Origin of the sequence: Amycolatopsis sp. La24 (assembly GCF_029087445.1) — a bacterium.
Classification (GTDB): domain Bacteria; phylum Actinomycetota; class Actinomycetes; order Mycobacteriales; family Pseudonocardiaceae; genus Amycolatopsis; species Amycolatopsis nivea.
In genome coordinates, this window is record NZ_JARACH010000052.1 from 1 (window position 1) to 56,291 (window position 56,291).

The window sequence follows — 56,291 nt, forward strand, 5'->3', positions numbered from 1 at the left end:
GTTTCTACAACAGTGTGCGGCGGCACTCCGCTATCGGGATGCTCAGCCCCGACAACTTCGAGCAGGCACTCCGAACGGCTGCCTGAACCCCTCGTAAGCCCCTGTCCACCATTCGGGGTGAACCTCAGGATGCCATGTGACGTCTGAATGTTATGTCGCTGCCCGCACGCCGCACGCATCGTAGGATGCCGTGTGGCGCGTGGTGGCCGGGACGTCGCGGGGGTCGTGGAGATGTTATGCGGCGGCAGGATGTCGCGTGGTTGCCGGGACTCCGCGCGGTCGTTCGGAATGTTGCATGGCGGCCGGGTTGCTGCGCGATAGCTTGGCACGCTGTGCGGTGGTTTCGATGTCGCATTGACCGCAGGGAATCTGTGCGGTGGTCGGACGTCTTGTCGCAACCGGGATCCTGCATGCTCGCCAGGACCCCGCCAGGCGTGACGTCGCCCCGATCCTGAGTCGCCGCCCCACCTGGAACCGCGGCGGCTCAGGATCCGTTCCGCCACACGCGACGAATCGAAAGGGTGTCGCCAATAGTGACCGTAGGGTCGCCGTCGACCAGTACGAGGTCTGCGCGCAGTCCGGGCTTGATGTGGCCGCGGTCGGGCAGACCGAAGCGTCGAGCGGGGACCGAGGTCGCTGCCCGCAAGGCTTCGGTCGGAGTGAAGCCCGCCGTTGTCAGAAGGCGCAGTTCGTCGTGCAGGCTCGCCCCGTGGGCCGTCCCTGGCGCACCGAGGTGTGCTGCGTCCGTGCCCGCCAGGATGTCGACTCCGGCGTTCTTCAGTGCTGCCAACGTTTCCACTGCGTAGCCGAAGTGTTCGCGCGGGCTCGTGGCCATCGCGCCGGACAGGTTCTCGAGCCATTCCGGAGTCAGCTTGGGGAGGACCCGCCGGTCCTCAGCGAGTCGGCGGCCAGCGGGTTCGCCGGTGATCGACGCGATTACCGTCAACGTCGGAATGACGAACACACCGGCGGCGGCGATTTTGTCGATCAACTCCGCGGTATGCGGACGGTCGAAGAACAGATGGCTGAGTCCGTCCACTCCGGCGTCGACGACCTGTCCTGCGGTCTCGACGGTCATCGCGTGCGCCAGCACCATTCTCCCGCGACTGTGGCTTTCGCGAACCGTCGCTTCGACCAATTCGGGAGTGAGCCTGGGCAGGTTGCCGCTACCGAAAAGCTGGCCGTCCTCCACCAGGACCTTGAGATAGTCGGCACCCTCCGCGATCCGGGCCTCGACAAACGCCGCCACCTCGTGCGGACGCGTGGCAGTCGGCCATGGCGGGTCGCCCTTTCTCAGCTGCTGCGGATGTCCGCCCGTCGGGGTGAGACCGATGGACGGAGACAGCACGTCAGCTAAGTTATTCGAGGCGGCGACCTTGCGGCGCACCGGAATCATCTGTTGCGGCATCGAGAGCATGTCGAATTCGGTGGTGACTCCGAAGGTCAACGCTTGGCGCAGCGACTGCTCGTCGGTGTGCGTGTGTGCGTCGATCAAGCCGGGCAGCAGCGTGGCGCCCGCACCGTCAATGAGGTCGACACCTTCGGGGCGGGTGCCGCCGACGCTCGCGATTCTTCCGTCAGCGACCTCGACATCGACGGTTCCGAGTGAGTCCTCACCGTCGAAGACATGTGCGCCAGTGACGGCGAAGTGGTTCACGGAGGCTCCAAGCGGGTGGTGCGAAGGTGGCTCCGGAACCGTAAGCGGCGGGTGATCAAGGTGCCAAGAAGGCACTTTTCGGGTAGGTGGTGAGGGCGAGGTGACCGGCTTACTTGGCGGATGAAGGGGTCGTCTTTTGATCAGCGGATCCCGTGCAGTCGCGCAGGGCGAGTCGGGATGCCTTCGGTCGACGCGCCGTCATCGGTGCTCAGGCAGCGGCTCGAACCGGGTGCCGTCGTCGCGGATTCGCCCGGCCAGGGGTGACACATCAGGGCAACCGCGTCGGGGAGGTGCCAGGGCAACTGCCGTTACAGGACGTTGCGGCGGAGGCACGAGGGCTACCGCAGTGACAGGACGTTCCAGGCGACAATTCAGGGCGTCGCCCCGACGTTCAGCGCGACCCATCACGGCGCCAACACGAGGTCCCGCGCGGGCCCATCGGGACCACAGCCCCCAAGCCGCCTCCCCGACAACACGCACCCTCCTCCGCGAGCGAGCCCGAGCCCCCGGGGCAACGCGACCCTCCTCCGCAGGCGAACACGAGCCATCCCCACCCGGCACACCCGCTCAACCTCGGCAAACACCCCTTGCCCGCCTGCCATGCGTGATGTATACATCTTGTCCATGAGCAGTGTACGACAGGCTGGGCGGGCCGGGTCCGCGCAGGACGTCACCTATCGGTTCCTCAAGCAGCGCATTGCCGAGCTGCCTCGCGACGGCGGGACGTTCCTCACCGAATCGGAGGTTGCCGAGGCGGCGGGGACGTCTCGGACGCCGGTGCGGGAGGCTCTGCTTCGGCTTGAGGCCGAGGGGTTCCTCGAGATCGTGCCGAAGAAGGGTGCGTTCGTGCCGCCGATCTCCGACGCGGAGGTGCGGGCGGTGATGGAGGCGCGCGAGCTGGTCGAGGACTGGTGCGTCCGCAAGCTCGCCGAGCGCGTCGACGAGACCTTTCTCGGCGAGCTGGACGACATTCTCGCGAAGCAGCGCGAGGTGGTGGACGAGCCGGTGCGGTTCATTGAGTTCGACCGTGCGTTTCACCGGGCGATCGTGCGGCGGGCCGGGAACCCGGTGCTGGCCGAGTTCTACGAATCGTTGCGGGAGCGGCAGGTCCGGATGGGGTTGCGCGCGGTCGCGGGCAGCGAGACCCGGGCGGGCACGGTGCTGGCTGAGCACGCGGCGATCGTCGAAGCGTTGCGCGGTGGTGAGCCGGAGGTGGCGGGGGAGGCGCTGGCGAAGCATCTCTCCAGCACGATGGCGGCACTGCGAGTCGGGGAGCGGCTGTGAAGGTCGCGTTGGTGCAACTCGCCAGTCCGCCGGACGAGACGGCGGCGGACCGCCGGGTGCGGGCTGGCCAGTTGGTCGAGTCGGCGCGCGGGGCTGATCTCGTGGTGTTGCCGGAGTTGTGGGCGGCCGGGTACTTCTCGTTCGACGCGTATCCGGACGAGGCGGAATCGCTTGACGGGCCGACGGTCGCGGCGGGGCGCGAGTGGGCGCGGAGCCTTGGTGCGTATGTGCATGTGGGAAGTTTGGTCGAGCGGGATGCGGCCGGGCGGTTGTTCAATACCGCGGTGTTGCTCGCGCCGGACGGCACGATCGCGCATACCTATCGCAAGGTGCACGTCTTCGGATATGCCTCGCGTGAGGCGGAATTGCTTACACCGGGCGAAACGCTCAGCGTCGCGGAAACGGGACTTGGGCCGATTGGGGCGACGACCTGTTACGACTTGAGGTTTCCCGAATTGTGGCGCGGGCTGGTGGATCGCGGCGCGAAGACGGTCGTGGTCCCGGCTGCGTGGCCGACGGCGCGGCGCGAGCACTGGCGGATGTTCACCTCGTGCCGGGCGGTGGAAGAGCAGGTCCTGGTGATCGCGGTCAACGCGGCCGGCACCCAGCACGGCGGCGTCGAGCTGGCGGGTACCAGCCGGATCGTCGATCCGTGGGGGACTGTGCTGGCCGAGGCGGGCACCGGCGAGGAAGTGCTGCGCTGCGAAATAGACCAATCCATTGTGGACACGGTGCGGGCGGAGTTCCCGGTGCTGGCCGATCGGCGGTGGCCGGTGTCCACAGCAGACTTCACGGGAGCGGGAGTATGAGCACGATTGCCCTGCACGTCGCGGGAACCGGGGAGGAACTGGCGTTCGCCCCGGCGCGGCTGGTGGTGGCCGGGTACACCGGGAGCGACGAGGCCGCGGTCGAGGAGCACATCGCGGAATTGGCGGCGATCGGGGTGCCGCGACCGGAAACGGTGCCTGCGTTCTACCATCTGGATACGGGCTTGCTGACGACGGAGCCGGTGGTCGGGGTGAGCGCGCCGGGGACGTCCGGGGAGGTCGAACCGGTGCTGATCCGGCACCAGGGGCGGTATTTCCTCGGGGTCGGGTCCGATCACACCGACCGCGACCTCGAGCGGGACGGAGTAGCACTGTCCAAAGCGGCCTGTCCGAAGCCGCTCGGGGAAGTGGTCGCCGAGCTCGGGACCGAAGTGTCCATTCCGGACTGGGACCACGTCGTCGCGGACTCCAGTGTGGACGGATGTCCGTACCAGAAGGGGGAATTGGCCGCGCTGCGGCATCCGGCGGATCTGCTGGACCGGCTCGGTCCGGTCAAGGGCGATTTCGCGCTGTACTGCGGCACTTTGCCGTTGCTCGGCGGCGAATTCACCTACGGCGCGTACTGGCGCGTCCACTTGGAACTGCCCGGCGGCCCGACCCTGACCCACGCGTACGAAACGAAACAGAGGAGCGAGTGATGCGCAGCGGAGCCGACTATCTGGCCGCACTGAAAGGCCCCCGGCGGATCTACCTCGACGGCGCGCCGGTCGAGGACGTCGCCCACCACCCGGCGTTCGCGCCGATCGCGAAGACCATCGCGGAACTCTTCGACCTCGCGGCCGACCCGGAATCCGGCATCTCGGTCACCGACCCGGCGTCCGGGTCCACAGTGAACCGTCTGTTCACGCCGCCGCGCAGCCGGGAAGACCTCAAGGCGTACCGCGAAGCGGCGACCACCTGGGCACGGCACACGCACGGCTGGGTCGGCCGCAGCCCGGACCACGTGGGCGCGTTCGTCGCGGCGTTCTCCGCGCATCCAGAGGCGTTTTCGCAAGGGGAGCGCGACTTTTCGGCCAACATCGCCGCGTACCACAAGCGCGTGCTGGAAGAGAATCTGTACGTTTCGTATGCGATCATTCCGCCGCAGGTTTCGCGGGCGACGACCGCGCACGCCTGGGAAGGCGACCTGATCCAGGCGGGAGTCGCGGAGGAGCGCGAGGACGGCATCGTGATCCGCGGTGCGCAGATGCTCGCGACCGGCGGCGCGGTGGCCGACGAGATCTTCGTGTCTTGCATCAAACCGCTCGGACCGGAGGACGCTGACTTCGCGCTCGGATTCGCGGTTCCCGTTGACGCAGAAGGACTTAAGCTCTACTGCCGCCGTCCGTACGCGCCGGCCGCCACGAGTGAATACGACTATCCGCTCACCTCGCGCTACGACGAAACCGACGCGCTGGTCGTCTTCGATGACGTCTTCATTCCGTGGGACCGAGTGTTCGTTTACCGCGATGTCGCGGGATTGCGGCGGCAGTTCTTCGACACCGGTGCGCACGTCTTCGGGAACTGGCAGGCGCAGATCCGGTTCATGGTGAAGACGCAGTTCATCGCCGGGCTCGCGCGCAAGGTCGCGGCGGTCAACGGGGTCGACAAATTCCCCGGCGTGGTCGAGAAGCTCGGTGAGTTGGCGAGTCTCGCGTCCATTGTGGAATCTGCGGTGCTGGCGGCTGAGTACACCGCGGAGCCGGACGAGAACGGCATGTGGCGGCCCGGCTCTCGCGCGGTGTACGGCGCGATGGGGCTACAGGCCGAGTTGTACCCGCGGCTGCTGGCGATCCTGCGCGACCTGGTCGGCGGCGGTGTGCTGCAGGTGCCCTCCAGCGTCGCGGACCTGACGAACCCGGAGACCCGCGCCGATATCGACAAATACATTTACAGCCCGTCCGCGCCCGCCGAGGAGCGGGTGAAGCTGTTCAAACTGGCCTGGGACGTCGTCGGCAGCGAATTCGCCGGACGGCACCACCAGTACGAGATGTTCTACGCGGGCGCGCCGTTCGTGGTGAAGGGCTACGCCTTCCGCAATTACGGCTTCGACGGCGCGCTCGGCGACATCGACGCCTTCCTGTCCAGCTACGACCTCGACGGAGCGATCACCCGATGAGCAAACCGGAACACGAATTCTTCCCGGTGACCGACGTCGCCTTCACAGTGTGCCCGGGCGACGATCCGAAGATCACCGAGCGCATTCTCGCCAAGGACCCGGAAACCGGCGTGGCGACACGGATCCTGCGGTACGAACCGGGTGCCGATTCGACGCCGATGGGCGTGCAGAAGCACGATTTCTGGGAGGAGGTCTACATTCTCGAGGGCTCGTTCACCGACCTCACGCTCGGCCGGACGTTCACCGCGGGGATGTACGCCTGCCGTCCGCCGGGCATGCCGCACGGCCCGTGGCGGACCGACGAGGGGGTCGTCACGTTCGAGGTCCGCTACCCCGCCTGAGCCCGTTCGGGAGCGGCGGTCACGGGACCGCCGCTCCCTTCGCAAGGAGAACGTCATGATCACTTCCTCGGCCGAGGTCGACCCGATGACGATGCGCCGCACGATGGGGCGTTTCGCGACCGGCGTCGCGGTGGTCACCACCCGGGCGGCGGGGGTGCCGCACGGGATGACCGTCAACTCGCTGACGTCGGTTTCGCTCGACCCGCCGCTGCTGCTGGTGTGCCTGACGACCGGCGCGCGCAGCACCGACGCGGTCGTCGAGGCGGGCCGGTTCGCGGTCAACATCCTGTCCGCGCGGCAGGAACAGCTCGCGCTCCGCTTCGCCCGTCGCGGCGAGGACCACTTCGCCGGGCTGGAGGTGACCGAGGGCCGCCACCGCGTGCCGGTGATCCCGGACGCCTTCGCGCACCTCGAATGCGACGTCGAACGGCATCTGGTCGCCGGCGACCACGTGGTCGTGTTCGGGCACGTGCGCAGCGTGTGCGAGCGCGACGGCGACCCGCTGGCGTTCCACGGGGGCCGGTTCGCCGACGTCGCCGACCGGGCCAACGAGCCCGTGCACTGGTTCTTCTGAGGCAGTTCCCAGGGGGGAGCACGCCTCGGTGGCTGCGCCAACAGCCACCGAGGCTTCCGGCATCAGCACTTCATCCGCGTCACGGACCCTCCGACCACAGGAGCCGAAATGGCCGATACCTCTCGCGAACGTAACAGAAAACGCCCGCACACGCGGCTGGGGGTGGTGGCGGCGTCGAGTCTCGCCGGCACCGCCGTCGAATGGTACGACTTCTTTCTGTACGGCACCGCGTCCACTTTGGTCTTCAACAAACTGTATTTCCCTTCGCACGACCCGTTGGTCGGCACGGTGCTCGCTTTCGCCACCTACGCCGTCGGATTCCTGGCCCGTCCGCTGGGCGCGGTCGTGCTCGGCCACCTCGGCGACCGCAAAGGACGGCGTTCGACGCTCATCGCGAGTTTGCTGTTGATGGGTGCTTCGACGTTCTTGATCGCCCTGCTGCCCACTTACGAAGCGGTCGGTGTGCTGGCACCATTGCTGCTCGTCGTCTGTCGCCTGGTGCAAGGATTCGCGCTCGGCGGCGAATGGGGCGGGGCCGTGCTGCTGGTGTCCGAGCACGGCGGTAGTGCGCGTCGCGCGTTCTGGTCTTCGTGGCCGAATGTCGGGCCGCCGCTGGGGAATCTGCTCGCCGCCGGGGTGCTGGCGGTGCTCGGCGCGGTAATGCCGTCGGCGCAATTCCTTTCTTGGGGCTGGCGGATCGCGTTCGGCTTGTCCGCGGTGCTGGTCTTGATCGGGTTGTGGTTGCGGCTTTATGTCGCGGAAACTCCGTTGTTCAAGGAAGCGCCGAAGCCGAAGGGGCTGCCCGCCGGTGTGGTGGTCCGCAAGCATTGGCGCAGTGTTTTGCTCGCCGCGGCAACGCGTTTCGGGGAGAACGCCGGGTTCTATCTGTTCTCGTTGTTCGTGATCACTTATGTCACGACTGTGCTCAAAATGGACAGTTCGGTCGGATTGACGGCGGTGCTGGTCGGGCAGGCTTGTGCGGTGGTGACGATTCCGCTGTTCGCCCTGCTGGCCGACCGGATCGGACGACGGCCGATCTACGTGGTCGCCTCGGTGGCGACGATCGTGTGGGCGTTCGTGTTCTTCGCACTGGTCGACACGCGCAGTCCTGGATTGATCACGGTCGCGGTGGCAGGCGGATTGCTGATCTTCGCCGCGTACAGCTCGGTGATCGGCGCGTTCTTCGCGGAATTGTTCCCGACGGAGGTGCGGTATTCCGGGGTTTCGCTGGCGTACAACCTGGCGTCAGTGCTGGCTGGTTCGCTCGCGCCGATCATCGCGATCGGGTTGTACGCGAAGTTCGGCACCGGATATGCGATCGGGGTCTATCTGGCGGTGATGGGCTTGATTTCGCTGGTGGCCTCGTTGCTGGCGAAGGAGACGAAGTCGGTCGATCTTGGTTCGGTGGCCGGGAAGACGGAGGAGGAAGCCCGTGCGTCCGTTGACTGAGCACCCCGGGCGGTTTTGAGGTCCGTGAAGGACTCCTTGAGGGAATCAGATTCCCCCAAGGAGTCCTTCACGGCTTTTCCACGAGCCGGTAGCTGGCCCCGTTCCGCACCAGGTGGCCGCCGGTGGGCGGGGTGAAGTGTGTGCCCAGTACGAGCGCGCGCGAATCGGCCAGTTCGGCGAGCAGGCGGCGGCGGGTTTTCTCGGATTCCGCCGGGTCGATGTCCACCGACGCGCCGATCTCCGGGTGCGCGAACTGCACCGGATGGTGCACCGCGTCCCCGGTGATGAGCGCGGTCTCGCCGGCACTGCGCAGTTCGATCGAGACGTGCCCCGGCGTGTGGCCGGGCGTCGGCAGCAACCGCACGCCGGACACGATTTCCACTCCGTCCGCCGGGACGTCGACCAGGTCCAGCAGACCCGCGCGTTCCACCGGCAGCACGGAATCCTCGAACATCTGCCGCCGCGGTTCGTCCATCGCGTAGCCCGCCCAGAACTCCCGCTCGACGCGCGCGGTGACATGCCGCGCGCAGGGGAACGTCGGCACCCACTCGCCGTCCTGCTCGCGGGTGTTCCAGCCGACGTGGTCGGCGTGCAGGTGGGTGAGCAGCACCAGGTCCACCTCGTCCGGCGCGAACCCGGCGGCGGCCAGCGCGTCCAGGTATCCGGTGCCGAGACCGTGCCACGCCGGGTTGGCGCGGGTCTTCCCGTTGCCGATCCCGGTGTCCACGAGGATTTTCATCCCGTCCTTCTCGAACGCGAAACTGTGGCTGTGCAAGCGGATCGCGCCGCCGTCGGCGAAGTCCGGCCGCAGCCAGTCCTCGCCCGAGACGACCTCCGCGGTCGCGCCGGGAAGCAGCCAGGGCCCGGTCGCGGCGGGGAATTCGATCTCGTCGATCCGGTGGACAGCGATCTCGCCGACGGTCCAGGACATGGGCAACGCCTCCTTAACGCAACATGTTTGCGTTAAGCCACGGTAGTCGCTACTGTCGCTTAACGCAAATGTTTAGCTTTTAGGAGTCCTTGTGTCCGACCTGACCCCCGAGGAGGCGGCGAGCCTGGCCGCCCGAGCCGGATTGCCGCTGGCTGCCGCCCGGCATTCCGACGTCGCCGCCGTCGCCAACCACATCCACTCCGTGGTGACTGTCCTGCGCGACCTGGATTTCGGCGACACCCCACCGGCTTCCCTCTACCGTGCGGAGGAGAGCCATGTCGCTCGCTGACCTCACTCTCACCGAAGCCTCTGCCGCGATCCGGGACCGCCGGGTGTCGCCGACGGAGCTGGTCGAAGATGTCCTGGCGCGCATCGAAGAGGTAGAACCCCGGCTGCACGCGTACGTCTCGGTGGACGCCGATCGGGCTCGTGCGGAAGCCGCGGAACTCGGCGACCTCCGCGGCCCGCTGCACGGCATCCCCATGGGATTGAAGGACCTGATCGACGTCGCCGGAACCGCGACCACCGCCAGTTCCCAGGTCCGCGCCGGACACCGTGCCGAGCGGGACAGCACCGTCGCTGCCCAGCTCAAGGCCGCTGGAACGGTCCTCCTCGGCAAAACACACACGCACGAATTCGCTTACGGCCTCACGACTCCGCAGACGCACAATGCGCGCAACCCGTCCCGCGTCGCCGGAGGATCCAGCGGCGGTTCGGCAGTGGCCGTCGCCGCGGGTGCCGCGACTTTCGCCCTCGGCACCGACACCGGCGGTTCGATCCGGGTCCCCGCCGCGCTGAACGGAGTCGTCGGCCTCAAGCCGACTTACGGGCTCATTCCGCGGAACGGCGTGACGTCGGTGTCCTGGTCGCTGGACCATGTCGGCCCGATCACCCGCACCGTCGAGGACGCCGCGCTGGTCCTGTCCGTCCTTATTGGACAGTACTTCCCTCTTGGCGAAGACCTGACCGGCCTCCGCGTCGGAGTCCCTGGCAACTTCTACTTCGACCACCTCGACCCGGCAGTGGAAACCGCCGTCCGCGAGGCCATCGACCACCTCGTCGAACTGGGCGCGAAGCTGGTTGACGTCGAAATCCCGATGACCCGCTACCTCCAGGCGACGCACTGGGGCCTGATGGTTCCCGAGGCCACGGCGTATCACGAACGAAGCATCCGCAGCGTGCCCGACCAGTACACCGCCGACGTCCGCGTCCTGCTCGAAGCCGGCGAGCTGATGAGCGCGGGGGACTACCTGCGTGCCCAACGCGCCCGCACCCTCATGCGCCAGGAATGGACGCGGATGTTCGACAAGATCGACGTCCTCGCCGCGCCGACCGTCCCGACCACCGCCGTTCCCGCCGGACAGGAGACTGTCACCTGGTCTGACGGGAGCGTCGAAACAGTCTCGGACGCGTACATCCGGCTCTCGGCCCCTGCGAACATCACTGGCGTGCCCGCCTTGACGCTCCCGATCGGCGACGATCCCGACGGGATGCCGATCGGGCTGCAACTCCTTGCCCGGCCGCACGGCGAGTCCGTGCTGCTGCGGACCGGACACGCACTGGAACGGGCGCGGCTTACAGTGGCACGGTGAGCCAGAAGCGGATGGTGCGCCCGGGCGGGCGCAGCGCGCGAGTCCAGGAGTCGGTGCACGCCGCCGTCCGCGACCTGATCGCCGAATCGGGCCGGGACGCGCTGACCGTGCCGCAGGTCGCCGCCCGCGCGGGCGTCACGCCGTCGACGATCTACCGGCGCTGGGGCGACCTGCAGGAACTCCTGTCGGACGTCGCGGTCGAGCGGCTGCGCCCGGAAGCCCCGCCGGAGGACCACGGTTCGCTGGCAGAGGACCTGACGGCGTGGACCGAACTGTTCCTGGACGAAATGTCCTCGCCCGCGGGCCGCGCGTACATCCGCGACGCGCTGCTCGGCGATCCGGACGGCAGCAACGCCGGACAGTGCTCGGCGTACGCCGTCGACCAGGTGGAAGTGGTCCTGGCCAGGGCTGTCGCCCGGGGCGAGGCCGCACCGGCGGCGGAGACGGTGATGGACCGGGTGGTGGCCCCGATCATGTACCGAATCCTGTTCCGCCCGGACGGCCTCGACGCGGCGTACGCGCGCCGGTTGGCGGCGGAGGTGCTGGTTTAGAACCAGTGCACGCAGTGGGGTGCGCGATCCGATCGGAACAGCGCGTCCGCCGCCCCGGCCGCGTCTCCGTGGTGCGCCTGAACATGCCCAGCCCGCACCAGCACACTAGGCAAAGTCCCGCCGAGATAAATCGACCCGAGATCGCTCACATCCAGCGACAAGTCCGGCGCGAGATCCGTCCGCACGCACTCCGCCTTCCCGTCGCGCACCGTGAGCCGGTACCGGCCGCTCTCCGCCAGGAACGGATCCGTCACGTCGAGCACCAGCGACCCGTCCGTGAACCAACCACGGCTGGTCAGGGCGCGCGGGATGTCCAGCAAACGCACCCAGAGCCAGTCCGTCGTGGTGGGCTCGCCCGCACGCAGGTCCGCCAGCTGCCAGCGCAGCGGGTTTCCCGGCGGGAGGTGCCGGAAGTCGATCTTCTTCACCAGATCGTGCCCCAGCAGGTACTGAGTGAGCGAGGTGAACGCCGCGTCATCGACGGCGATGACCTCGTCGACGGTCAGGGCGGCGTCGTTGACCAGGTAGCTCGCGTATCCGTCGGCAGTGCCGTCCGCGTCGCGGTGCACGGCGAGGTATCGCGGCTCCGGGCCGGTCGGCGGGTGTCCCGCGCCCAGCGCCCACCAGCGATGCGGACGCGACAACGCGCCGGGCTGGGTGCGGCGGTAGCGGTCGTAGATCTCTTCCAGCAGCTCACCGCAGTCGACGCGCCGGAGCAACTCGACGGAGCCAGTCGCGACCGCCGTACCGCCGCGTGGGGCGCCGAAACCGGAGCGGTGCCGTTCGACGGTCATCTGCTCCGTGTAGGTCGCCGGTCCGTAGCCGAATCGCCGGTAGATCACCGCTTCGGAGCAGAGCAGGACCGACAGGAACTCCCCGCGAGCACGCACGTCGGCGAGGTGTTCCTGCATCATCGCGCGGAGCACGCCCTGCCGCCGGTGCGTCGGCAGCACACCGACGGCGGTCACGCCGGCGGCGGAGGCGAGCACGTCGCCCGGAAGCGTGAGGTCGAAGGAGTACGCGCCGGTGGTGCCGACCGGTTTCCCGTCCGGCGCGTGGGCGATCAAGCTCCGTTCGCTCTCGAAAGCGCCCAGGATCCCGCTGCCCGCCGAGGCGGGCCAGTACCGGCCGAACGCGGCCTGCACGGTGCTGAAGAAGAGCTCGTAGTCGTTGTTGCGCCGGATTTCCATTGCAGGAGGCCCCCAGGAGCTGACGGTGTCTCCCCGTATCCCAGTCGTGCTCCCGGGGGCAGGCAAGCGATTTACGCCTTCAGTGCTCCCGGCTGGACGCGCGCCTGGAATTTCTGCAGCAACGAAGCCGCGACGCTCACCGCGATCACCGCCGGTTCCTTCCCAGTCAGGTCCGGAAGCCCGATCGGCGTCGTGATCCGGGACAGCGCCGCCTCGTCGTGCCCGAGGTCGGTCAGCCGCTTCCGGAACCGCGACCATTTCCCGGCGGACCCGATCAGCCCGATCGACCCGCAGGTGCCGCTGCGCAGAGCCGCGTCGCACAGCGCGATGTCCTCGGCGTGGTCGTGCGTCATGATCAGCACGTGCGTGCCCGCGGGCAGTTCCGACAGCACCGTTTCCGGCAGCAGCGGGACCTGGTGGACGTGCACGCTGGCCACGGCGTCGTCGAGCACCGCCAGCCGTTCCGCAGTGAGCTGCTCGGGCCGGCTGTCGATCAGGTGCAGCGAAACCTCGTGCCGGGCGAGCACCCGCGCCAGCTCGAGACCGACGTGCCCGACCCCGAAGACCGCCACCGCCGGACGCACCGGAAGCGGTTCGAACAACAGCGTCATCGTCCCTCCGCAGCATTGCACGCCGTGCTGGTAAGGAGCCTTGTCGGACAACGAAAGCGTTTGCAGCACCGGCGCGGTCGCGTTGTCCCGCAGCAGCTCGCGGGCCCGCTCGATCGCGACCGCCTCGGCGTTGCCGCCGCCGATCGTGCCGTGCGTTTCCGACGAGCCGACCACCATTTTCGCGCCGCCCTCGCGCGGGGTGTGCCCGCGCGAGGACGTCACGGTGACGAGCACGCCCGGCAGCCCCGCGTCCCGCAGGTGCTGGACCGCGCTGAGCCAGTTCACGGCTGGCCCACCAGATCCGGTACCTGCTCCTCGACCACCGGAGCGGCGGTGACGGCACGGTCGATCGCCCAGAACACGGCCTCCGGCGTCGCCGGGGAAGCGAGGTCGACGCTGTGCCCGGGCTCGCCGAACGCGGAGACCGCCTGCCGCAACGCTTCCCGCACCGCGAAGGCCAGCATCAACGGCGGCTCACCGACTGCCTTGGACCCGTAGACCGCGCCTTCTTCGGCGGCGTTGGTCAGCAGCGTGACGTTGAAGACCTCCGGCATCTCCGACAAACTCGGCAGCTTGTACGTGCTCGCCGCCTGGGTCGCGAGCCGTCCGCGAGAGGGCCGGTCGGACTCGTCCCAGCGCAGGTCCTCCAGGGTCAGCCAGCCCATGCCCTGCACGAACCCGCCCTCGATCTGGCCGATGTCGATCAGCGGGGACAGGCTGTCGCCGACGTCGTGCACGATGTCGACCCGCCGCGTCCGGTACGCGCCGGTGAAGTCGTCCACCTCGACCTCGGCCAGCGCCGCGCCGTAGGCGAAGTACTTGAACGGGGTGCCGCTCATCGTCGCGGAATCCCAGCTCAGACCCTCGGTCCGGTAGTAGCCGGCCGCCGACAGGTGCACTCGGTCGAAGTAGGCCGCGTGCACGAGTTCGTCCCAGCCGATCTCCTCACCGGACGGGGTGCGCGCGGCGCCGCGGACGATCCGGACGTCGCTTTCGGGCACGCCGAGCTTGCCCGCCGCGACGGCGAGCAGCCGGTCGCGGATCTGCTCGCAGGCGTTTTTGACCGCGCCGCCGTTGAGGTCCGCGCCCGAACTCGCCGCGGTGGCCGAGGTGTTCGGCACCTTGTCCGTCCGGGTCGGGGCCAGCCGCACCTTTTCCGGCGGCACGCCCAGCGCGGTCGCGGCCACCTGCAGCATCTTCGTGTGCAGGCCCTGGCCCATTTCGGTGCCGCCGTGGTTGATCAGCACCGAGCCGTCCTTGTAGACGTGCACCAGCGCGCCGGCCTGGTTGAACGCGGTGAGGTTGAACGAAATCCCGAACTTCACCGGCGTGATCGCGAGGCCGCGCTTGGAATGCGCGTGCTTCGCGTTGTACGCCGCGATCTCGGCCTGCCGCTTTTCGGCGTCGCCCGAGTCCAGCAGCTGCTGCCAGATCCGGTGGATGCGTTCCGGGTGCCGCACCGGCATGCCGTACGGAGTCTCCTGGCCTTCGGAGTAGAAGTTGCGCCGCCGCAGTTCAGCCGGGTCGATGCCGAGCAACGGCGCGCAGCGGCCGAGGATGTCCTCGATCACCAGCATGCCCTGCGGCCCGCCGAAGCCGCGGAACGCGGTCTGCGACGTCTTGTTCGTCTTCGCGATCCGCCCCAGCGCGCGGACGTGCGGGATCCAGTACGCGTTGTCGACGTGGCACAGCGCGCGGGCGAGCACCGGTTCGGACAGGTCGAGGCTCCAGCCGCCGTCCGCGGTCAGCACGACGTCCAACGCCTGCAGCTTGCCGTCGGAATCGAAGCCGACGCTCCATTCGGCGCGGAAACCGTGCCGTTTGCCGGTCATCGTCATGTCCTGGGTGCGGCTGAGCCGCAGCCGCACCGGACGTCCGGTGAGCGTCGCGCCGAGCGCGGCGACGGCGGCGTACCCGTGCGGCTGCCATTCCTTGCCGCCGAACCCGCCGCCCATCCGCAGGCTCTGCACGGTGACCTCGTGGCTGTGCTTGCCCAGCACGTGCGCCACGATGTCCTGCGTTTCCGACGGATGCTGGGTGCTGCTCTGCACGAAAACCTGGTCGGACTCGTCGACGTGCGCCAGCGCGCACTGGGTTTCCAGGTAGAAGTGCTCCTGTCCGGCGAAGTCGAATTCGCCGCGGAAAACGTGCGCTGAACTGGCCATCGCCGGGTCGACGTCGCCGCGCGCCACCACTCGCGGCTCGCCCTGGAAACTGCCCGCGGCGATCGCGTCGGCGACGGTCACCAGCGACGGCAGCGCTTCGGTGTCCACCTCGACGGCCGCCGCGCCCAGCCGCGCCGCTTCCAGCGTCTCGCCGAGCACCCAGGCCACCGCATGGCCGTAGAACATGACCTCGGAAGGGAACAGCGGTTCGTCGTGGTGCACGCCGGAATCGTTGACGCCAGGGACATCCGCCGCGGTGAGGACGCGGACCACGCCGGGTACGGCTTCCGCTGCCTCGGTGCGGATCGCGAGCACCTTCGCGTGCGCCTCCGCTACCTGCACGGGGTATGCGTGCAGGACGTCTTTCGTGCGGGCGACAAGGTCGTCGGTGTACAGCGCGGTGCCCCGGACGTGCGCGGCGGCGGCTTCGTGCGGACGGGCGATCCCGATGGACGGGCTTTCCGGGCGTTCAGAAAGTGCGCTCATGCTCGTGCTCCCTCAAGAGAGTCGGCGTGAAGTTTCAGCAGGCTGCGGCCCAGCGTCGCGGCGCGGTAGGCGGCACTCGCGCGATGGTCGTCCATCGGCGTGCCCTCGCCGCGCAGGATTTCCGCCGCGGCGCGGACGGTTTCCTCGTTCCAGGACTGTCCGACGAGTGCCGCTTCGGTGTCTTTGGCGCGAATCGGGGTCGCGGCGACCCCGCCGAGGCCGATCTGCGCGGTGCGCACGAGACCGTCTTCGATGTCGAGCGCGAACGCGACGGCGACGCTGGAGATGTCGTCGAACCGCCGCTTGGCGACCTTGTGGAACGCGGTGGTTCCGGCCAGCGGCAAGGGAATCCGCACGGACCGGATCAGTTCGTCTTGCCGTCGCACACTCTGCCGGTATCCGGTGAAGTACTCGTCGAGCGGCACTTCGCGCTCTCCGTCCACAGAGGACAACACGACGCTTGCGCCCAGGGCGAGCAACACCGGTGCGGAGTCGCCGATGGGCGAACCGGTGCCGAGGTTTCCGCCGAGTGTCGCGGTGTTCCGGATCAGCCGCGACGCGAACTGCGGAATCAGCTGGCTCAGCAGCGGCACCCGGCCGTCGAGGCGGCGGTCCATTTCGGTGAGGCTCAGCCCGGCTCCGATTTCGATCGCGTCCGCGCCGACGTCCAGCACCTGCAGTTCCGGCACGCGGTCGATGGCGACGACGCACTCCGCCCGGACGCCGCGGATGTTCACCTCGACGCCCCAGTCCGTCGACCCGGCCACGAAAGTCGCGTTAGGACGGTCGTGGCGCAGTCGCAGTGCTTCGCTCCAGCTGGCCGGGCGGAGGTAATCCCGTCCGTCGTCGTGCAGTCGCGTCGCAACGGGTTCCGGCGCGCGGCAGGTGCGGCGCTGCGCCAGCGGATCCTCGGCCGGGGGAGCGCCGAGCGCGTGCGCGGCGTCGCGGATCGGCCGGTATCCGGTGCAGCGGCAGAGGTTTCCGCTCAGCGCGTGGATGTCGAAGCCGTTCGGCGCGTGCTCGTCGCCGGTCGCGGCGCGGTCGCCGCGGTAGTACTCGGCGGCCATGCTGCAGACGAACCCGGGAGTGCAGTACCCGCACTGGGATCCGCCGCGCACGGCCATTTCGTGCTGCACCGGGTGCAAGTCCTCAGTGGACCCGAGACCCTCGGCCGTCCACACTTCCTGCCCGTCCAGCGATCCGACCGGGGCGAGGCACGCGTTGATCGCGACCAGGTCCGTCGGGGATTCGACGCCGGGCCGCGCGACCAGGATCGCGCACGCGCCGCATTCGCCTTCGGCGCAGCCCTCCTTGCAACTGGTCAGGCCCTGTCCGCGGAGCCAGTCCAGTGCCGTGGTGTGCACGGGAACGGCGCCGATCGCGGTGCGTTTCCCGTTGACGGTCACCTCGGGGTCGACCATCGGAGTTCCTCTCGTCTTTTCTCGGCTGGGGCCACGGCCGCCGACGCGCCGCGTCGGCGCAGGTCAGGGGACCGTGGGGAAGAGCGGCAACGGGAAAGCGATCCCGTGCGCGGAGCGTGACCGAGCGGAGACCGCTCAGCGCCGCGTTGGCCAGCCGTGCGCGACGCGCCCCTTGTTCCAAGCGGACTGGCGCGTGCGCTGACGGAGGTCGGCGAGCTGTCCGGAAGTCAGAAGCACGCGCACCTCCTCGAGAGCGAACGGAACGGACGGTGCGGGCGCACCGCCGTCGACGAAGCGTAACGCCGGTCTCAGCCCGAGACAAGGGCCGGGGTCGCCCGGAAGGAGACCCAGGACACACTTCCGAATACCCCCATGGGGTATAAAGTTCGTGCCGTCGAGAACGAGCGAAGGAGAGCCCGATGAACGTCAACGGCACCGCACTTTCGGCAGGCGAGGTCCAGCTCGGCGCAGTGCGCGCCCCGGTTCGAGCGGGGGAGGACGGCGAGCTTTCGTTCACCGTCGCCACTGCCGGCGGAAAACCGGTAACCAAGTACGAGGAGGCGCACGGCAAGCAGTTGCACCTGATCGTGGTCCGCAGCGACGGCGCGCATTTCCGGCACCGTCATCCGGTGCTCGACCCGGAAACCGGCGTCTGGGCGATCCCGTGGACCTGGGACGCGGCAGGCACCTACCGCGTCTTCACCGACCTGACCCCGGCGGGCGGCGAGAGCGTGACGCTGTCGCGGACGGTCGAGGTCGCCGGTGACTACCAGCCGCTGGCGGCGGAACCGATCGCGGTGAGCGAGGTCGACGGCTACGAGGTGACTCTCGAAGGCGCGCTAGCGGCTGGCACCGGAACGATGCTGACCGCGCGCGTAACCCGGGACGGGCAGCCGGTCACCGATCTGGAGCCGTACCTGGGGTCGTTCGGGCACCTGGTCGCGCTGCGTCAGGGCGACCTCGCCTACCTGCACATCCACGCGCTCGACGACGGGAAACCCGGTCCGGACATCCGGTTCCACGCCGAGGCCCCGACGACCGGCCGCTACCTGCTGTACCTCGACTTCCAAGCCGAGGGCGTCGTGCGCACCGCCGCCTTCGTCCTCGACGCCGCCTGAGCAGCCGCATGCCGTGCTGCCGTTCCCCTTGAAGAGAAAGCGAAAGACGATGACTGCTGCCCCGGAAACCCGGCCGAACACCCTCCGCTGGTGGGCGCTCGGACTGATCGCCCTTGCCCAGTTCATGGTGATCATGGACACCTCGATCATCGGCGTCGCCCTGCCGCGCATGCGCGACGCCCTCGGCTTCACGCCCAGCACGCTGTCCTGGGTTTTCAACGCTTACGTGATCGCCTTCGGCGGCCTGCTGCTGCTCGGCGGACGGCTGTCGGATTTGTTCGGCGCCAGAAGGCTTTTCGCCGCCGGATGGGCGATTCTCCTGGCCGGTTCGGTGCTCGCCGGGGCCGCCGGGAACGTGCCGGTCGAACTCGCCGGCCGGATCGTGCAGGGCGCGGGAGCCGCGCTCGTCGCCCCGTCCGCGCTGACGCTGCTGATGATGCTCTTCGGCAGCAACCCGAAGGAACTCACGAAAGCCCTTGCGCTGTACGGCGCGGCGGCTCCGGCCGGCGGTACCGCTGGGGTGTTCCTCGGCGGAGTGATCACCGAGTACCTCTCGTGGCCGTGGGTCTTCTACCTCAACGTGCCCATCGCGGTGCTCGCGCTGTTCGCCACCCGCGCAGTGCTGCCCGGCGGAGCGGCCGGAACCCGCGGCACCGTGGACGTTTTCGGCGCACTGACCGTCACACTCGGCCTGGGGACGCTGGTGTACGGGATCGTCCGCGCTCCGGAAGCGGGCTGGGCAGCAACGTGGATCGCGCTCGGTGCCGGTCTCGCGCTGCTCGCGGTTTTCGTGGTCCGGCAGGCGAAAGCCCGCACTCCGCTGATGCGGCTGTCGGTCTTCCGCGCCCCGCGGCTCGGCGCGGCGAACCTGGCGCAGGTTTTCCTTGGCGCGGCGTGGATTCCGATGTGGTTCTTCCTGAACCTCTACCTGCAGCAGGTGCTCGGCTTCCGCGCCTTCCCGGCCGGTGCGGCGCTGCTGCCGATGACCGCGCTGATCATGGTGGGGATGATCGCCCTGGCCCCGAGGGTGATCGGCAAGTTCGGCCCGAAGCCGCCCATCGTCACCGGGTTGCTGCTGCTGGCGGCCGGGTTGGGCTGGCTCGCCCTGGTGCGGGCGGACGGCAGCTTCTGGGTGGACGTCCTGCCCGCCTCGCTGGTCGCGGCGTTGGGGATGTCGCTGGCGTTCATCCCGTCGCTCGGCACGGCGATTTCCGCGGCTCGACCTGAGGAAGGCGGCCTCGCGTCGGGGATCGTGAACACCGGCTACCAGGTGGGGTCGGCGCTGGGGCTGGCCGTGATGACCGCACTGGCGGCTGCGTCTGGCGCGGGCGCGCTCGGCGACCCGGCGGCGTTGACGAACGGCTACTCGGTCGCTTTCGTCGGTTCAGCGGTGATCGCGCTGGTTGGCGCCATCCTCGCGGCTCTCACCTTCCGCCGCCAGTAAGTACGTGAGGGGAACCCTCAGGGACTCTGATTCCCTGAGGGTTCCCCTCACGTCACGCCTTCGACTCGGCGGGCTTCCAGATGCGGCCGTGGAGACCGACGAACAACAGGACGAACGCGACCGTCAGCAGAATGTGCCCCAGCCCGGCGATCCCGGCGATCGCCGCGCCGGATTCCTTGCCCAGCACGGTGAGCGTGCCGTGCACGACCATTCCGCCGACCGTGACGAGCATCCCGGCGTGGTAAATCCAGAAGAACGGCGCGAACGACCTCGTCGCCGAGAGCGTGAACACCTTGTCCAGCACCAGGACGATCAGGAACACGAGCGTCCCGAGCGCGAGCAGGTGAGTGTGCACAATGGACAGCTGGGTTTCGCCGGTGAAGTGCTCCGCCTTGGTCAGCTCGCGGTAGTACAGCCCGCCGAGCAGGCCGAGGATCGTGTAGATCGCGGCGGCCCAGTAGATCTTCTTCGTCATCGGTTCTCCTCGGCGCCGGCCCGGGCCGGCTGGTGGATCCGTCCGTCGACGACCTCGTGCACCGAGTCGACCCCTTCGAGGTGGGAGCGGTCGTGGGTGACCAGCACGGTTGCCGTCGCCTGTTGATGCGTGATCGTAGTGAGCAGATCGATCACCGCCGCGCCGCGGTCCTGGTCCAGCGCGCTCGTCGGTTCGTCGACCAGCAGCACGGCGGGCTCGTTCATCAAGGCGCGCGCGATGTTGACCCGTTGCTGCTGTCCGCCGGAAAGACGGCCTGGCCGGTGCGTCGCGCGATCGGCCAGCCCGACGGCGTCGAGCAACTCCGCGGCCCGTTTCGCCGCCTCGCGGCGCGGCGTTCCGCTCAGGTGCGCCATGACTTCCAGCTGTTCCGCCGCGGTGAGCGACGCGAGCAGATTCGGTTGCTGGAACACGATCCCGATCTTGGTGCGCCGCAGTTCCGCCAGCGCGGCGCGGTCCAGCTCGGTGGTGTCGACGCCGCCGACGACCACGCGTCCGCGATCAGGCCGGATGAGCGTCGCGGCGACGGCCAGCAGGCTCGATTTGCCGGACCCGGACGGTCCGACCACCGCGGCGACGCTCCCGGCGGGCACGTGGAGGTCGACCTGGTCGAGTGCGGTGAGGCGGGAATCGCCGTCGGGGTAGGTGAGGGTGATGCCGGACAGGTGCAGGCTCATCAGTGCGCTCCGGAGGTGAGGGCGGTCAGCGGGTCGACGGACGTGATGCGGCGGACCGCGAGCGCGGCGCCGAGCAGCCCAAGGGCCACCAGCACCGCCGCCGGGCCGAGCAAGGTGCCCGCGCTGAGCACGAACGGCACCGTCCCGGACGCGACCGCTCCGAGCGCGGCGGCGAGCGCGGTGCCGAGCGCGGTCCCGCCGACCAGCAGCACGACAACCTGGCCGAGCGCGTCCCGCAGCAGGTACTTCGTGGTCGCGCCGAGCGCTTTCAGCACCGCGATGTCGCGGCTGCGCTGGATCGTCCACACGGTGAAGAACGCGCCGATCACCAGCGCGGAGATCACGAACAGGAAGCCGCGCATGAGCTGGAGCGAGCCGTTTTCCGCCGAATACGAACCGATCGCGGACAACGCGTCGTCCTTCGTGACGGTCCGGGTGCCGAGGCGGGCGTCCGCGGCGGCGAGATCGGCGGACGGGTCGGTGGTCACCGCGAGCACTGTCGCGTTTGGACCGGCGAGGTGCGTCCACACCACTGGGAGATGGCTGTAGGACGCGTCGCCGGAGATGGCGGACACGGTGACCTTCTGGCCTTGCAAGGTGAGCTGATCGCCTTCGCGGGCCTTCAACGCGTCAGCCGCATCGGTGGATAGCACCACGGTGCCCGGGCGCTGGGTTTGGACTCCGAACGCCGCCAAGGTCGCGGTGCGCTCGCCGACCGCCGCGCTGGCCGTGCTGATCGCGATCGGCTCCGCGCTGGTCACTCCCGGGACCCGGGCGTACTGCTCGGCTTGCACGCGGGTCACTGTGGACTGTCCGAACGAGAGCGATCCGCTGCCGGGTTCGGCGAAGACCAGGTGGTCGGCCTTCAACCCGGTGATCGCGGACGTGCTCTGCGCGGCCAGCCCCGCGGTCAGCCCGGACAACAGCCCGACCAGCAACGTCATCAGCACGACGACGGTTCCCATCAACGCGAACCGCCCTTTGGCGAAGCGCAGATCCCGCCACGCGACGAACATGTGCGTCCCTTCCTTCTCGGTGTGCTTCCCAGCGTCGTCCGGCCGGGGCGCGGGGACATCGCGCCGCGGACGGTCTCCCGGGAATCGATGGGTGCACTCGCCGCTCAACCTTTCGATTGATGCGGATTCCGCCCGGGACCCGGACAATCGGCGGGGGAGGTAGCCGTTTTCGTGAACCCGCACACCCTCGACCGGCCGTTGCGCGTGCTGCGCGTCTGCCTGCACCTCCTGCTCGCCGGGCTGCTGGTGCTCGCCGTCGCGCGCGCGTTCGCCGACGGGGTGCCGCACGCGCCCGCGGTGCTGGCGGGCGCGTTGGTGATGGGCGGCGTCTACACCGCGGGCCCGCTGCTGCCTCGCGTCGGCCGGTTGCCGGGCGCGACGGCCGGGTGGCTGGCCGTATTGGGCGTCGCGTGGCTCGTGCTGCTGTGGCTCACGCCCGACGGGGTGTGGCTGGCTTTCCCGCTGTACTTCCTGCAAATGCACCTGCTGCCGACGCGCTGGGGCCCGGCTGTCGTCGCGCTGACCACGGTGCTGGCGATCGCCGGTTTCACGCGCCACCAAGGCGGATTCAGCGTCGGCGTGATCATCGGCCCGGCGCTCGGGGCGGCGGTCGCGATCGCCACCGTGCTCGGCTACCAGGTGCTCTACCGCGAAAGCGAGCAACGGCGGCAGCTCATCGAGGAGCTCCGCGAGACCCGCAACGACCTGGCCGCGATGGAACACTCCGCGGGCGTGCTGGCCGAACGGGAACGCCTCGCGCGGGAAATCCACGACACGCTGGCACAGGGTCTTTCGAGCATCCACCTGCTGCTCCGCGCCGCCGAGCGCGCGCTGCCGGACCGTCCCGACGCCGCGGTCCCGCACGTCACGCAAGCCCGGCAAGCCGCCCAGGACAACCTCACCGAAGCCCGCCGCCTCGTCTACGCACTGGCCCCGGTGGAACTGGAAGGCGCGTCCTTGCCCGCGGCACTGGAACGCCTGTGCGCGACCACGCAACAGCGTTCCGGCCTGACTGTCCACTTTCACCTCAGCGGCACCCCGTTCGACGTGCCGACCGCGTACGAGGTCGCCTTGCTGCGGATCGCCCAGTCGGCGCTGGCCAACACCGTCCGGCACGCGGCGGCCGGCCGCGCCGAGCTGACCTTGAGTTACATGGACACGAGCATCACCCTGGACGCCGTGGACGACGGCATCGGCTTCGACCCGCAGGAAGTGCGCGGCGGCAGCGGCTTCGGCCTGCCCGCGATGCGGGCCCGCGCCCGCTCCCTCGGCGGCTCGTGGACGGTGGAATCGTCGCCCGGCAACGGCACCGCGCTGGCCGTGAGCTTCCCCGTGGACCCGCGATGATCCGCCTCCTGCTGGCCGACGACCACCCCGTCGTCCGCGCCGGATTGCGCGCCGTCCTGGAAACCGAACCGGACCTGGAAGTCGTCGCCGAAGCGTCCTCCGCCGAAGAGGCCGTGCGGCTGGCGGCAGGCGTGGACGTCGTGCTGATGGACCTCCAATTCGGCTCCGGAATGCACGGCTCCGAAGCAACCGCGGCGATTACTGCGGCGGCCGACGCGCCGAAAGTGCTGGTCCTGACGACGTACGACACCGACGGCGACATCCTCGCCGCGATCGAAGCAGGCGCGACCGGATACTTGTTGAAGGACGCCCCGCCGGAAGACCTCGCCGCCGCGGTGCGCAACGCCGCCACCGGACAGACCGTGTTGGCTCCCGCGGTCGCGCACCGGCTGATGAACCGCATGCGCACCCCGGCGGCCGCGTTGTCGCCGCGGGAAATCGAGGTGCTGGGTCTGGTCGCGGACGGATTGTCGAACCTGGAGATCAGCAAGCGGCTGTTTCTGAGCCAGGCGACGGTGAAATCGCATCTGGTGCACATTTACACGAAGCTCGGCGTGGATTCCCGGACCGCTGCGGTGGCGGCGGGGAAGGCGCAGGGGCTGATCCGCCGCTGACGCGTACCGCTTCGGACCTGGCCCGTCCGCCCGCGACCGGACGACAATGGCTCCCGTCGAATCGAGGGAGGCGTCGTGAAGGAACACTGGAAAGACGAACCGGACGAGCACGATTATCCGGCGGCATTCGACTATCTCACCCTGGTCGCACCCGAGGACATCGCGACTCGTCTGGTCGATCAGCTGAAAGACGCGAAACTGACGCACCGCAAAGCGAAGGACATCCTCCGGGCCAGCAGGCTGAAGCTTCTCCCGGAGGACAACGCGCACGTCGCGAAGGACCTCGAGAAGGTCAAGGACGGCAAAGCGCTCTCGCCGGTCCTGCTCGTCCGCGGGCACGGCCACCCCGGGTTCGAGACGGCCGACGACCTGGTGATCGCGGACGGTTACCACCGCGTGTGCGCTTCGTATCATCTCGACGAGAATGCCGACATTCCGTGCAAATTGATTTAACCCCGCTTGGATTCCGAAATGATTGCGAAGCCCGGCCGCTCGTAACGCCTGCTCGCGGTTGTCGATCTTTCGATGCGAGATCGACGAGACAGGCGGGGGCACGTGGACGAGCACGACATCGAGAGCCATCCGGACCTGATGGACCCGGATTGGCAGCGGCACGCCGAGAAGGAAGCCTGGACCGGCCTGCGCCACGGCCGCCGCCGCGCGCGTCGGCGCAGGCTGGCCGCCATCTGGGGCGCGGTGGTGATCGTTGTGGCGGCGGCGGGTTTCTACCTGTGGAAGCAGGGGACGCGCGCGGAGGAGGTCGCCGGGAGCACTCCCGCCGCACCAGTGCCGACCACCACCGCACCCGCGCCGACCGATCTCCCGGACTCCGGGCACGTCGACCTGACCCGGCCGTTCCTCGACACCCCGGCGCAGAACTGGCCCGAGGGCATCGCCGGACTGAAGATCCCGGCCCCGGCGAAGGTCGGCACATTCTCCGCGAAGCAGGTGGGCGAGGCGCAGGAACAGGTCAAGCACGCGGTCGAGGTCGCGCAGTTCGACCCGGACACCCAGGTCGGGCGGCATCCGTCCGGGTACGTCGGTCTCTTCGCCCCGGACGCGCGCAAGGACCTGGAAGCCCACGTCCAGGGCTACGTGACCTACTTCGCCGAGGGCTACCACCTGCTTCCCGTACCGCCGCGGATGACGGGAAAGATGACCGTCCGCCCCGGCGCATCCGGCGAGCTGACGGTGCACGTCTCCTACGTGGTGGCCTACGCCTTCGACCCGGGCAGCCGCGTCGTCTACGGCCCCGCCGATCTGGAACCGTTCGTCCGGGTCGACCGCGACTACGTCCTGCGCAGCGGCCCGCGGTGGGCGCCGGGCAGCCGCGGGCTGTGGACCGGCGACGGCGGCGGGTTCTACACCAGCATCGCGTGCCGCACGGGCAACCCCGAGGACCTCGCGCCCGCGTTCAGCGACCCGGACTACGGCGGTCCCTCGATGAGCCGGGCACCGGGCCAGTTCGACCCGGACAAACCGTTGCCCACCAAGGGAAACTGCGGCGAGTAACCAAGCCGGGAACCGAACGGGGGATTCTCTGGAACGCGCCAGGGCGCGGCCCGGTACCATCACTCCCGATGATCACGAATGCGTCTCGGCGGCCCGGGTCCGGCGCCGTCGCCCCGTGGCGGGTCGACGAGGTCGGACGGAAGGTGCGGCTGCGCGAGGTCCGCCCCGGCGACCAGCGCACCCTCGCCGGATTCGACCGGGACTCGGTCCGGGCGCGCGATCCGCAGGTCGGCGGCTACCGGCACTGGGCGACGCACCGCGGCCACTCCTCCCCGGACGGCTTCCACTTCGCGATCGAGACCCTGCACAACCGGACGCTGGTCGGCTCCGTGTGGGTCGAAACGGACCCGTTCTCCGCCCGGTTCAGCTACGGCGTCGGCATCGGCCCGCAGCACCGCCGCTGCGGTTACGCCGCCGACGCGGTCGCGCTGCTGCTGGCGTTCATGTTCGAACGGTGCCGGTACCGGGCGTGCGAGGTGAGCGTCAACGGCAGCAACTTCGCCTCGCTGGCGCTGCACGGCGAGCTGGGCTTCCGGGAAGAGGGCCGGCTCCGCGACGCCGAGTTGCTGCGCGGGGAGGTCAAGTACCCCGTTCTGATGAGCATCACCGCCGAACAGTTCGCGGAGCGTCACGTCGCGCTGGAAGCTCGCGACTCCGGCCGGTCCTCGTCGCGCGGACGGCACTGGCGAGTCCAACGCCCCGGACGGCACCGCCGCATCGCCTACTCCGCTGGCAGCTAGCTCCCCTTTCTCCAAGACCCGCGCCCGGCGGATCTGCGACGCTCACCGGGTGATCGAACGCATCATCGCCTACTCCGAAGGCATCGCCGACGCCGCGACCCGCGACTTCTACGTCCACGTCCTCGGACTCGACGTCGCCATGGACCATCCCGCGCTCGGCCTCCGCAGCAGCGACAACCCGGCCGCGCAGGTGCTCGTCCTCCCGCCCGGAAGCACCGACCCCGTCCCTCGCTGGGGCATTGATCTCGGCACCCCCGAGGCAGTCGACGCTGCCCACGCCGAGTCGGTCCGGCGCGGGCTGCGGGTGGTTTATCCGTTGACCGACGAATCGTGGGGCGTGCGACGGTTTTTCGTCGAGGATCCAGGCGGCAATGTGGTCAACGTGCTCGCCCACGTGACGGGCAGTTCGCGCACCGAGTAGAAGATCGCGTTCTCCTTGAACTCCAAGCGATCCAGCGGCACGGCCAGCGCCAGCGTCGGCACCCGTCGCCGCAACGTCGAGTACGCGACCTGCAACTCCGCCCGCGCCAGCGGCGCACCCAGGCAGAGGTGCCGCCCGTAACCGAACGCGACGTGATGCCGGGCGGACCGGTGGAGGTCGAAGCGATCGGGATCCGGAAAGGCCAGCGGATCCCGGTTCGCGGTGCTCTTCACCGCGATGATGCCCTCGCCCGCGCGGATCACCTGCCCGCCGATTTCAAGATCCGCCAAGGCGACGCGACGCGCCTCGGTATGCGTGATCGACAAGTAGCGCAACAGTTCCTCCACCGGATCCGCCGAATCGTGGAACTGCTCCGGATGCGTCAACAACACGGCTGTGCCTAACGCGATCATGGCCGCGGTGGTGTCGTGACCCGCCACCAACAGAAGCTGCCCCAGCACCGCGATCTCGCGCGGAGCCATCGCGGGGGCCAGTTTGCCGAGCAAGCCCGCCCCGGCGGAATTCGTGCCAACGAGGTCTTCCAGATACGCATTCAGCTCTTCGCTAGCAGCCACGGCACGCGCCGGGTCCGGGTCGTCCATGACGAGCGTGCGAGCCACTCCCTGAAAGAAGTCGCGATCTGCGTAGGGGACGCCGAGCAGTTCGCAGATCACCAGGGAAGGCAGCGGCATCGCGAACGCCTCGACCAAATCGGCCGGATTCGGCCCCGCGAGCATTCCGTCAAGAAGGTCGTCCACCAACTCTTGAATACGCGGCCGCAACGCCGCCATTTTCCGGACGGTGAATTCCGAGGCGAGCATCCGCCGCTGAACGGTGTGCTCCGGCGGGTCCATCTGCATCAGAGTCTTCATCCGCGCGTCCCGGGCCTTGCTGACCGCGTTGGTGTGCGGAAAACCAGGCTGCGCGACATCGACGCTGACGCGCGGATCCGCAAGCACGGCACGGACATCGGCATACCGGGTGATCAGCCAGGGCTCGCTGCCGTCCCACAGCCGCACCCGCGACACCGGTGGCCGCGCCGTCAATCCAGGGGCGGGGGCGAAGGGGCATCCAGCCGCCCGCGCCATCGGGAAGGTTTCGCTGCCGGTCATGCCAGCTCCTCACGGTCGAGTGCGTTTCGGAGCTGAAGCATGGCTGCGCGGGGGAGCCCGGTAATCAGACAAAAGGGATGTGACGTGCGCCTCAGTCTTCGGCGATATCCGGCTCTCCGGGGCGTTCGACCACGCTCCACAGGAACGAATGCCTCCGCCCGGCCGGTTCCTCGCGCGCGACGAACTCGTCCAGCAGTGCGTCCAATCGCGACTGCAGTTCGGCCGCGGCCTCGTCGCTCAGCCGGACCACGCCGCGGCGGGTTTGCTGGATCGACGTGGGGTCGGCTTCGAGCATTTCGGCTCGGTGGGCGTCCAGGGTCGCCAGTTCGACGCGTGCGGTCAGTGCCGGATCGCCTGCTTGGTCGAGGTCGAGGTGCCAGGTCCGCCGCGTCGTCCGGTAGGGGCGTTCCCAGGCACCGAGGTCGCTCCGGCGGGCCGGTTCGGCGACCAGGAAACCGGCTTCGGCGAGTGCGTGGACCCGGCGCAGGACGGTCGCCGGCGACTCCTGCAGCCGCTTCGCCAGTTGCTGGTTCGTCCACGCGGAATCCAGGCACAGCCGCAGAATCCGCCAGCTCAGCGGGTGTGCGAGCGCGCGGAGGTCGTCGGCGGTCGCTTGGCGCGGGAGACGGTCGTCCATTGACAGCAGCTTAGCCGATTTGCTTCGATGGCATCGATATCAGAAAGTGAAATCACTGGAGGTCGGGTGCGCCGCATCGAGTCGTACGTCGAGCAGTACCGGGAGCGGCACGAGGCGGAGCTGGCCGAGTGGATCGCCGTCCCGAGCGTGAGCGCCACCGGCGAGGGCATGGCGGAGGCGGCGGAGTTCGCGTGCGAGTTGCTGCGGCGCAGCGGGCTCGAAGCGCGGCGGGTCGAGACCGGCGGCTGGCCGTTGGTGGTGGGCCGCGCCGACGGGCCGCCCGGATCGCTGCACGTGGTGATCTACGGCCATTACGACGTCCAGCCCGCCGGACCGCTCGCGGCCTGGGAAAGCCCGCCGTTCGAGGCGAGCGTCCGGGACGGCCGGATGTACGGGCGCGGCACGGGGGACAACAAGGGGCAGCACCTCGCGCAACTGCTTGCCTTGCGCGCGCTCGCCGAGACCGGCGAACTGCCGTGCAGCGTGACCGTTCTGCTCGACGGCGAGGAAGAAATCGGCAGCCCGAACCTGGAATCCGCGCTCGCTGGCCTGCGCGACGAGTGGGACGCGGATCTGGTGCTGTGGAGCGACGGTCCGGTGCACGACAGCGGCGAGCCGACGGTCAGCCTCGGCGTGCGTGGTGCGGTCCGGTTCGAGATCCGGGTGCACGGTGCACCGGCCGCGCTGCATTCGGGGAACTGGGGCGGGGTCGCGCCGAATCCGGCGTGGGAACTGGTGTGGCTGCTGTCGACGATGCGCTCGCCCGAAGGCGAGGTGCTGGTGAAGGGAATCGCGGATGGCATGGTTCCGCTGAGCCCATCGGAACGGGACGCCCTGGATGCGCTCCCGGTCGACGTTCCCGCCGCGCTCGCCGAAGTCGGGCTGGACCGGATGGATGTGCCCGACGGCGTCGGTTTCAACGACCGCTTGGCCTTGCCCACCTTCAGCATCAACTCACTGTCCTGTTTGGACGAAGGTGACCACCGCACGGTCATTCCGGCCGTCGCGGTCGCCCGCTGCGACATCCGGACGGTCGGCGGCCAGCGCGCCTCGACGGTTATCGAAGCCTTGCGCGCGCACCTCGCCGAACACCTTCCGCACGCCGAACTGCACGTGCCGGGCGGGCGGATGGAAGCGTCCCGGACGCTGCCGGAATCGCCTTACACTGCGGTGATCGCCGACGCGGTCAGCGCGGCCGCCGGCCGTCCGGCGGTGCTGGTGCCCGCGATGGGCGGCAGCCTGCCGATCGCCGCGCTGTCCGACGGACTCGGCCTGCCCTGTTACGGAATCCCGCTCGCCAACGTCGACGAGCACAATCACGGCCCGAACGAGAATTTCGAACTCGCCCGGTTCCACGCCGGAATCACCGCCGCCGCGAATGTCCTGCTCGAATTGGGCAAGCTTCGCTGAATTCCCGCGCACATGGTTGGTCCGGGCCGGTGTGCCCGGAACCGCGCTTCACCAATGACGCCGAACGCACCGCCCCGGAGGCGACCATGTCGATCCCTGCTCCCGATTCCCCTGCCGTCAGAACCGAAAACACCCCCTCGCCGCGCTCGTCCCGGATCGTGCTCGCGGCCACGATCGGCAATACCCTGGAATGGTTCAGCCTCGGGGCCTACACCCTGTTCGCCGACGTCCTGGCAAAACAATTCTTTCCCGCGACGGACCCGGCGGTCTCGCTGATGCTGGCTTTCGCCAGCGTCGCGGTCGCGTATTTGATCCGCCCGTTCGGCGGGATGATCCTCGGCTCCTACGCCGACCGCGCGGGCCGCAAAGCCGCGCTGGTGTGGTCGATCCGGATCATGGCCGTGGCCTCCCTGCTGATCGCGATCATGCCGAACTACGCGACGATCGGCATCGCGGCCCCGATCGGCCTGGTGTTCGCCAACCTGCTGCAGGGCTTCTCCGCGGGCGGCGAATTCGGCAGCGCGACCGCGTATCTGGTGGAGAGCAACCGGAAACGCCGCGGATTCATGGGCAGCTGGGGCGCGGCGAGCCAGGGCTTGAGCACGTTGCTGGGCATCGTGTTCGCCGCGGTGCTGAGCGCGGTGCTCACCGAACAGCAGCTCGGATCGTGGGGCTGGCGGATCCCGTTCGCCTTCGGCCTGCTGATCGCGCCGATCGGCTACTACATCCGTCGGCACGTCGAGGAATCCCCGGCGTTCGAGGAGGACGCCGCCGAGGCGCCGCTGCGGGAAGTCCTGCGCTCGCAGAAGACCCGGATCCTGGTCGCGATGGGCGCGATGGCGGTGTCCACTGCGATCAGCTACCTCATCATCTACATGCCGACCTTCGCCATCCGCAACCTCGGACTGCCCAAATCGCTGGCCTTCACCACGACCATCGTCACCCAGATCGTGCTGACCGTCCTCGCCCCGGTCGCCGGGCGCTTGTCGGACCGGACCGGCCGGATCCCGCTGATGGCGGCCGCCTGCTCGGCGATGCTGCTCGCGATCTTCCCGCTGTTCCTCGCACTGAACAGCCAGCCGACGTTCGCGATGATGACGGCGGTGATGGCCGCGATCGGCCTGGTCAAGGTCTGGTATGTCGGCCCGCTGGGCACGATGATGGCCGATGTCTTCCCGACCCGGACCCGTGCGACCGGATTGTCGGTCAGTTACAACATCACGGCTTCGTTGTTCGGCGGGTTCACGCCGCTGGTGGTGATTTGGCTGATCCAGGTGACGGGGAGCAATCTGGCGCCGAGTTATTACGTGGTGGCGTTGGCGGTGCTGAGCCTGGGCGCGCTGGTTTTCGCCCGACGACGGCTGCGGGTGCGGTGAGCTTTTGTCCGTTGTGGACTCTCTGACGGAAGTGCCGTGCACGCGATGCCAGCGAGGCACCGCGCGCACGGCAGGTCAGCTACGGATGAGTCCGGAAAGCGTCCACAATCAGGTAACTGCCGTTCTTCATCGTGCCGGTAACGGTATGCACCCCCGGCGGCAGACCGGAGACACTCGCGACTGTCGACTGGTACTGCCGGGTCGGCGTGACGAAACTGACCGTCCGATAAGGCGCACCGTCCAAGGCCAGGTCGACGTCGCCCTCGTCGGTGTTGGTTTCGGAGATGATGTCGATCCCGGTGCCGTAGAACGTCAAACTCCACGAATCGCCGACGTTCTGCGTCGCCCAGATATCGTCGAGATACGAGTTCGCGCCGCCCGCGGAACTGCCGCGCCAGAGCCATCCCGTCGACGGGGCACCGGTGTTGGTGTAGACGACGCCGGACGTGTTGTTGAGCAGCTCCGATTCCCGCGTCTTGTCCAGGCGAACGGTGACATCGGCCTGCCCGCGCCGCACGGTCAGCGTGATCGGCGTACCCGGTGCGAGTTTGTTGTAGCTGAGCCAAAAAGTATTGCGATCATCGGTCACCTGAGTGCCGTTGACAGCGGTGATGTCGTCGCCGGTCCGCAGCCCGTTCTGCGCCGCGTAGCTGCCCTGCGGCACCGAGGGCAGGTAGAGGCCGTACGGTTTGGTCAAGCCGAGCGACGACTGGACCGCGAGCGACGGGATGTTGGTGGCGGTGGCGCCCATCAGCATTTCGGGTTGGACGATCATCCCGTTGCTAGGCCCGCCGGAACCGGGGCCGTAAGCGAAGACCGCCTTGGGCGGAAGCGGCCCGCCCGAGGCGCCGAAGCCGGTCATCGGGAAGTTGGCGTACCCGAGGCCGAGCGCGGGCGAATCGGCGGCGACCGTGAAATCGTAGCTGCCGAGCGGGTCGGCCGCGGCGAACTTCGGGTCGGCGACGAGCGAATGCGGGTCCATGCCGGCGCGGACCCAAGCCGACTGGGGGTTGATCGTGGCGCCGTCCGCGGAGAGTGCTTCGTTGCCGCTGCCGTCGGGATTGACGTAGACCGGGTAGCTGTCGTTCCAGAAGAGGTTGCGGTCGACGCCGTACTTGGCGGTGGACGGATTGTTCAGCACGTTGTTGTACGCCTGCGGTCCGAGCGTGATGTTGTGCTCGATGACGTCGCCGCAGTCGGAGTGGCTGACCTGTTCGTAGACCGAACCGTCCACGAGCAGGTTGTTCCGCACGGTGCGCTCGTAGCCGTCGCGCAGTTTGATTCCGCCCTTGAGGACGAGATTGTCCAGCAGGCGGAAGTTGGACGATCCGTCGTCGAGGTCGATGGCCCAGTCCCCGGCGTGCCAGAACCGGTTGTGCTGGATGGTGATCGGCTGGACGACGTCCAGCTTCATCAGGCTCCGGGCCTGGGCGTCGGTCAGCGCGGTGCCGGTGGATCCTTCGTAACTCGTGCCCGGCGCGAGGGTGTTGTTGCCGGAGCTGGCCCACAACCGGCCGCGGCCCCACACGTTGACGGACCCGTTGTCCCCGGTTTCCTCGACGCAGTTGAAGAGATCGTTGTTCTTGATGTCGTGTCCGCCCCACGTGCCGTCCTCGATGTTGAGGCACGCGCGCGGGCTGCCGGAAACGGTGTTTCCGTCGACCGTCACGTCCGCGCTCATGGAAATGTTGACGCCGGAGGACTGCTTCTCGAACCGGCCCATGTTCTGCATGAGGTTGTTCCGCACGACGATGTCGCGGGGATAGTCGTCGGTCTTCGGCCCCGGCGCGGTGTCGGTGACCGCGACGTTGTCGTAGTAGTTGCCGGAGTAGTCCCGCACCGCGCTCGGCGAGCCGACGATCTGGACGTCCGTGGCGCCGTCGGAGGCGAACTTGTTGTCGCTGATCGTGTTGTGTTTGTTGTAGCTGTCGAGGAAGACGCCGTTGCCGCCGAGCTGGTCGAAGAACGACCCGGTGACTGAGATGTCAGCGGCGTTCTTCAGAGATACCGCGCCCTTGCGGACCACCGCCCAGTCGCCCTTCGCGTCGGCCTCGAAGGGGCTGTCGAAGAGCGTGCGGTGAGTCGCGGTGAAGTGCAGTCCGCGCAGCGTGATGTCGTGGACGGGGTCGGCGGCCGAGGTCCCGGCGAGGGTGATCAGCTGATCCTGCTCGGCGGTTTCGACCGTCGCGGCGGAAAGATCGGTCCCCTCCGGCGGGTAGTAGAGCAGCTGGCCGCTCGCCCGGTCGTAGAACCACTCGCCGGGCGCGTCGAGTTCCTCCTTGACGTTCTCGGCCATCGCGGGCCCGATCCGGCCGGGCCCGTTGCCCTTCGTCAGCCCGCAGTCCTGCGGCCGGTTGTTGTCGCCGACGTAGTGCAGAGCGAGCCCGTCGCCGGTACGTCCGCTGACGGTGAACGAGACGGATCCCCAGTCTCCGCAGTGCATCGCGCGCACCAGCGCGGTCGACGGGTCCGCCCACTTCGCCGATTCCCGTTGGAGGTCGGCCAGCGAGGTCGAGCCCTGCAGCCGGGCCGCGCTGGCGTCGTAGTTCGGGTAACGGGCCAGGATCTGGCGCTGGCCGTCGACGAACAGGCCGTCGAAGTCCAGCCCGGCCGGGAGGGCCGCGGCCATGATCTTGCTGCCGGGCGCGGCGGGCTGCCAGGCCGGACGCAACGGCCGGCCGCCGCTGATCGTCACGGCGGCGTCGGTCGCGGGTTGCCACGTCACGGTGTGGCCGTTGCGCCCGGAGTCCTGCGGACCCAAGGCCAGCGGAGCGGAGAGGTAGTAGGAGCCGCCGGCGAGCTTGACCACGATGTCGCGGTGGTTGCCGACGCCGGTGCCGAGAAGATGCCGGACCCGTTGCTGTGCCTGCGAAAGCGAACAGGGACGCGGCTGGGTGCAAGGGTTTCCGGGCGGTGCGTCGACGCCGGGAGCGGCATAGACGGTCATCGGCGGCGGCCCGCTCGCGGCAGCTGGCGGGCCGAGGGCGAGCGTTCCGCCAAACCCGGCGACGGCGGACAGGACGATGCTCAGCAGGCGGCGGTTGGCCATTCAGGTCCTCCTTGACCAGGCATCGGACGTTCTGTACGCCAGGACATCCGATGTCTAGGAGACTATGCAGGAGGGCGTATCGGTCGTCAAGGAGCTCTCCGGGTGGTGTCCGGAGGTGCCTAACTGGCTTTGCAGCACGGATGCGTGCCTGATCGGCGAGGTTGCCGGGGGAAGGTGCTAGGCGGACGACGGCGGGGTTTACATCTGATCTTTGGGCTGTGTACTGAAGCTTTTCCCGAAGCTGACCCGGTGCGGGCCCGGATTTTCGCGCTGCCCGGCGCGCTGCGGTCACCCAGGAAGCGGCGTGATCGACACCGGCGTGACCAAGACGCGGTCGTGGCCCGCTTCGCGGACCGGGCCGGTGAGTTCGAACCGGCCGGTGCAGGGCAGGTCGCCCGCGGACGGGCCGGCTAGGACCTCGATCGTTCCGGGCTCCACGATCCGGCGCAGGTCGAGTCCGGTGAAGCTGGTGCGGTCGGCGTGCAGCGCGAACGTGACCCTGGCGGCGCGGCCCGCCTCGAGCGGCACCCGGGCGAAGCCGGCGAGCTGCCGGACGGGGCGGGTGACCTGGGCGTGCACGTCGTTCAGGTACAGCTGCACGATTTCGTCCGCCGCGCGCTCGCCGGTGTTGCGGACGGTGACCGAAATGGACAGTTCGCCGTCGGTGGGGATCTCGGACGCGCTCAGCCGCAGGTCCGAGTAGGCGAACGTGGTGTAGGACAGGCCATGGCCGAACGGGAACAGCGGGGTCGGGTCGAGGTTGCTGATGCCCGCGCTGTCGCGGCCCAGCGGCGGAGCCAGGTAGGTGCCGGGCGAGCCGCCGGGCACGCGGGGGACCTGCACCGGCAGTTTCCCGGACGGGGCGGTCCGGCCGGACAGGATCCCGGCAACGGCGCCGCCGCCCTCCTCGCCCGGCAGGAACGCCTGGACCAGAGCGGCGGCGCGGCCGGCGTGGCGGCCGAGGGCGTACGGACGGCCGGACACCACCACGACCACGACCGGGGTGCCGGTCGCCAGGAGCGCGTCGAGGAGTTCGTCCTGGACGCCGGGGAGGCTCAGGTCGGGGGCGTCGCAGCCCTCGCCTGAGGTGCCGAGGCCGAACATGCCCGCCCGGTCGCCCACGACGGCGACGCACACATCGGCGGCTTCCGCGGCGCTCGCCGCGGCGGCGATGCCGGAGCGGTCCTCGTCGAGGATCGGGCAGCCTTGGCGCAGGGCGATCTCGGCCGCGGGCAGTTCGAGCCGCAGCGCATCGGCCAGGGACGGAACGCTTACGCCGAGGCCGAATTCCGGGTGACGCGGCAGGACGTGGTTGGGGTAGGAGTAGCAGCCGAGGAAGACCAGCGGGTCGTCGGCGCACGGCCCGACGAGGGCGATTTTCCCGGCGGCCCTGGCGGACAGCGGAAGCGTGCCGTCGTTGGCGAGCAGCACGACGGACTTCTCGGCGATTTCCCGGGCGAGGGCTCGATTCCGCGGTGAATCCAGATCGACCGGCTCGGCCCGCGGCGCCCAGTCCGCGTCGAGCAGGCCCAGCTCGGCCTTCTGCCGCAGGAGCCGGCTCGCGGCCCGGTCGACGAGCGCCTCGGGGACCTCCCCGGAACGGACCAGCTCGGTCAGTTCCTTGCTGTAGCACAGGGTGTCCGGCAGTTCGACGTCGATTCCGGCGGCCAGCGCGAGCGCGCCCGCCGCACCCGCGCTGGCGGCCACGCGGTGCATGCTCTTGAGGAACGCGATCGCCCAGTAGTCGGAGACGACGACTCCGTCGAAACCCCATTCCTCGCGCAGAATCGTGGTGAGCAGCGCTTCGCTGGCCGCGGCGGGTACGCCGTCGAGGTCGCTGTAGGAGTTCATGACCGAGCGGGCCCCGCCGTCGCGCACCGCCATCTCGAACGGCGGCAGGACGACGTCGCGCAGCTCGCGCGGCCCGATCGAAACCGGCGCGTGGTTGCGTGCCGCCCGGGACGCGGAGTAGCCGGCGAAATGCTTCAGCGTCGCGATGATCCCGGCCTTCTCCAGGCCGCGGACGTAAGCGGTGCCCAGCATGCTGACGAGGTACGGGTCTTCGCCGAGGGTTTCCTCGGTGCGGCCCCAACGGTAGTCGCGCACGACGTCGAGCACGGGCGAAAGCCCTTGATGCACGCCGACCGCGCGCATGTCTTCCGCGATGGCCGTGGCCATCCGCTCGACGAGACCGGGATCGAAGGTCGCTGCCCAGGCGAGCGCGGTGGGGTAGACCGTGGCGCCGAGGGTCGTGAAGCCGGTGAGGCACTCTTCGTGCACGATCGCCGGGATGCCGAGCCGGGTCTCGGAGACGATTTCGCGCTGCAGCGCGGTGATCCGGGCGACGCCGTCGGCCGCGCTCACCGGCGCCGTGCCGAACGGGCGGGTGAGGTGCCCGATCCCGTCCGCGCGCACCTGTTCGAACGGGACCTCGCCGCGGGCGAAAACGTCCTGCATGGGGGCGACGTTCCCGCTGATCTCCTGATTGCCGGGCCACGCGCTGCCCAACTGGGCGACCTTCTCCTCGAGCGTCATCCCGGCCAGCAGCGCGTCCGCGCGTTCGGCGGGGGAGAGGGTCCGGTCGTGCCAGCGGCTCATCGTGCTCCTCGGTCGGCTGCGGGGGCGGTCGACTCGCGCACGACGAGATGGGTCGCGAGTTCGACGTGGTGGGAATCGAGCGTCTGCCCGGAAATCAGCTTGAGCAGGGTGCGCAGCGCGACCCGGCCCATGTCGTGCAGCGGCTGCCGGATCACGGTCAGCGGCGGGGTGGCGAGGCCGGCGAGCATGGTGTCGTCGAAGCCGACGACGCTCAGGTCCTGCGGCACCCGCAATCCCCGCCGCCGGGCGGCTTCCAGCACGCCGAGCGCGGTGGCGTCGCTGGCGGCGAACACCGCGGTCGGCGGATTTTCCATGGCCAGCAAGCGGTTTCCGATCTCCAGTCCGGCCGGGTGGCCGAAGTCGCCGTGGCACACCAGTTCCGGGTCGAAGGCGACGCCCGCGTTGTCGAGGGCGGCGCGGTACCCGTGCAGCCGGGCCTGGCTGCAGGAGGCTCCGACCGGCCCGCCGGCGAACGCGACGCGCCGGTGCCCGAGGCTCAGCAGGTGCTCCGCGGCGGCGATCCCGCCGGACCAGTTCGTCGCCCCGACGCTGGCGACCTCGGTCCTCGGCAGGTTGATCGGGTCGATGACCACCAGCGGCAGCCCGGCGCGTTCGAAGCTTTCGACCTGGGCGAGCGAGAGTTCGGAGGTCACGACGATCAGCCCGGCCCGGCCGTTGCCCTTGAGCCGGTGCGTCCACTGGTCCTCGGGGCTGAGCGGGCCGCCGGGCACCGCTTCGGGCATCCGGCTCACCACCACGTCGGTGCCGAGTTCGGTGCCCGCGGCGGTCACCCCGCGCAGCACTTCGAGCGCGTACGGGCTGACGAGATCGTCGAACACGACGTCGACGATCCGGGTCGCGGGGGCGTTCCGGCTCCCGCTGCGCGGCACGTATCCGGCCTCCCGCAACGCTTGTTCCACTCGGGCGCGGGTGCGCGCGGCCACGTCGGACCGCCCGTTGAGCACCTTCGAGACGGTCGGCAGCGAGACGCCGGCGGCTTCGGCGACCGCCGCGAGCCTCGCGCCAGTGCGGGACGGCATCAGGCTCCCTCTTTTCGAAATGTTTCGAACCATGATTGTTGGCTATGAAAAGGGAATTTAGCACTTGACTGGCCCGAATCACTACCCTAGATTTCGGCCAGCCTACGAGAAGTTTTCGAAACTTTTCGAACCTTCGGAGCGGAAGGTGCATCATGAAACTGGGTACTCGCCGGACGGTCCGCGGGACGCGGACGACGCTCGCGGCGACCGGGTTCGCGGCTCTGCTGGCGTTGACCGCGGCGTGCGGCACGAGCGGGCCCACGGCCGCGGCCGGCGGGAAAGCGACGGCATGGGCGTTGACCGGCGGCGACGAGCAGGTGTTCCGCGCTTCGTTCGCCAGCGGCGGCGTCGAGGGCCAGTTCTTCGGCAACGACGCGTACAAGCAGAAGATCCGCTCGGCCGTCGGCGCCGACCAGGCGCCCACCCTGGTGTTCAGCTGGGGCAACGGCGGGATGCTGAAATCCTGGGTCGCGGCCGGGAAAATCATGGATCTGACCCCGGAGGTGCGGAAGGACCCCGCGCTGACCGGCCGGTTCCTGCCCTCGGTGGCGAAAACCGGGGTGCTGGACGGAAAGACCTACGCCGTGCCGAACAACAGCATGCAGCCGGTTTTCCTGTTCTACAACAAGGATCTCTTCGCCCGGGTGGGCGCGCAGCCGCCGAAGACCTGGGACGAGCTGATGGCGCTCGTCCCGAAGTTCGCCGCCGCCGGGATCGCTCCGTTCTCCCTCGGCGGGCAAAGCAAATGGCCGCAGCTGATGTGGGAGGAGTACCTGGTCGACCGGATCGGCGGGCCGGGCGTCTTCGCCGCGATCGCCGCGAACAAGCCGGGCGCCTGGTCCGATCCCGCGATCCTGGACGCGAACCGCAAGATCCAGCAGCTCGTCGACGCGGGCGGGTTCGCCAAGGGGTTCAATTCGATCAGCACCGACAGCAACGCGGACCTCGCCCTGCTCTACACCGGCAAGGCGGCGATGTACCTGATGGGTTCGTGGGCGTTCCCCACGATCAAGGAAGCCGACCCCGGTTTCGCCGCGGGCAAACTCGGCTACGTCGGCTTCCCGGTCGTGCCGGGAGGGAAGGGCGATCCGGCGGACATCGTCGGGAACCCGGCGAACTTCTGGTCGGTGTCCGCGCACGCCTCCGACGCGCAGAAACAGGCGGCGGTGAAATACCTGCGCGAGGGCGTCATGAACGATGCCTACGTCGACGCGCTGCTCGCCGGGGGCGCGGTGCCGCCGGTCAACGGGATCGAGGCCAAACTGGCCAAGGCGCCGGACCCGGCGTATCTGTCCTATGTGTACGGACTGGCGCGGAACGCGCCGAATTTCCAGCTCTCCTGGGACCAGGCCCTTTCCCCCGGACAAGCGGACGCGCTGCTGAACAACCTGGACCAGCTGTTCCTCAAGCAGATCACGCCCGAGCAGTTCTCGGCGAACATGAACGCGACGGTCGGGAAGTGACGGTGTCCGCTGCCCTCGTGCGGGAGCGGTCCGGGAAGCGGCCGCGGTCCGCCGCGACGCCCGGCCGCGCCGGACCGCATCCGCTGACGGCCGTTCCCGCGCTGGCGTTCTTCTCGATCTTCGCGCTGCTCCCGCTCGGCGGGGTGGCGGTGCTCAGCCTGATGAAGTGGGACGGGATCGCCGACCCCGTCTGGACCGGGCTGGGCAACTGGACGGCGACGCTAAGCGACCCGGCTACTTATCACGCGCTCTGGCTCAGCGTGCAGGTGATGGCGGCGAGCTGGTTGTTCCAGACGCCGGTCTCGCTTCTGCTGGGCGTGCTGACCGCGGGCCGCGGCCGGTACCGCGCGGTGCTGGGCGTGCTGTATTTCCTTCCGCTGCTGCTGTCCTCGGCCGCGATCGCGATCGCGTTCAAGGCCCTGCTCGACCCGAACTTCGGGATGAGCCGTGCTTTCGGGGCCGACTGGCTCTCCCAGGACTGGCTCGGCGAGCCGACACTGGCTCTGTACGTGGTGATCTTCGTGATCGGCTGGCAGTTCATGCCGTTCCACACGCTGCTCTACCAAGCGGGCGTGCGGCAGATCCCTGCGCAGCTTTACGAAGCCGCGCAGATCGACGGCGCGGGCCCGGTCCGGCAGTTCTTCCACATCACCCTGCCGCAGCTGCGCTACACGATCGTCACCTCCTCGACGCTGATGCTGGTCGGCTCGCTGACCTATTTCGACCTGGTCTTCGTGCTCACCGGCGGCGGCCCGGGCAACGCCACCCGGTTCCTGCCGCTGGACATGTACCTCAACGGTTTCTCCAACAACGACATGGGCCGCGCGAGCACTCTGGCCGTACTGCTCGTCGTCGCCGGGCTGGCGCTGTCGCTCGGCCTCTCCCGGTTCGCCCGCTTCTCCCGCGGCAGCCAGCAGGACGGTGTGTGATGGCCAGGAGCAGGCCCAACGTGCTCGGCGGGCTCGCCGGATTCGCCTGGCTGTTCGTCGTTCTCGTGCCCGTGTACTACATCGTCGTGACGAGCCTGCGCGGCCAGAGCGGGTTCTTCGGGGCCAACCCGTTGTCGCTGCCCGCCGATCCCACGTTCGAGAACTACCGGCTGGTCCTGGACAACGGCTTCCTGCGCTACCTGATCAACAGTGCGGTCGTCACGGCAGGCACTGTGGTTATCACCGTCGCAGTATCGCTTCTAGCGGCCTACTACATCGTGCGCGGCCGGACCCGGTTCTCCGCGACCACGTACAAGATTTTCCTGCTAGGCCTGGCGATCCCGCTGCAGGCGACGATCATCCCGATCTATTACCTGATCACGCGCGCGCACCTCTACGACACTCTGCTCGCGGTCGTGCTGCCCTCGGTCGCCTTTGCGATTCCGCTCTCGGTGGTCGTCCTGGCCAATTTCCTGCGCGACGTGCCGAACGAGCTGTTCGAATCGATGCGCGTGGACGGCGCCGGGCACGGGCGGATGCTCATCAGCCTGGTGCTGCCGATGGTCAAACCCGCGATGGTCACCGTCGCGGTGTACGACGGCCTCAACGTGTGGAACGGATTCCTCTTCCCGCTCATCCTCACCCAGAGCGCCGACCAGCGCGTGCTTCCCATGGCGCTGTGGGCTTTCCAAGGCCAGTTCCGGGTCAACATCCCCGCGGTCCTCGCCGCGGTCGTCCTTTCCACCCTGCCGGTCCTCGCGCTGTACATCCTCGGCCGGCGCTACCTCGTCACCGGTCTTACCGCGGGTTTCGGCAAGTAATCCTTCGCCCGGACTTCCCGGCCAGGCGAACGCACAGGGTCGCGACGGCGGTCACTGTCTGTGGTCGCTATGCGGTTCGAGGTTGCGCGAGGGGCCAGCGCTGAGTCCGTCGGGGGCAGATCTGCTTCACTCAGCCGACGCGCCAGCAGTCAACGACATCTGTGTTTCGCTGTCCCTGGCATGTCGCCAGAACTGCAGGCGGGCGTGTTGTCGAGCGCCGCTGGTCGGTGAATACGCAGGGTCCGGACGGCAGTGACCCGCCGCGTTGTGACGGCCGAGGCGACGGTCCAGGGTTGCGTAAGCGAGCCTCGCCGTTATCCTGCGACTAAGCGGTCGCTTAGCGGTGGCTGTCCAGCGGCGGACAAGGAGACGGTGTGGTGGAGTCGTTCAAGGATCGCGTTGCCCTGGTCACCGGGGCCAGCCGGGGGATCGGGCTGGCTATCGCGCAGGGGCTGGTCGAGCGCGGGGCGAAGGTGTGCATCACCGCGCGCAAGCCGGAGCCGCTCGCGGAGGCCGTCGAGAAGCTCGGCGGGCCCGAGGTCGCGATCGCGGTGCCCGGCAAGGCCGACGACGCCGCGCATCAGCAGGAGGCGGTCGCCGCCGCGGTCGAGAAGTTCGGCAGTCTCGACATGCTGGTCAACAACACCGGCATCAACCCGGTCTACGGTCCCACGCTGGACGTCGACCCGGCCGCCGCGAGCAAGATCTTCGCGGTCAACGTCGTGGCGCCGCTGTCGTGGATCCGCGTCGCGCGGGACGCGTGGATGGGCGAGCACGGCGGCGCGGTGGTCAACGTCGCCTCGATCGCGGGCATCCGCACCTCGCCGGGCATCGGCATGTACGGCGTCAGCAAGGCCGCGCTGATCCGGCTCACCCAGGAACTCGGCGCCGAACTCGGCCCGAAGATCCGGGTCAACGCGGTGGCTCCGGCGGTGGTCAAGACGCAGTTCGCGACCGCGCTGTACGAGGGGCGCGAGGAAGAAGTCGCCGCGGCGTATCCGATGAAGCGGCTCGGGGTGCCGGAGGACATCGCGGGCGCGGTGGCGTTCCTGCTGTCCGGCGAGGCGGGCTGGATGACCGGGCAGACGGTCGTGCTCGACGGCGGCGTGACGCTCGGCGGCGGTCTGTGAGCGCCGGAGTCGTCATCACCGGCGGTGGTGGCGGGATCGGGGCGGCACTGGCGCGGCGGTTCGCGGCGGACGGGGCTCGCATCGTGGTCGCGGACCTCGACGGGGACCGCGCCGCCGAGGTCGCGGCGGAGGTGGGCGGCACGTCGTTCGCCGGTGACGTCGCCAGCGAATCCGGTGTGGCCGACCTGATCGACACCGCCCGCGAAACGCTCGGTGAGATCGACGTTTTCTGTGCCAACGCCGGGGTCGCGCCGTTCGGTGACGCCCACGCGGACGAAGACGCGTGGTCGCTGGCGTGGGACGTGAACGTGATGGCGCACGTCCGCGCGGCCCGGTTGTTGCTGCCGGCGTGGCTGGAGCGCGGCGAGGGGCGGTTCGTCGCGACGGTGTCCGCGGCGGGCGTGCTCACGAGCCTTGGCTCGGCTCCGTATTCGGTGACCAAGCACGGCGCGCTGGCGTTCGCGGAATGGCTGTCGGCCACCTACCGGCACCGCGGCATCACCGTGCAGGCGATCTGCCCGCAGGGCGTGCGCACCGCGATGCTCGAGGAGACCGGCGAACGCGGCAAACTGCTGATGGGCGCCAGCGCGATCGACCCGCCGCAGGTGGCCGACGCGTTGTTCGCCGCGATGGCCGAGAACCGGTTCCTGGTGCTGCCGCACGCCGAGGTCGCGGACTTCTATGCCTTGCGCGCCACCGAAACCGACCGCTGGCTCGGCGGGATGAACAAGCTGCAGCGGAAAATGGAGGAGCTGCCCGGCGAAGCGTGACCCGATATTCTCCCGGGGCAGCACCGAGCCGCAGGGGAGAACAGGGAGCCGGAATGACCGCACCCGCGCGCACCGACATGTCGCGCATCGCCACCGCCAGTTTCATCGGCACCGCCATCGAGTTCTACGATTTCTACATCTACGGGACCGCGGCGGCGCTGGTGTTCGGGAAGGTCTTTTTCCCGACGTTTTCCTCGACCGCCGGGGTGCTGGCCTCGCTCGGCACCTTCGCGGTGGGATTCGTCGCGCGCCCGGTCGGCGCGATCCTTTTCGGACACTGGGGCGACCGGATCGGCCGCAAGTCCATGCTGGTCACGTCCTTGCTGGTGATGGGACTGTCCACAGTGGCCGTCGGGCTGGTGCCGGACTACGGCACGCTCGGCATCTGGTCGCCGGTCCTGCTGGTGGTGCTGCGCTTCGTGCAGGGCATCGGCCTCGGCGGCGAATGGGGCGGCGCGGTGCTGATGTCAACCGAATACGCACCACCGGGCAAACGCGGCCTGTACTCGGCTTTCCCGCAGCTCGGCCCCGCCATCGGATTCGTGCTGGGCAACCTGCTGTTCCTGCTGCTGGACGCGGTGCTCCCGCCCGCCGAGTTCCTGTCCTGGGGCTGGCGGCTGCCGTTCCTGTTCTCCGCGGTGCTGCTGGCGGTCGGGTTCTATATCCGGATCAAGATCGCCGAGACGCCGGTTTTCCAGGCCGCGTTGGACAAGGCCGAACAGGCGAAAGTCCCGCTCTTCGAACTACTGCGGAAACAGCCGCGGGTTTTGGTGCTGTCGACGTTGTCTTTCGTGCTCGCGCACGCGCTTTTCTATACTGTCACCACATTCTGTCTTTCGATGGCGACGACCACGCTCGGCATCCCGCGCACCACTGTCCTGATCAGCCTGCTCATCGCCGCCACCGTGATGGGCGTGGCGACGCTGGTGTTCGCGATGAAGTCCGATCAATGGGGCCGCAGGCGGCTGAGCGCGGCGGCCGCGGTTTCCGTTGTAGTGTGGGCGTTTCCGCTCTTTGCCTTGCTGCAGACGGGAAACCCGGTGCTGCTGACGCTCGGGTTCGTCGGCGGCCTGGCGTGTTTCGCGATGCTGTACGGGCCGATGGGCGCGTTCCTGCCGGAGCTGTTCCGGGTGCGGTACCGGTATTCCGGCGCTTCGATCGCGTACAGCGTCGCGGGCGTGATCGGCGGCGGGATCGTGCCGCTGATCTCGACCGATCTGTGGGCGTCGACCGGCTCGACGGTGCCGGTCGCCCTGGTGCTGGTCGTGCTCGGGGTGCTCAGCTTCCTGTGCGTGCTGGCCCTGCCGGAGACCCGCGACCACGACTTCTCCGACGGGCTCGGCGAGGGGACCGCCGCCGGCCGCCCCTGACTTTCGGCCCCACCCGGCCGGGGGAAAACCGGCCGGGCGCGGTGTTTCCGGTCCGGTGCGCCGTTCGGGCTGCGGCTCTTGACACGCCGATTTGGTCTAGTCCAGTGTGTGACGGCACCCTTCCGGGTGCACTCCTCCCGGGTTGATCCCGCCGCCTCAAACCGGAGGTGTTCCGTGGTGCTCGTGGGAGGAACACGATGAAATCAGTGCGTCGGCTGGCCGCGCTCGCGGCGGCGGCAGGGGCGGCTCTCGCGACCGCGGCCGGGGTGGCCACGGCCGCGCCCGCGTCCGCTCCGCAGGTGGCGGCCGCTCCGGACCCGGTGCTCGCTTCGCCGTACCTGTACCAGTGGGCGGGGCAGACCAGCGCGTCGGCGGCGATGTCCGCGACCGGGATCAAGACGTTCACGCTCGCGTTCATGCTGTCGGACGGCTCGTGCAACCCGAAGTGGGACGGCGACCGTTCGCTGACCGGTTCGGACAAGACCCTGATCAAGTCCATCCGCGACGCGGGCGGCGACGTCATCCCGTCCTTCGGCGGCTGGTCCGGCACGAAACTCGGCGCGAAGTGCTCGTCGGCCTCGGCGTTGGCGGGGGCGTACCAGAAGGTGATCGACGCGTACGGCCTGAAGGCGATCGACCTCGACATCGAGAACACCGACGAGTTCGAGAACGCGACGGTGCAGGACCGGATCCTGAACGCGGTCAAGATCACCAAGCAGAAGAACCCCGGCGTGCGCGTCGTGATCACGATCGGCACCGAAACGTCCGGCCCGAACGACTGGGGCAAGCGGTTGATCAAGCAGGCGAAGGCGATCGGCGCGCCGGTGGACGTGTGGTCGGTGATGCCGTTCGACTTCTCTAGCGGCGGCGACATGGCGGGCAAGACGAAGTCCGCGGTGGACGGTCTCGTGGGGCAGCTGAAGTCGACGTTCGGCTGGGACAGCGCCACGGCGTACCGGCACGCGGGCCTCTCGTCGATGAACGGCAAGACGGACAACCCCGGCGAGGTCGTCTCGGTGTCGGACTTCACCGCGATCCGCGACTACGCCTCCAGCCACCACCTCGGCCGGTTCACCTTCTGGGCCACCAACCGGGACTGCTCGGGCGGCGGGGAGTGCAGCGGAATCTCGCAGCCGAAGTACGCGTTCACGAAGATCGTGGCCGGGTACCACGGCTGAGCTGGTCCAGGCCGGTGACGAGGCCGCCGTTCCGAGGGGTGCGGCCTCGTCGCCACCTGCTCCGCGACCGGGTGGGCTCGGTGGGGTTCGGAGCGGCCGGGCGATGCCGGGGAGCCGCATCCGGTCGGGCGGACTGGCTGGGCTGAGTTCTGGCGCAGGGGGACAGAGGTCAGGCTGAGCCGAGGTTGCGGCCGCGGCGGGTCCGGGATGGGCTCGGGACGGAACGGTGCGAAGAGGGCGGTCTGGACAGATGCGCCGCGGCAGCCCGGAGAGGTTAGCGCGGGCCGGGGTGATTGCCGCGGTTGCTGGAGTGTGTCGTCTGGCGGCTGCGATTCGCGGGGGTTGCGGAGGGCGCGGTGGTGAGCGCGCGATGTGGCGGCCGCGATTTTGCGCAGGTGGTGCTGGGGCGGGGTGAACGCGGTGGCGTGGTGCGGCGGCTGCGATTCGCGGGGGCTGCCGACGGCGCAGGGGCGGGCAGAGCGAGCGCGGTGCGGCGGCTGCGACCCACAGGAGTCGCGGAGGGCGCAGGGCGCGGCGGGATGATCGCCGGAGCACCCTCGACCGCAGAGGGCTCGGCGCAGAGGAGCTCGGCGCAGAGGTCGGCACGGTCGCGCGGTGGGGGCGCGACCGTTCCGGGCTCGAACAGCGAGACTCGCACGAGCCACAGCAGACAGCCCTCAACCGCCCAGAACCCGCAGGACGAACTCCGTCTTCCCCGCCGTATACACCTCCCGGTCAGCCACCTCCCCGGCAAGCCGTCGCTTCACCTCGGCGTACTCCTCGGCCAACCCGGGATCCGCCCGCAGCGCGTCCCGGAAACGGAGTTGTGCCTGCCACCGTGGATGTCCCTCCGGCAGCAGGTGCAGATGCGCCACCCGACGCCGCCCCTCCGCATCGGGCAGCACGAAGAACCGTCGCCACGGTGCCGCGACGTCCAGTTCCGGCGGTACGAAGCACCAGCCCTCAGCGGAAAGCACCGGCACTACCGCCGAGACCGTCTCCGCGGACAGGTCCCGCATCGGGGCCATCACGTCGAGCACCGGTTTGGCCGCCAAACCGGGCACCGCTGTCGAGCCGACGTGCTCCACCTGCCCGGGAGCTAGCCACGGCGCGAGCAGCCGCGCGATCTCAGCGCACAGCGCGGTGCCCCGTGAAGCCCACGTCGGATCCGGGGGATGGATTTCGGGTCGTTCGTAGGCCCAGGCCGGAGCATGGGACGGGTCATCCATGCCGGGCCGCAAGGGCGGCCGGGGTTTCGTCCATGCCGATCACGGTAACCCCGGCCACCGACAAAAACCGTCAGGCGGGAAGATCCACCAGATCAGCCAGCCGGGCCCGATGGCGTCCGGGAGTACCGAAAGCGATCTGGTCGCTCTTGGCCCGCTTCAGATACAGATGCGCCGGATGTTCCCACGTCATCCCGATCCCGCCGTGCAGCTGGATCGCTTCCTCCGCCGCGTGCACCGCGATCGGCGACAGCCTGGCCTGCGCGACCGACACCGCGATCGGCACGTCGTTCCCCGTCGCCAGCGCATCCGCCGCGTACCGAGCCGCGGCCCGCGCGTTGACCAGTTCCGTGTACAGATTCGCCAACCGGTGCTTCAGCGACTGGAAACCCCCGACCGGACGGCCGAATTGGTACCGCCCCTTCAGGTACGTGACAGTCTCCGTCAACGCCCACTCGGTGATCCCGGTCTGCTCCGAAGCCAGCAGCCCAGCCGCAGTGGTCAGGGCGCTGTCCAAAGCCTCGGCAGCAGCGGAACCGGTGCAAATCGTCTGTGCGGCAACGGAATTGAGAGTCACATCGGCGACCCGGCGAGTCAGATCCAGCGACACGGCCTCGGTCACGGTCGCCGCGGAAGCGTCCACGGAGTAAAGGCCAGGGCCATCAGGGCCGACAGCCGGAACGATCAGCAGATCGGCGACCGAAGCATCGGCCACTGTGGACACCCGGCCGGACAAGGTTCCGTCGAGAAACGAAACAGCAGAAGCGAAAGCAGCACCCGGAGCGGTCGACAAAGGAACCGCCAGAGCGCCGATCACCGAGCCGGAAGCGAGCTGGGGGAGCAGGTCCGAACCCGCGGCCAGCAAGGCAGCCGTCGCGAGCACTGCACTGCCCAGGTACGGCACCGGCGCGACACTCCGGCCCAGTTCCTCCATCACGACCGCGACCTCGCGCGTCGAAGCGCCATGTCCGCCAAGGGATTCCGGCACCATCAGCCCGGCCGCACCGAGATCGGCGGCCAGCGTCTTCCACAGCGCCAGGTCGTACGGCGTGTCCGTTTCGACCCGCGCCAGCAGCGCCGTCGGCCCGGCCCGGTCGGTCAGCAGCGCGCGCACCGACGACCGCAGGTCCTCTTCCACATCCGAGTACAGCAGGTCCGGCGTGCTCATCGCGGCAGGTCCTTCCAGGCGACGTCCTTGTCCACCCGCGGCTCGGACGGCAGCCCCAGCACGCGTTCGGAGATGATGTTCCGCAGCACCTCCGAGGTACCGCCCTCGATCGAGTTTCCCTTGGCGCGCAAGTACCGGTACCCGGCGTCCCGGCCGAAGAAGTCGACCTGTTCCGGACGGCGCATCGTCCAGTCCTCGTAGCGCAGGCCCTCTTCGCCGAGCAGTTCCAGCTCCAAACCGGACAGCTGCTGGTTCAGCTCGGCGAACGCCACCTTCATCGCCGAACCTTCCGGACCCGGCGCGCCCACGGCGAGCTGCTGCCGCTGCCGCATCCCGGCCAGCCGCAGCGATTCCGCCTCGACCCAGTGCTGCACGAGCCGGTCCCGCAGTTCCGGCGTGCGCAGCTCCGGACGGTCCCGCCACGTCTTAGCGACCAGCCCGATCATGCCGCCCTCGCGCGGCATCGCGGTGCCGCCGATCGCGACGCGTTCGTTCATCAGCGTGGTCTGCGCGACCTTCCAGCCCTCGCCGACCGCGCCGATCCGCTGCGCGTCCGGGATCCGCACCTCAGTGAGGAAGACCTCGTTGAACTCCGCCTCGCCGGTGATCTGCCGCAGCGGCCGGACCTCGACGCCCGGTGCGGTCATATCGCACAGGAAGTACGTCATGCCCTGGTGTTTCGGCACGTCCGGGTCGGTGCGGGTGACGAGGATGGCCCACTGCGCGAGATGCGCGCTGGACGTCCACACCTTCTGCCCGGTCACGACCCAGTCGTCGCCGTCGCGGACCGCTCGCGTGGCCAGCGCGGCGAGGTCGGAGCCGGCGCCCGGTTCGCTGAACAGCTGGCACCAGACCTCCTCGCCGGTCCACAGTGGACGGAGGTAGCGCTCCTTCTGCTCCTCCGTGCCGAACGCGAGGATGGTCGGCGCGGCCATGCCGAGCCCGATGAGGATCCGGCGCGGGTTGTTGTCCGGCGCGCCGGCAGCGGCGAATGCGGCTTCGACCTCGCCCTGCAGCGCACGCGGAGCGCCCTGGCCGCCGAGTCCCTCGGGGAAGTGCACCCAGGCGAGCCCGGCGTCGAACCGGGCCCGCAGGAAGTCCACAGTGGACAAGGAAGCCGGATCGTGCGCGGCGAGGAACGTGTCGACCTGCGCCCGCAGCTCCTCGGCGGTCACTTGCCCGCCTCCGTCCGGTACTTCTTCAGCTCGCGCCGCGCCAGCGACCGCTTGTGCACCTCGTCCGGACCGTCGGCGAGCCGCAGCGTGCGCACCCCGGCCCAGATCTCCGCGAGCGGGAAGTCCTGCGAGACGCCGCCCGCGCCGTGCGCCTGGATCGCCTTGTCCAGGATCCATTCGACGGTCAGCGGGGTGGAGATCTTGATCGCCTGGATCTCGGTGTGCGCGCCCTGGTTGCCGACGGTGTCCATCAGCCACGCGGTCTTGAGCACCAGCAGCCGCTGCTGTTCGATCCGCACGCGCGCCTCGGCGATCCAGTCCTGCACGACGCCGGAATCGGCGATCGGACGTCCGAACGTCTCGCGCGACAGCGTGCGGCGGCACATCGCCTCCAGCGCGCGTTCCGCCATGCCGATCGCGCGCATGCAGTGGTGGATGCGGCCCGGCCCGAGGCGGGCCTGCGCGATGGCGAACCCGGAACCCTCGTCGGCGATCAGGTTCTCCGCGGGCACCCGCACGTCCTCGAACAGCACCTCGGCGTGCCCGCCGTGGTCGCCGTCGGTGTAGCCGAACACCTGCATGCCGCGCACGACGGTAAGCCCCGGCGTGTCGCGCGGGACCAGGATCATGCTCTGCTGCTGGTGCGCGGGCGCGTCCGGATCGGTCTTGCCCATCACGATGAAGATCTTGCAGTTCGGGTTCATCGCGCCGGTGATGTACCACTTGCGCCCGTTGATGACGTACTCGTCGCCCTCGCGCCGGATGCTGGTCGCGATGTTGCGCGCGTCCGAGGAGGCCACGTCGGGTTCGGTCATCGCGAACGCGGAGCGGATCTCCCCGGCCAGCAACGGTTCCAGCCACTGCTTCTTCTGCTGGTCGCTGCCGAACATGGTCAGCACTTCCATGTTCCCGGTGTCCGGCGCGGCGCAGTTGACCGCGGCGGGCGCGAGGTGCGGGCTGCGGCCGGTGATCTCGGCCAGCGGCGCGTACTGCAGGTTCGTCAGTCCCGCGCCGTGGTCGCCGGGCAGGAAGAAGTTCCACAGCCCGCGTTTGCGCGCCTCGGCCTTGAGCTCGTCGACGACCGGCGGCGGCGACCACGGGTCGGTGCGCGCGGCCAGCTGCTCGTGGAAAACAGCCTCGGCGGGGTAGACGTGCGAGTCCATGAATTCGAGCAGTTGCCCGCGCAGTTCCTCGGTGCGGGCGTCGAACGCGAAGTCCATCAGTTCTCCTTGCTGAGCGTCTTGGCGCCCTGCTCGATCAGGGGAGCGACGGCGGCGCCGATCTGGTCGAAGCCCTCGCCGACGGTTTTGCCTTGCTGGAAGCGGAAGTAGATGCCCTCGAGGATCACCGCGAGCTTGAAGAACGCGAAGCTCACGTACCAGTCCAGCGCCGACAGATCGCGGCCGGACCGCTGCGCGTAGCGGGCGATCGTCTCGTCGGTGCCCGGATAACCGGGCGCGCTGCTGGCGTTGGACACCATCGGCAGCGAGAGCTGGTCCCGCTGCGCGTAGGTGATCATCAGGCCGAGGTCGGTGAGCGGGTCGCCGAGCGTGGACATTTCCCAGTCCAGCACCGCGGTGATCCGGTCGTCGCCGTCGACGAGCACGTTGTCCAGCCGGTAGTCGCCGTGCACGATCGCGGGCGGGCCGGACGCCGGGATCGCCGCGGCGAGCCGGTCGTGCAGCCGGTCCGCGCCCGGCAGGTCGCGGCTGCGCGAACCGTCGAGCTGCTTCTTCCACCGGCGCAGCTGGCGTTCCAGAAAGCCTTCCGGACGGCCGAAATCGCCGAGCCCGACCGCTTCCGGATCGACCGCGTGCAGGTCGACGAGCGTGTCCACCAGCGAATCGGCGATCGCCCTCGTCCGCTCCGGGCCGAGCTGCTCCAGCTCCTCCGCGGTGCGGTACGGCGTGCCCTCGACGAACTGCATCACGTAGAACTGCGCGCCGAGCACGTCCGCGTCCTCGCACAGCAGAACGGTTTCCGGCACCGGCACCGGAGTTCCGGCGAGCCCGCTCATCACGCGGAACTCGCGGCGCATGTCGTGCGCGGTCGGCAGCACGTGGCCGAGCGGCGGACGGCGCACGACCCAGCGCTGCGTGCCGTCGGAGACGAGATAGGTGAGATTGGACCGCCCGCCCTGCACCACTTCCGCGGTGAGGGCTCCGGAGACGAGCCCGGGCCGCTCGCGGTCGAGATGGGCGCGCAGCCTCGCCAGATCGAGGCCGGGCGGGTCGGTTTCGGTCATCGGAAGGACTCCAGTTCGTGCGGGGTCGGCGGTCGCCCCAATGCCACATTGGGTGCGTGGGACGCACCGAATGCCACATTGGGTGCGTCAGATGCACCCAATGCCGCATTGGGGCGCGGGCGGGGGCTCAGAGGATGAGCCGGGAAACCATCTCGGCGACGCAGGCGGGTTTGTCCTCGCCCTCGATTTCGACGGTCCAGCGCACCACGGCCTGCTTGCCGCCGGGCACGTCGGTCAGCTCGACCAGCTCGGCGGTCCCGCGCACCCGCGAGCCCACCTTCACCGGCTGTGGGAACCGCACCTTGTTGAGGCCGTAGTTGATGCCCATTTTCAGGCCCTCGACCCGGTAGATCTCCGGCAGGAACGCCGGGATCAGCGACAGCGTGAGGAACCCGTGCGCGATCGTCGTGCCGAACGGGCCGGCAGCGGCCTTCTCGGCGTCGAGGTGGATCCACTGGTGGTCGCCGGTGGCGTCGGCGAACAGCTGCACCTGCTCCTGGGAGACGGTGTGCCATTCGCTCGTGCCCAAGGGCCCGCCCACTGCTTCGGCGAGTTCGGCGACATCGGAGAACACGCGCATCGGGATCAGTCCTTTGGTCCGCCGGCGACGTAGATGACCTGGCCGGACACGAAGCCCGCGCCTTCGCTGACCAGGAACGACGCGACGTTCGCGATGTCCTCGGGCGTGCCGACGCGCTGCACCGGGATCTGCGAGGCGGCCGCGGCCTTGAAGTCCTCGAAGCTCATGCCGACGCGCTCGGCGGTCGCCGCGGTCATGTCGGTGGCGATGAACCCGGGCGCGATCGCGTTGGCGGTGACGCCGAACTTGCCCAGTTCGATCGCCAGCGTCTTGGTGAAGCCCTGCATGCCTGCCTTGGCCGCGGAGTAGTTGACCTGCCCGCGGTTGCCCAGCGCCGAGGTGCTGGACAGGTTGACGATCCGGCCCCACTTCTCCTGCGTCTGGTACTTCTGCACGGCGCGGGTCATCAGGAACGAGCCGCGCAGGTGCACGTTGAGCACCGAGTCCCAGTCCTGGTCGGTCATCTTGAACAGCAGGTTGTCGCGGGTGATGCCGGCGTTGTTGATCAGCACGGTCGGCGCGCCGAGCTCCTCGGCCACGCGGGTCACCGCGGCCTCGACCTGCTCGGCGTCGCTGACGTCCAGCGCGACGCCGACCGCTCGGCCGCCGTCGGCGACGATCGCCTTGGCGCCCTGCTTGACCCCGGCCTCGTCGAGGTCCAGCAGGCCGACGGCGAACCCGTCGGAGGCGAGGCGGCGGGCGACGGCGGCGCCGATGCCACGGCCTGCGCCGGTCACGATGGCCACACGGGAAGCGGTCACGGGGATCTCCTCATCGTCGAGAAAGCGGTTCGGCAGCGGCGCTAAGCGTACGCTTAGTACGAGAATTTCGCGAGACCTCGGAAGGGCGGTTCGCCGCGTGCGGCCGGAATTGTCGGTCCGGGCCGGTAGGGTCGCCGCCGATGAAGATCACGAGCGCGCCCTTCGTCGCGGCGGGACGCGCGCTGGGAGAAGCGGTAGCCGGCGGCGGCGGTCCGGTTGTCGCGCCCGGCCGGACGCACCAGGCGCTCACCGGGCTCGCGGCGCTCGTCGCCGGGGTGCTCGCGTTCTTTCCGGCCGACCGCGCGACCGAGGGCGCGCGGGTGCTGGCGGCCGCGCTGACCCTGTTCGCGGTCGGCCTCACCCTGGTGCGTCCGCTGTGGTCCTGGCGGGTGCTGATCGTCCTCGTGGGCTGCGCGGACCAGCTGTACGGGATCCACGCCCGATTCGGCTGGCCGTGGACCGAGGGGTTCGCGCTGGCGGCGATCCCCGTGTTCGCCGCGGTCGGCCGCAACCACCGGCCGGGCGTGCTGGCGTGGGTCTGGCTGATCTCCACCGGGGTCAGCGCCCTGCTGGCGAACGTGCGCGGCGAGCTGGTCGTGATCTCCGTGCTGCTCGCGGTGCCGCTGGCGTTCGGCTGGCTGGTTTCGCGGCTGCGCGGCGCCGAACGCGACCTGGAAGCGGAGTCCACCCGCCGCGCGGTGCTGGAGGAACGCGCCCGGATCGCCCGCGAGCTGCACGACGTGGTCGCGCACCACATGTCGGTGCTGGCCATGCGCGCGGATTCGGCGCGTTACCGGTTCCCCAGCCTCGACGACGGGCTGCGCGAGGAGTTCCAGTCGATCCAGGACACCGCCCGCAACGGGATGACCGAAATGCGCCGGCTGCTCGGCCTGCTGCGGGCCGGGCAGGCCGGTCAGGAGACCGAGCCTCAGCCCGGAGCCGAGCAGATCGAACAGCTGGTGGAACGAGTCCGCGCGGCGGGCACCGACGTGCGGTTCGAGCTGCGCGGCGATTACCGCGGTCTGCCCGAGGGCGTCGGATTGTCCGCGTACCGGATCGTCCAGGAAGGGCTCAGCAACGCGGTGCGGCACGCGCCCGGCGCACCGGTCGAGGTGTTCGTGCACGTCGGACCAGGTGAGCTGCGGCTCGTCGTGCAGGACACCGGTGCCGTCGCGCGCGCTCCCGAGGACACCGCGGGGCGGGCGAAACACGGGCTGCTCGGGATGCGGGAACGCGCGGCGGCGCTCGGCGGTACGTTCTCGGCGGAGCGAAGGGACGGCGGCGGATTCGCCGTCGTCGTGACCGTTCCGCTGGACTAGGGGGACAGCCATGGCGGTGACGGTGGTGATCGCCGACGACCAGACCATGGTCCGGCAGAGCTTTCGCGCGGTGCTGGCCGCGCAGCCGGACATCGAGGTGGTCGGCGAAGCGGCCACCGGGACCGAGGCGGTGGCCGCGTGCCGCGCGCTGCGCCCGGACCTGGTGCTGATGGACATCCGGATGCCGGACCTCGACGGGCTCGCCGCCACCCGGCTCATCCTCGGCGACGGCGAGGACGCCGGGCCACGAGTGCTCGTGCTAACCACGTTCGACGCGGACGAATACGTCTACGGCGCGCTCAGCGCCGGTGCCAGCGGGTTCCTGCTGAAGGACTCCCCGCTGGACGATCTGGTCGTCGCGGTCCGGATGGTGGCGGCGGGCAACGCGCTGTTCGCGCCCGCGGTGACCCGCCGCGTGATCGAAGGGTTCGCCGGGACGCGGCGGCCGACCCAGGACGTCGGCAGGCTGTCCGAGCTGACCGCGCGCGAACTCGAGGTGCTGCGCCTGATCGCGCGCGGACTGTCCAACGCGGACATCGCCGCGCAGCTGGTGATCGCGGAACAGACCGCCAAGACGCACGTCAGCCGGGTGCTGGGCAAGCTCGGGGTCCGCGACCGCGCACAAGCCGTGGTCATGGCTTACGAGGCGAAGTTCGTGGTGCCGGGACAGTGATACGCCGGTAGCACTCGCGCGCGGGCACGCTACCGGGGGAGCAGCCGAAGACAGCTCCGCGGACCGACGCTTCCGGGGCACTCGTCTCCCTAGCTTTCCCTTGTGCGCCAAGAGAAAAACATTGTCGTCGTGGTGATCGCCGCGTTGGCCGGGCTCGCCGTCTTCCGCTGGCTCGGCGGAGCACCGCTCGGGGTGGACAGCGCGGTGTACCGCGCCGGTGCGCTGGCCGTGCTGCGCGGACAGCCGCTTTACGAGCCCCTGCTCGCGCTCGACCCGAAGTCCGCGCTGGAACTGCCTTTCACGTACCCGCCGAGCGCGGCGTTGCTGTTCCTGCCGCTGGCCGCGCTCCCGGCGCACTTCGCGTGGCTGCTGATCGCGGTCGGCTCGGTGCTCGCGCTGTGGTCGGTGTCGCGCCGGTTCGCCCGTGAACGGCCGCTGCTGGCGCTCTGTCTCCTGCCCGTGCTGGAACCCGTGTGGCGGATGATTTCGCTGGGCCAGATCAACGGCGTCTTGATGGCCATGGTCGTGCTGGACGCGCTGCCGGTCCGCAACCGCAAGTCCGGCGGAATGCTGATCGGACTGGCCGCGGCGGTGAAGCTGACCCCGCTGATCTTCGTCCCGTACCTGCTCCTGACCGGCCGCCGCGCCGACGCGTGGCGCGCGCTGGCGACCTTCCTCGGGGTGAGCGCCGCCGGAGCGCTGCTCCTGCCAGGGGATTCGATCCGGTACTGGACCTCGGCCATGCTGGACAACCGCAACGCCGGAACCCTCGACTGGGTCCTCGACCAGTCCCTGCACGGCATGTTCGCGAGATTCGGCGCGACCTCGCTCGGCTGGTACGCGGCGTCGGCCGCAGTGTGCCTGCTGGCGGGCGCGCTGCTGGTCCGCGAGTTCCATCGGCGCGGCGACCCGCGAGCCGCGCTGCTCGTGACGGCGGGCTGCGGGCTGCTGGTGAGCCCGCTTTCCTGGACGCACCACTGGATTTGGGCGGTGCCGCTGGTCGGTTTTCTGTCGGGCAAACGGGCTGGGCTGATCTGCGCCGGAGCGGTTTTCAGCGGGATCGCGCTGGCTGTGGTTCCCGAAGGCGGGCACCGGGAGCTGTCCTGGAACCCGGTCGAGATGGTGCTGGGCAACGCCTATGTGCTGAGCGCGTTGGCTGTCGGCGCGGTCCTCAGCGTCCGGCTGCTGACGCGGCGCTCGGGGCGGCTAGCGCCGCCAGCGCGACAAGTTCGGTGAGCGCCATCCCGCGTTCGACGAGGCCGAGCGGGATGAGCAGCCACCAGCGCTGGTCGGTCAGGGCGGCGACGGCGACCGCGCCGAGGATCACCGCGAACCAGGCGAGCGACGCGACGGCGAGCGCGCGGGCGAGGAACCGGCGGCGCGGCGAGTCCGGAAAAGCTGCGTGCGCCGAGACGAGCACCGCGAGCGGAAGGCAGACGAAGGCGACGACGCTGGCGATCCGGTGCAGCGTGCCGCCCGCGCCGGTCGCGGCCGCGTTGGTCCAGTCGGTCTTCGGGAACGCGACGATCACCAGGAGTCCGGCTGTCCAGAACGCTCCGAGCACAGCCGCGAGGACCGGCAGCCGTCCTTGCAGCCGCAGCACGGCGAACGCGATCGCCGAACCGGCCGCGACCAGCACGATTGCCAGGTCGAACACCCATTTGTGGTCCGATAGCCCGTACTCGCTGATGGTCCGCCAGGT

General features: G+C 69.3%; 52 protein-coding genes (1 of these 52 running past the window's edge). 30 read left to right on the plus strand and 22 right to left on the minus strand.

Translation table 11 applies throughout. The features are described 5' to 3' along the window. Positions 1-484: 484 nt before the first annotated feature. Positions 485-1,657: an amidohydrolase family protein gene (locus PUT80_RS34520; protein WP_275294642.1), complete on the minus strand. Its 1,173-nt coding sequence runs from the start codon at positions 1,655-1,657 to the stop codon at positions 485-487. Between the two features lie 624 nt (positions 1,658-2,281). Between PUT80_RS34520 and PUT80_RS34525 the strand changes: the two genes are divergently transcribed. The 7 genes from PUT80_RS34525 (at position 2,282) to PUT80_RS34555 (ending at position 8,230) form a co-directional block, all read left to right on the plus strand. Beyond that, positions 2,282-2,941 carry a GntR family transcriptional regulator gene (locus PUT80_RS34525; protein ID WP_275294643.1) on the plus strand — a complete coding sequence of 220 codons (660 nt, stop codon included), beginning with the start codon at positions 2,282-2,284 and terminating at the stop codon, positions 2,939-2,941. Beyond that, positions 2,938-3,750 (plus strand): carbon-nitrogen family hydrolase, encoded by an 813-nt coding sequence (locus PUT80_RS34530; protein ID WP_275294644.1) that lies wholly within the window; start codon positions 2,938-2,940, stop codon positions 3,748-3,750. Before PUT80_RS34525 ends, PUT80_RS34530 begins: the two co-directional genes overlap by 4 nt. Continuing rightward, the gene (locus PUT80_RS34535; protein WP_275294645.1) at positions 3,747-4,406 is read left to right on the plus strand and encodes a DUF2848 family protein; all 660 of its coding nucleotides are present in this window, start codon (positions 3,747-3,749) and stop codon (positions 4,404-4,406) included. The genes PUT80_RS34530 and PUT80_RS34535 overlap by 4 nt, the downstream gene beginning before the upstream one ends. Beyond that, the gene (locus PUT80_RS34540) at positions 4,406-5,866 is read left to right on the plus strand and encodes a 4-hydroxyphenylacetate 3-hydroxylase N-terminal domain-containing protein (RefSeq protein WP_037814842.1); all 1,461 of its coding nucleotides are present in this window, start codon (positions 4,406-4,408) and stop codon (positions 5,864-5,866) included. The genes PUT80_RS34535 and PUT80_RS34540 overlap by 1 nt, the downstream gene beginning before the upstream one ends. Then, positions 5,863-6,207, plus strand: a complete 345-nt coding sequence (locus PUT80_RS34545) for a cupin domain-containing protein (RefSeq protein WP_043840232.1) — start codon at positions 5,863-5,865, stop codon at positions 6,205-6,207. The genes PUT80_RS34540 and PUT80_RS34545 overlap by 4 nt, the downstream gene beginning before the upstream one ends. A gap of 55 nt (positions 6,208-6,262) precedes the next feature. Next, on the plus strand, positions 6,263-6,781 hold the full coding sequence (locus tag PUT80_RS34550; RefSeq protein ID WP_037814847.1) for a flavin reductase family protein: 519 nt from the start codon (positions 6,263-6,265) through the stop codon (positions 6,779-6,781). 108 nt (positions 6,782-6,889) lie between these two features. Beyond that, positions 6,890-8,230 carry an MFS transporter gene (locus tag PUT80_RS34555; protein ID WP_037814848.1) on the plus strand — a complete coding sequence of 447 codons (1,341 nt, stop codon included), beginning with the start codon at positions 6,890-6,892 and terminating at the stop codon, positions 8,228-8,230. Between the two features lie 67 nt (positions 8,231-8,297). On the opposite strand, the gene PUT80_RS34560 is transcribed toward PUT80_RS34555, so the two are convergent. Then, positions 8,298-9,161, minus strand: coding sequence for an MBL fold metallo-hydrolase (locus tag PUT80_RS34560; RefSeq protein ID WP_238607310.1), 864 nt, complete (start codon positions 9,159-9,161; stop codon positions 8,298-8,300). A gap of 91 nt (positions 9,162-9,252) precedes the next feature. Here PUT80_RS34560 and PUT80_RS34565 point away from each other — a divergent pair, with 91 nt between their 5' ends. The 3 genes from PUT80_RS34565 to PUT80_RS34575 are packed head-to-tail and all read left to right on the plus strand — an operon-like array spanning position 9,253 to position 11,304. Then, positions 9,253-9,450, plus strand: coding sequence for a hypothetical protein (locus PUT80_RS34565; protein WP_037814852.1), 198 nt, complete (start codon positions 9,253-9,255; stop codon positions 9,448-9,450). Then, positions 9,437-10,753, plus strand: a complete 1,317-nt coding sequence (locus tag PUT80_RS34570; protein WP_275294646.1) for an amidase — start codon at positions 9,437-9,439, stop codon at positions 10,751-10,753. The genes PUT80_RS34565 and PUT80_RS34570 overlap by 14 nt, the downstream gene beginning before the upstream one ends. Continuing rightward, positions 10,750-11,304 (plus strand): TetR/AcrR family transcriptional regulator, encoded by a 555-nt coding sequence (locus PUT80_RS34575; RefSeq protein ID WP_043840193.1) that lies wholly within the window; start codon positions 10,750-10,752, stop codon positions 11,302-11,304. Before PUT80_RS34570 ends, PUT80_RS34575 begins: the two co-directional genes overlap by 4 nt. Here PUT80_RS34575 and PUT80_RS34580 read toward each other — a convergent pair. From PUT80_RS34580 to PUT80_RS34595, 4 genes are all read right to left on the minus strand, one after another. After that, complete coding sequence (locus PUT80_RS34580; RefSeq protein WP_275294647.1) at positions 11,301-12,494, minus strand: GNAT family N-acetyltransferase; 1,194 nt, start codon at positions 12,492-12,494, stop codon at positions 11,301-11,303. The two genes, PUT80_RS34575 and PUT80_RS34580, sit on opposite strands and share 4 nt — an antisense overlap. Positions 12,495-12,565: 71 nt before the next feature. Further along, positions 12,566-13,390, minus strand: a complete 825-nt coding sequence (xdhC, locus tag PUT80_RS34585; RefSeq protein ID WP_275294648.1) for a xanthine dehydrogenase accessory protein XdhC — start codon at positions 13,388-13,390, stop codon at positions 12,566-12,568. Further along, positions 13,387-15,756 (minus strand): xanthine dehydrogenase molybdopterin binding subunit, encoded by a 2,370-nt coding sequence (gene xdhB / locus PUT80_RS34590; RefSeq protein ID WP_238607306.1) that lies wholly within the window; start codon positions 15,754-15,756, stop codon positions 13,387-13,389. Before xdhB ends, xdhC begins: the two co-directional genes overlap by 4 nt. After that, entirely contained in the window at positions 15,753-17,177 is a 1,425-nt protein-coding gene (locus tag PUT80_RS34595; RefSeq protein WP_275294649.1) for an FAD binding domain-containing protein, read from the minus strand. Before PUT80_RS34595 ends, xdhB begins: the two co-directional genes overlap by 4 nt. 419 nt (positions 17,178-17,596) lie before the next feature. On the opposite strand from PUT80_RS34595, the gene PUT80_RS34600 reads away from it, so the two are divergent. Together PUT80_RS34600 and PUT80_RS34605 are read left to right on the plus strand one after the other, a co-directional pair. Then, entirely contained in the window at positions 17,597-18,295 is a 699-nt protein-coding gene (locus PUT80_RS34600; protein WP_275294650.1) for a hypothetical protein, read from the plus strand. 49 nt (positions 18,296-18,344) lie between these two features. Continuing rightward, positions 18,345-19,739 carry an MFS transporter gene (locus PUT80_RS34605; RefSeq protein ID WP_275294651.1) on the plus strand — a complete coding sequence of 465 codons (1,395 nt, stop codon included), beginning with the start codon at positions 18,345-18,347 and terminating at the stop codon, positions 19,737-19,739. A 52-nt stretch (positions 19,740-19,791) separates the two neighbouring features. Here the strand turns inward: PUT80_RS34605 and PUT80_RS34610 are convergent, their stop codons facing one another. Genes PUT80_RS34610 through PUT80_RS34620 form a run of 3 tightly spaced genes read right to left on the minus strand, consistent with a single transcriptional unit; the run spans position 19,792 to position 21,925 of the window. Further along, positions 19,792-20,214, minus strand: a complete 423-nt coding sequence (locus PUT80_RS34610; protein WP_037814871.1) for a DUF2871 domain-containing protein — start codon at positions 20,212-20,214, stop codon at positions 19,792-19,794. Then, positions 20,211-20,909, minus strand: coding sequence for an ABC transporter ATP-binding protein (locus tag PUT80_RS34615; protein WP_275294652.1), 699 nt, complete (start codon positions 20,907-20,909; stop codon positions 20,211-20,213). Before PUT80_RS34615 ends, PUT80_RS34610 begins: the two co-directional genes overlap by 4 nt. Further along, the gene (locus tag PUT80_RS34620; protein ID WP_275294653.1) at positions 20,909-21,925 is read right to left on the minus strand and encodes an ABC transporter permease; all 1,017 of its coding nucleotides are present in this window, start codon (positions 21,923-21,925) and stop codon (positions 20,909-20,911) included. Before PUT80_RS34620 ends, PUT80_RS34615 begins: the two co-directional genes overlap by 1 nt. A gap of 171 nt (positions 21,926-22,096) precedes the next feature. Here PUT80_RS34620 and PUT80_RS34625 point away from each other — a divergent pair, with 171 nt between their 5' ends. From PUT80_RS34625 to PUT80_RS34650, 6 genes are all read left to right on the plus strand, one after another. Continuing rightward, a complete protein-coding gene (locus PUT80_RS34625) occupies positions 22,097-23,272 on the plus strand; it encodes a sensor histidine kinase (RefSeq protein ID WP_238607301.1) in 1,176 nt (391 codons plus the stop codon). Beyond that, a complete protein-coding gene (locus PUT80_RS34630) occupies positions 23,269-23,886 on the plus strand; it encodes a response regulator transcription factor (protein ID WP_134663545.1) in 618 nt (205 codons plus the stop codon). Before PUT80_RS34625 ends, PUT80_RS34630 begins: the two co-directional genes overlap by 4 nt. 75 nt (positions 23,887-23,961) lie before the next feature. After that, positions 23,962-24,339: a hypothetical protein gene (locus PUT80_RS34635; protein ID WP_238607300.1), complete on the plus strand. Its 378-nt coding sequence runs from the start codon at positions 23,962-23,964 to the stop codon at positions 24,337-24,339. 102 nt (positions 24,340-24,441) lie between these two features. Beyond that, on the plus strand, positions 24,442-25,398 hold the full coding sequence (locus tag PUT80_RS34640) for a hypothetical protein (RefSeq protein ID WP_275294654.1): 957 nt from the start codon (positions 24,442-24,444) through the stop codon (positions 25,396-25,398). 143 nt (positions 25,399-25,541) lie between these two features. Continuing rightward, complete coding sequence (locus PUT80_RS34645) at positions 25,542-26,138, plus strand: GNAT family protein (RefSeq protein ID WP_275294679.1); 597 nt, start codon at positions 25,542-25,544, stop codon at positions 26,136-26,138. A 49-nt stretch (positions 26,139-26,187) separates the two neighbouring features. Further along, the gene (locus PUT80_RS34650; RefSeq protein WP_275294655.1) at positions 26,188-26,559 is read left to right on the plus strand and encodes a VOC family protein; all 372 of its coding nucleotides are present in this window, start codon (positions 26,188-26,190) and stop codon (positions 26,557-26,559) included. Here the strand turns inward: PUT80_RS34650 and PUT80_RS34655 are convergent. Both PUT80_RS34655 and PUT80_RS34660 read right to left on the minus strand, forming a co-directional pair. Continuing rightward, positions 26,448-27,671: a cytochrome P450 gene (locus PUT80_RS34655; RefSeq protein ID WP_275294656.1), complete on the minus strand. Its 1,224-nt coding sequence runs from the start codon at positions 27,669-27,671 to the stop codon at positions 26,448-26,450. The two genes, PUT80_RS34650 and PUT80_RS34655, sit on opposite strands and share 112 nt — an antisense overlap. Positions 27,672-27,762: 91 nt before the next feature. Then, positions 27,763-28,308, minus strand: coding sequence for a winged helix-turn-helix domain-containing protein (locus tag PUT80_RS34660; protein WP_205669959.1), 546 nt, complete (start codon positions 28,306-28,308; stop codon positions 27,763-27,765). Between the two features lie 66 nt (positions 28,309-28,374). Here PUT80_RS34660 and PUT80_RS34665 point away from each other — a divergent pair, with 66 nt between their 5' ends. Both PUT80_RS34665 and PUT80_RS34670 read left to right on the plus strand, forming a co-directional pair. Beyond that, complete coding sequence (locus PUT80_RS34665) at positions 28,375-29,718, plus strand: M20/M25/M40 family metallo-hydrolase (RefSeq protein ID WP_275294657.1); 1,344 nt, start codon at positions 28,375-28,377, stop codon at positions 29,716-29,718. An 86-nt stretch (positions 29,719-29,804) separates the two neighbouring features. Beyond that, positions 29,805-31,094 carry an MFS transporter gene (locus tag PUT80_RS34670; protein ID WP_275294658.1) on the plus strand — a complete coding sequence of 430 codons (1,290 nt, stop codon included), beginning with the start codon at positions 29,805-29,807 and terminating at the stop codon, positions 31,092-31,094. Between the two features lie 79 nt (positions 31,095-31,173). Here the strand turns inward: PUT80_RS34670 and PUT80_RS34675 are convergent, their stop codons facing one another. The 3 genes from PUT80_RS34675 to PUT80_RS34685 form a co-directional block, all read right to left on the minus strand. Continuing rightward, positions 31,174-34,143, minus strand: coding sequence for a PDZ domain-containing protein (locus PUT80_RS34675; protein ID WP_275294659.1), 2,970 nt, complete (start codon positions 34,141-34,143; stop codon positions 31,174-31,176). 288 nt (positions 34,144-34,431) lie between these two features. Continuing rightward, the gene (locus tag PUT80_RS34680) at positions 34,432-36,741 is read right to left on the minus strand and encodes a glycoside hydrolase family 3 N-terminal domain-containing protein (protein ID WP_275294660.1); all 2,310 of its coding nucleotides are present in this window, start codon (positions 36,739-36,741) and stop codon (positions 34,432-34,434) included. Further along, on the minus strand, positions 36,738-37,781 hold the full coding sequence (locus PUT80_RS34685; protein ID WP_275294661.1) for a LacI family DNA-binding transcriptional regulator: 1,044 nt from the start codon (positions 37,779-37,781) through the stop codon (positions 36,738-36,740). Before PUT80_RS34685 ends, PUT80_RS34680 begins: the two co-directional genes overlap by 4 nt. Positions 37,782-37,933: 152 nt before the next feature. Between PUT80_RS34685 and PUT80_RS34690 the strand changes: the two genes are divergently transcribed. The 7 genes from PUT80_RS34690 to PUT80_RS34720 all read left to right on the plus strand — a co-directional run bounded on the left by PUT80_RS34690 (position 37,934) and on the right by PUT80_RS34720 (position 45,442). Beyond that, positions 37,934-39,244 (plus strand): extracellular solute-binding protein, encoded by a 1,311-nt coding sequence (locus PUT80_RS34690; protein ID WP_134663536.1) that lies wholly within the window; start codon positions 37,934-37,936, stop codon positions 39,242-39,244. Positions 39,245-39,261: 17 nt separating this feature from the next. Beyond that, positions 39,262-40,173 (plus strand): sugar ABC transporter permease, encoded by a 912-nt coding sequence (locus tag PUT80_RS34695; protein WP_275294680.1) that lies wholly within the window; start codon positions 39,262-39,264, stop codon positions 40,171-40,173. Next, positions 40,173-40,994: a carbohydrate ABC transporter permease gene (locus PUT80_RS34700; protein ID WP_275294662.1), complete on the plus strand. Its 822-nt coding sequence runs from the start codon at positions 40,173-40,175 to the stop codon at positions 40,992-40,994. The genes PUT80_RS34695 and PUT80_RS34700 overlap by 1 nt, the downstream gene beginning before the upstream one ends. Positions 40,995-41,371: 377 nt before the next feature. Beyond that, the gene (locus PUT80_RS34705; protein ID WP_106961427.1) at positions 41,372-42,124 is read left to right on the plus strand and encodes an SDR family oxidoreductase; all 753 of its coding nucleotides are present in this window, start codon (positions 41,372-41,374) and stop codon (positions 42,122-42,124) included. After that, positions 42,121-42,894, plus strand: coding sequence for an SDR family oxidoreductase (locus tag PUT80_RS34710; RefSeq protein ID WP_275294663.1), 774 nt, complete (start codon positions 42,121-42,123; stop codon positions 42,892-42,894). Before PUT80_RS34705 ends, PUT80_RS34710 begins: the two co-directional genes overlap by 4 nt. Positions 42,895-42,947: 53 nt before the next feature. Then, complete coding sequence (locus PUT80_RS34715) at positions 42,948-44,264, plus strand: MFS transporter (RefSeq protein ID WP_275294664.1); 1,317 nt, start codon at positions 42,948-42,950, stop codon at positions 44,262-44,264. A 197-nt stretch (positions 44,265-44,461) separates the two neighbouring features. Beyond that, positions 44,462-45,442, plus strand: a complete 981-nt coding sequence (locus PUT80_RS34720; RefSeq protein WP_205669957.1) for a chitinase — start codon at positions 44,462-44,464, stop codon at positions 45,440-45,442. A 677-nt stretch (positions 45,443-46,119) separates the two neighbouring features. Here the strand turns inward: PUT80_RS34720 and PUT80_RS34725 are convergent. The 7 genes from PUT80_RS34725 to fabG form a co-directional block, all read right to left on the minus strand. Next, positions 46,120-46,671 (minus strand): GrpB family protein, encoded by a 552-nt coding sequence (locus PUT80_RS34725; protein ID WP_275294665.1) that lies wholly within the window; start codon positions 46,669-46,671, stop codon positions 46,120-46,122. Between the two features lie 70 nt (positions 46,672-46,741). Further along, positions 46,742-47,836 (minus strand): acyl-CoA dehydrogenase family protein, encoded by a 1,095-nt coding sequence (locus tag PUT80_RS34730; RefSeq protein WP_275294666.1) that lies wholly within the window; start codon positions 47,834-47,836, stop codon positions 46,742-46,744. Beyond that, positions 47,833-49,011 carry an acyl-CoA dehydrogenase family protein gene (locus PUT80_RS34735; RefSeq protein ID WP_275294667.1) on the minus strand — a complete coding sequence of 393 codons (1,179 nt, stop codon included), beginning with the start codon at positions 49,009-49,011 and terminating at the stop codon, positions 47,833-47,835. Before PUT80_RS34735 ends, PUT80_RS34730 begins: the two co-directional genes overlap by 4 nt. Beyond that, entirely contained in the window at positions 49,008-50,231 is a 1,224-nt protein-coding gene (locus PUT80_RS34740; RefSeq protein WP_275294668.1) for an acyl-CoA dehydrogenase family protein, read from the minus strand. Before PUT80_RS34740 ends, PUT80_RS34735 begins: the two co-directional genes overlap by 4 nt. Then, positions 50,231-51,256, minus strand: coding sequence for a phosphotransferase family protein (locus PUT80_RS34745; protein WP_275294669.1), 1,026 nt, complete (start codon positions 51,254-51,256; stop codon positions 50,231-50,233). The genes PUT80_RS34740 and PUT80_RS34745 overlap by 1 nt, the downstream gene beginning before the upstream one ends. Positions 51,257-51,383: 127 nt before the next feature. After that, complete coding sequence (locus PUT80_RS34750; RefSeq protein ID WP_037814918.1) at positions 51,384-51,836, minus strand: MaoC family dehydratase; 453 nt, start codon at positions 51,834-51,836, stop codon at positions 51,384-51,386. Between the two features lie 5 nt (positions 51,837-51,841). Then, positions 51,842-52,603, minus strand: a complete 762-nt coding sequence (gene fabG, locus PUT80_RS34755) for a 3-oxoacyl-ACP reductase FabG (protein ID WP_275294681.1) — start codon at positions 52,601-52,603, stop codon at positions 51,842-51,844. Between the two features lie 134 nt (positions 52,604-52,737). On the opposite strand from fabG, the gene PUT80_RS34760 reads away from it, so the two are divergent. From PUT80_RS34760 to PUT80_RS34770, 3 genes are all read left to right on the plus strand, one after another. After that, complete coding sequence (locus tag PUT80_RS34760; RefSeq protein ID WP_275294670.1) at positions 52,738-53,916, plus strand: sensor histidine kinase; 1,179 nt, start codon at positions 52,738-52,740, stop codon at positions 53,914-53,916. A 10-nt stretch (positions 53,917-53,926) separates the two neighbouring features. Further along, entirely contained in the window at positions 53,927-54,589 is a 663-nt protein-coding gene (locus PUT80_RS34765; protein ID WP_043835809.1) for a response regulator transcription factor, read from the plus strand. Positions 54,590-54,691: 102 nt separating this feature from the next. After that, entirely contained in the window at positions 54,692-55,825 is a 1,134-nt protein-coding gene (locus PUT80_RS34770) for a glycosyltransferase 87 family protein (RefSeq protein WP_275294671.1), read from the plus strand. On the opposite strand, the gene PUT80_RS34775 is transcribed toward PUT80_RS34770, so the two are convergent. Then, positions 55,761-56,291: the 3' portion of a DUF998 domain-containing protein gene (locus tag PUT80_RS34775; protein WP_275294672.1), read on the minus strand. The gene runs 126 nt beyond the window's last position; the window shows 531 of its 657 coding nt (coding positions 127-657); its start codon lies off the right edge, out of view; its stop codon occupies positions 55,761-55,763. The two genes, PUT80_RS34770 and PUT80_RS34775, sit on opposite strands and share 65 nt — an antisense overlap.

Coding starts and splice junctions, on each gene's coding strand:
- PUT80_RS34630 (WP_134663545.1), top strand. CDS start 23,269: ATGATCCGCCTCCTGCTGGCCGACGACCACCCCGTCGTCCGCGCCGGA.
- PUT80_RS34545 (WP_043840232.1), top strand. CDS start 5,863: ATGAGCAAACCGGAACACGAATTCTTCCCGGTGACCGACGTCGCCTTC.
- PUT80_RS34660 (WP_205669959.1), bottom strand. CDS start 28,308: ATGGACGACCGTCTCCCGCGCCAAGCGACCGCCGACGACCTCCGCGCG.
- PUT80_RS34615 (WP_275294652.1), bottom strand. CDS start 20,909: ATGAGCCTGCACCTGTCCGGCATCACCCTCACCTACCCCGACGGCGAT.
- PUT80_RS34655 (WP_275294656.1), bottom strand. CDS start 27,671: ATGACCGGCAGCGAAACCTTCCCGATGGCGCGGGCGGCTGGATGCCCC.
- PUT80_RS34605 (WP_275294651.1), top strand. CDS start 18,345: ATGACTGCTGCCCCGGAAACCCGGCCGAACACCCTCCGCTGGTGGGCG.
- PUT80_RS34675 (WP_275294659.1), bottom strand. CDS start 34,143: ATGGCCAACCGCCGCCTGCTGAGCATCGTCCTGTCCGCCGTCGCCGGG.
- PUT80_RS34700 (WP_275294662.1), top strand. CDS start 40,173: ATGGCCAGGAGCAGGCCCAACGTGCTCGGCGGGCTCGCCGGATTCGCC.
- PUT80_RS34610 (WP_037814871.1), bottom strand. CDS start 20,214: ATGACGAAGAAGATCTACTGGGCCGCCGCGATCTACACGATCCTCGGC.
- PUT80_RS34580 (WP_275294647.1), bottom strand. CDS start 12,494: ATGGAAATCCGGCGCAACAACGACTACGAGCTCTTCTTCAGCACCGTG.
- PUT80_RS34680 (WP_275294660.1), bottom strand. CDS start 36,741: ATGAGCCGCTGGCACGACCGGACCCTCTCCCCCGCCGAACGCGCGGAC.
- xdhB (WP_238607306.1), bottom strand. CDS start 15,756: ATGAGCGCACTTTCTGAACGCCCGGAAAGCCCGTCCATCGGGATCGCC.
- PUT80_RS34535 (WP_275294645.1), top strand. CDS start 3,747: ATGAGCACGATTGCCCTGCACGTCGCGGGAACCGGGGAGGAACTGGCG.
- PUT80_RS34750 (WP_037814918.1), bottom strand. CDS start 51,836: ATGCGCGTGTTCTCCGATGTCGCCGAACTCGCCGAAGCAGTGGGCGGG.
- PUT80_RS34550 (WP_037814847.1), top strand. CDS start 6,263: ATGATCACTTCCTCGGCCGAGGTCGACCCGATGACGATGCGCCGCACG.
- PUT80_RS34765 (WP_043835809.1), top strand. CDS start 53,927: ATGGCGGTGACGGTGGTGATCGCCGACGACCAGACCATGGTCCGGCAG.
- PUT80_RS34570 (WP_275294646.1), top strand. CDS start 9,437: ATGTCGCTCGCTGACCTCACTCTCACCGAAGCCTCTGCCGCGATCCGG.
- PUT80_RS34685 (WP_275294661.1), bottom strand. CDS start 37,781: ATGCCGTCCCGCACTGGCGCGAGGCTCGCGGCGGTCGCCGAAGCCGCC.
- PUT80_RS34540 (WP_037814842.1), top strand. CDS start 4,406: ATGCGCAGCGGAGCCGACTATCTGGCCGCACTGAAAGGCCCCCGGCGG.
- PUT80_RS34600 (WP_275294650.1), top strand. CDS start 17,597: ATGAACGTCAACGGCACCGCACTTTCGGCAGGCGAGGTCCAGCTCGGC.
- PUT80_RS34730 (WP_275294666.1), bottom strand. CDS start 47,836: ATGAGCACGCCGGACCTGCTGTACTCGGATGTGGAAGAGGACCTGCGG.
- PUT80_RS34715 (WP_275294664.1), top strand. CDS start 42,948: ATGACCGCACCCGCGCGCACCGACATGTCGCGCATCGCCACCGCCAGT.
- PUT80_RS34720 (WP_205669957.1), top strand. CDS start 44,462: ATGAAATCAGTGCGTCGGCTGGCCGCGCTCGCGGCGGCGGCAGGGGCG.
- PUT80_RS34560 (WP_238607310.1), bottom strand. CDS start 9,161: ATGTCCTGGACCGTCGGCGAGATCGCTGTCCACCGGATCGACGAGATC.
- PUT80_RS34745 (WP_275294669.1), bottom strand. CDS start 51,256: ATGACCGAAACCGACCCGCCCGGCCTCGATCTGGCGAGGCTGCGCGCC.
- PUT80_RS34620 (WP_275294653.1), bottom strand. CDS start 21,925: ATGTTCGTCGCGTGGCGGGATCTGCGCTTCGCCAAAGGGCGGTTCGCG.
- PUT80_RS34555 (WP_037814848.1), top strand. CDS start 6,890: ATGGCCGATACCTCTCGCGAACGTAACAGAAAACGCCCGCACACGCGG.
- PUT80_RS34670 (WP_275294658.1), top strand. CDS start 29,805: ATGTCGATCCCTGCTCCCGATTCCCCTGCCGTCAGAACCGAAAACACC.
- PUT80_RS34725 (WP_275294665.1), bottom strand. CDS start 46,671: ATGGATGACCCGTCCCATGCTCCGGCCTGGGCCTACGAACGACCCGAA.
- PUT80_RS34525 (WP_275294643.1), top strand. CDS start 2,282: ATGAGCAGTGTACGACAGGCTGGGCGGGCCGGGTCCGCGCAGGACGTC.
- PUT80_RS34760 (WP_275294670.1), top strand. CDS start 52,738: ATGAAGATCACGAGCGCGCCCTTCGTCGCGGCGGGACGCGCGCTGGGA.
- PUT80_RS34740 (WP_275294668.1), bottom strand. CDS start 50,231: ATGGACTTCGCGTTCGACGCCCGCACCGAGGAACTGCGCGGGCAACTG.
- PUT80_RS34690 (WP_134663536.1), top strand. CDS start 37,934: ATGAAACTGGGTACTCGCCGGACGGTCCGCGGGACGCGGACGACGCTC.
- PUT80_RS34595 (WP_275294649.1), bottom strand. CDS start 17,177: ATGGTCGACCCCGAGGTGACCGTCAACGGGAAACGCACCGCGATCGGC.